The following is a 55,629-nucleotide window of genomic DNA, read 5'->3' as shown; positions in this document are numbered from 1 at the left end:
GTCCGTTCAGGCCAGGGTGCCGGGCCGCCCTCTGCAATGAGCGCAGGCAGCTGCCGATCGTGGCGGCCTCGTTGTGCGCGGGCACCAGCACGCCGATCATCGCAGCGCCTCTTCCCGGGCCAGCGACAGCGGACGGCGCGTCCAGCCTTGCAGTACGAAATCGGCATCGCGGTAGCAGAACGCTTCCTGCAGTCCCCGCCCGAGGTGCTGGTGAACCAGTGCCGTGGCGCTGGCGCGTCCCGGGAAGGCAGGCAGCCAGTGGCAAGCAACAAGCAGCCCCTCATCCTTCAGCGCCGCGTGGATGCCGCTGCGCAGCGCGGGCAGTGCCTCCGGTGCAAGGTAATAGCCCATTTCACCGCAGACGATCAGGTCGAAGCGCCCGGCGGGCCATTGTTGCGGATGGCTGGCGCAGTGCACCTGGACATGCGGCAGGTGGGCCAGGTTGCGGCGCGCCTGGAAGGTGGCACGGGGGCTGATGTCAGTGGCGAGCAGGCGTTCGCAGCGGGGCGCCAGCGCTTCAGTCAGCACCCCGTTGGAGCAGCCCAGCTCCCAGCCGCGGCTGAACCTGGCACGCGGCAGGCTTGCGAGCAGCAACGCGCGTTTGCGTTGTTCGTACCACCGGCTGCGGTAGCCGAAGGGATCTTCAGCGGCATGCAGCTGGTCGAAATAGGGTTGCGCACTCATGCCAGGAATACCTCGTTTTTCCGGGAGAATCGGGCAAGGATGTGGGCTGGCAGGATTGGCTCCGCGCGCAGGCGGGGGACGGTCCCGATCTGGGTGCGGAAGCGGGCGATGGCCCGTGCCTTGCGATCAACGGCGTTGGAGATGTCCAGCACTTTCGGCGCCTCCCACGCCATGTGTGCGTGCGCAGGCTCCAGCCAATGCCAGCCCCACACGGGGTATTCCAGGCGCGCGCAGCCTGCCGCGTGAGCCGCACGACACGCGGCCCGGCCTGCGGCCTCGTGATCGGGGTGGCCATCGAACCGCCATGGCGCAAGCACCAGGTCGCCGTCGCGCAGAGTGCGCTGCAACCAGCCTTCCAGTTCCAGTTCGTGTGCGCTCACCGCGCCATCGTCGATGCCGAGATGGCAGATCGCCTCGGCGCCGATCGCCAGCTCGGCCAGTGCCGCGCGCAGTTCTTCGCGGCGCGCGTTGCGAAGACGTTGGGGCGTCCACCAGCGCTCGTCCGGATAACAAGCCTCGCCATCGGTCACGGCAACGACCTGCACCGCCACACCACGCTCGACGGCACCACACAGCAATCCGCCACACCCGAGGATCTCGTCGTCGGGATGGGGCGCCACCACGACGATCCGGGCGGCCTCTCCGCACAGGTCCGCCAAGCCGATGCTGGGCTGCTTCCACAGCCAGTCGCACTGCTGCCATGCGTGCTCGTTCGACCCGGTGCCGTGGATGGTGGCTACAGGCTCCACGGTCCCTCCTGCAGTGCCCGTTGTGCGCCCAGCCAGGCCCAGTCCTTGTCTGCATGGCTCTGCCGCAGAAAGACGGTCAGATCCGCCCATCGCTGCGCGTGCGTGGCCTCCATGCACATGGGGGCCGGCCCCAAGGCACGGCCTGCAAGGTCAAGCACCTCGCTGGCGGCACGTTCCACGACGCTGCGGACACGGACAACGTCCTCGCGGTGTGGCAGATCAGGTGCCTGATCGATCTTCACTGCCAACTCGCGCAGGAGCGCCGCCGCCGGCGCCAATGCCAGGTCCACCTTGCCCAGCAGCCGCGCACGCAGGCCCTCGGCGCAGGCCGCTTGCATGCGTTCGGCCAATGCGGTGGCAGCGCCGAACCAGACGGCCGCGATGCCTGCACCGCCATGCCAGAAGCCGGGCCGCTGCAGGTAGGCATCGCGCTTCCCCACCGCCTCGGCCAGCGCAGCGTTGAAACGAACGGTGGTGGAGCGGATTCCGGCCATGCCTACTGCTGGCCACGGATCGGCGTCCAGCGACTGCCAATCCGCAGCGGCAACGCTGTACAGCTGCACTGCATCGGGCAAGCGAACCGTCACCAGGGCGGCATCGACGAACATGCTGCCCGAACACCATGGCTTGTCGCCATGCAGGCGGTTGAACGCATCGGCGCGCACGGTGCAGGCAGGGCCCTCGGCCGCCCACACCGCCCATAGCGTGCCGTCGGCCGGTGCCGGTGCACCCAGGTCGTGCAGGATGGCGGCGGCATCGTAGTGGGCTTCGAGAACCTTCGCCAGGCACAGGTCCTCAGCGCCCAGCCGGGCCAGCGCGCGCCATCGCTGCAACGTGTTGCCGGCGCCAGGCTGTGGCAGCGCAGGCTGCAGCAACAGCGCGTGGCGGGCCCGGTCGGCGAGTGCGGGGGTGCAAACGGTTGCGGGGATGGAAACGGTATCAAGCATGTCGGGCCGAACGGAGGGGGCCCGCAGAACGTAGAGCGGAGGCGGTCACGTTGCTGTCTTCGGTGCGTGGCGAGCGCATGAAACCGCTGCCCCTCCTCCGCCGCCTGTCATGATGCTTCCCGCTCTGCTGGCGGGTCACAGCCCCCGCGCCTTCGCCTGATCGGCCTGCGCCGCCCGCGTCAGGGTGCGACCCCGGCGTGCGCCGCATCCGGCCGGCGGCGGTAATGCAACGCGAACAGGTACAACCCCGTGAACAACTGCAGGAACAACGGCGGCAGAGGCGAATAGGTGAGCCAGGCCGGCGGCTCGCCCTGCCCCAGCCAGCGCGCCGCGAAGTTGGCGATCACTGTCAGCGTGAAAACGATCGAGGTCCAGCGGTGCACCGGACGCGCCCAGCTGCCAGCCCTCACTGCGGCTTCCTCGCGGCAGTCTTCGCAGGGCGCTCGATCATCTTCCAGCCATTGCCGGACGGATCACGGAAGCCGGCATCCACCGCACCGTAGCGCTCCACCGGCTCCTGGGTGAATTCCACGCCACGGGCCAGCAGTTGTTCGTAGCTGGCGCGGCAATCATCCACCGCCAGCACCAGCGGTGGCATCGCGCCCTTGGCCACCATCTGCTGCAGGGTCAGCGCAGTGGCCGCGTCGTGCACCGGCGGTCCCGGCTTGAACAGCCCGAGCTGGAAGCTCTCTTCGCCGCCCGAATGCACCGTAAGCCAGCGATAGTCGCCGTTGCCCACGTCGGTGTGCACCTTGAAGCCGAGCGCGTTGACGTAGAAATCGAGCGCTGCGTCCTGGTCGTGCACATACAGGCCGACCACATTCACCATGCCAGTCATAGGATCCTCCCTCAGGTGGGATCTACGCTAACAAGGCCGGTGCGGCGGCGCTTCTCCAAAACTGCGATCTTCAGGTCCGGGCGCCGTGCGGCACGCGCATGGCACTCCGGAACCGGCCCCTGCGCCGGGGCATCGGTCCGCTCGCGGTCGCGGACGGCGCCGGGGCTGTCGCCGGTGATATCGCGGAAGATCCGGCCGAAGGTGCCCAGGCTGGTCCAGCCGGTCTGCAGTGCGATCTCGGTGATCGGCAGGTCGGTATCGCGCAGCAGAGCGACCGCGCGCTCGATGCGGCGGCTGAGCAGATAGCGGTGCGGCGGCACCCCGAAGGCGTCCTTGAAGGAGCGCGCGAAATGGGCCGCGGAAACCGCACTGATCCCGGCCAGCCGCGCCACCGGCCAGTCTTCATGGCTGGCCCGGTCCATGTGGTCCTTGGCTCGTAGCAGGCGGCGCAGCAGTTCGGGGCTCTGGGACATGCGCCCAGCGTAGCGCAGAAGGCGACGGTGCTTTCGATGGATCGCGGGCAGTGGGATACTGCGCCTGCCGTAGCCGGCCTGAAGCCGCTCCTGGCCCCCAATTTCAAGGATGACCCCGATGCGCAGGATGCACTTCGTCGGCACGCTGTTGAGCGTGGCCTGTCTTTCCGTTTCGCCCGCCTGGGCTGCGGAAGATCCCGATTCATTGGCCCTGTGCGAGCAGGTAGCGCCGCTGATGGACGCCGACGACTTCAAGGCGCTGGATGCCATGGCCGAGCGCTTCCGCAAGGGCCAGCGCAACGCCAGCGGCTATTCCAACCTCAGCCGTTTCTACATCTGCATGTCACGGCGCATCGGCACCGCGCATCAGGACGTGCAGCAGTGGAATGACTGGACCGCGTGGGCCGCACGCTGGATCCGGCAGTCGCCGCGTTCTCCGTCGGCCCACCTGGTCGCCGCGCGCGTGCCGCTCAACCTGGCCTGGAGCTTCCGTGGCGATGGTTATGCGAACGAGGTGACGGCGCAGGACTGGCAGCAGTTCAACGAGTACAACGCGGTGTCAGCAGCCTATATGCAGGAGCACAAGGCGATCGCCAAGCGCGACCCCTACTGGTATGAAATGTCGCTCCTGATCGCCTTGCGGCAAGGCGTGGACGAAGCAGCGTTCATGGCGTTGGTCGACGAAGGCAGCAAGCTCTTTCCCGACTATGACCCGCTGTATCTGATCGCGATGCAGCGCTTCACCCCGCACTGGCAGGGCGATACCCAGCAGATGGAAGCCTTCGCCCGGCATGCCATCGCACGAACATCCACGCGCCGCCGCGCCAGCCTGTATGCACGCCTGTACGCATCGGTCAGCGAAGGCGTGTCGGGACAGCAGCTGTTCCAGAACTCGGCAGTCGACTGGCCGCTGATGCGGCAGGGCTGGGAGGACATCCTGGCGGGGTATCCCACTGCATGGAACCTGGACGCGGCCGCCCGCCATGCCTGCCTCAGCAGCGACATGCCCGCCACGAAAGCGTGGCAGCGCCGGTTGCTGGCCGGACAGGGCATCGGTGAACCCTACCTGGGCATGGTCGTCGATTCGGCCGAGCGCCAGTGCCCGCCGGAGGGTACCTTCGCTCGCTGATCGTGCCCGGCCCCACGCGGCAGCCCCGCACGCGCGTCAGCGCGCCAAGGCCCGCGCGGTCTGCTCCTGTACGGCCCGCTCCTGTTGCTGCGCATCCTGCTGCGTGGCGTCGGTCCGCCCGGGTGCGTCCTGCAGCTTGCGTACCTGGTCCTCGACCGGGATGGCCACCGCCTGCGCGGTATCGGTGCGGGCGATCTGACGATCCGCGGCGTGCGGCTGGCCCTGCACTGCGAATGCATAGCGGCCATCGTCGCTGAGTACGGCCTCGTCGATCCGCTGCATGCCCTTGCCCTTGGCCGCGACCAGCAGCGCCATGCCCAGCCGTTCACTCATCGCATCAGGCTGACGCCCCATCGCCTGGTCGAGGCTGCTCACCGCCCCTTGGCTCTGCAGCCACAGGCGATGGTCCGGGCTTGCGCTGTGGCGTGGGTCCTGCCGGGGTAGCAACGGTGACGGCGGCGCCAGTGACTGCAGGTGCTCGCCCTGCACCGCCGCGTCGATCTTCTGCAGATCCTTGCCGCCCGCCGCGGCAATGTGGAACATGCGCTCGGCCATGCCGTACGTGGATTGCCCCTGGTTGCGTGCCAGCCCCAGGGCAAAGGCATCCACATCCTGCTGCGGCCTGCCGCTGCCTTCCTCGGCAAGCACCTGCCACGATGGCCCCAGCGTCGGGTTGTCCTTCACCATCGACTGGGTGCGCTCCATCAGCGTGCGCATCTGCGCCTCGCTGAAGCTCAGGGTGTTCAGTTCGCCGGCCTTCATCGGCCCGCGATCGCCGGCGGGGTCGCCGGACAGCGCCGCGTTGACCATCCCGGCAATCTGCTCGCCCTGCGCATGCCCGCGCAGGTCGAAGGTGAATTCGTAGCGGCGCTGCGCCGTGTCCTCCTGGCCATCGGCGCCGTAAGCGATGACGCGGGTTGCCGGCAGGTTGCCGCTGTACTGCACGTTGCGCAGTTCGGTGCGGCTGCCGTCTTCGCGGCTGACCTGCACCACGTCACCGCTGTTGCGTGCACCGGCCAGGTCGACACCAAACGTGTCGCCGAAGCCGACCTTCAGCCGCGTCTGCGAACTCATGCCCAGCCGCTCGACCGTGGCCAGATCCTGCACGCCCGCGGTCTGGCTGTTCAGCGTGCCGTTGTCGATGAACTGTTCATAGGCCTGGCGGCCTTCCGGTTGATTGATGTCGAAGGTCGCAGTGCGGACGGCCGAATGGCCGAGCGCGTCCTGGCGACCGGCGATCGCGCTGAGCCTGCCTGCATTGAATCCCATGCCATTGAAGGCTTCGACCGCCTCGTTCGGCCCGGTGGTGACGCGCACCCGGCCATCATCCAGGCGATCCACGCGGTAGCTGGCACCGCTCGCCTCGGTCGTCTGGGTTTGCATGGCGATGTTGCGAAAACTGCCTTCCAGTGCAGTGCCGGTGAACTGCTGGCCATCCAGGGTGACGCTGCCACCGTTGGGAATGGTCTGCGGATCGAAAGGATTGATGCGGGTGGGATCGACGTCCACCGCGTCGCTGGGCAGGCTGACCCTGTAGCGGCCGCGTACGCCGGTGCTGCTGGTGTCCTGGAAGCCGGCACCTTTCACGCTTGCACCGACCACCGACTCCATCGTCAGCAGGTAGTCCCTGCCACCGTCGGCTGTCGGGCTGCCGGCCATGTTCAACGACGTGCCTTGGAACTGCGATGCAAGACTGGACGCTGCGCGCTTCTGCTCGGCGCCCACCTTCAACGCCCCATCGCCCTCGTTCAACGTGACCGAGTAACCGCCGGCGGCAGCGCGGACCTCGCTGTTGGCCGAGGTGTAGGTCGGATCGAACGACGCCGTGGCGGCATCGCGCGGCGCATCCGGGGTTGCGCCTTCCTTGCTGGTCTGGGCATTCATGCCGTGACCTCCTTGAACAGAGACACGCTGATTATAGGGCGCAGCGTGTGCGGCACGTTCACATCGCGCCGCAGCGGCATCCACGATAGTGATGGTCATCTCATTCCACGCCGAGGGTCCATGCCCCGCTCCCTCGCCCCGCCGCAGCAATGGTTCCGTCACGGCCGCACGCTGCTGGCCGTGCTGCTGGGTCTGTATCTGCTGTACCTGCTCGCGGGCAATGTCTTTCTCAATACGCCGCTGTTCGATCAGGTCACCAATCGCAAGCCGCACAAGTTCGTGATGACCACCGGGCCCGCGATCACGCTGTTGCCGGGACATGTCATCGCCTGGAACGTGCAGATGCGCGGCCACGTCAATCATACGGTGTATGTGCTGCGCGCAGACCGGGCCAGTGCCCGCCTGGCATTGTTGCCCCTGTTCCAGCGTGAAGTGCGCGTGCCGTCGCTGCACGCGACCGGTGTGGCTGCGGAGATCGCGCGGGTGGATCAGGCCATTCCCTCACCACCGCGCGGTGACCGCGGCTGGACGTTGCGATTCGATGCGATTCACAGCGACAGCATCCGCAGCGTCCGCACGGGCAAGCTGTTGATCGTCGGCCAGGGCAGCGGCACCGTCGGCTTCGTCAAGCAGCTGCGCGGCGGGCCATCGGAGCTGCTGGACTCGGAGGTGGCTTTCGCGGATGCCGATGTGAGCATTGATGGCACCCAGCTGCTCGGCGACATGCAGTTGAAGTCGCAGTTCTCCTATCCACGGCACTACCGTGACCAGGCGCCGGGCCTGAAAAAGCTGGGCCTGCTGCATGCAGTGCTGGAGGTACAGGCGCGCAGCCAGGGGTTGCGCCTGGATACGGACACGCAACGACCCGCCGTTGCCAGCGCCGCCGTACCGGGGCAGCTGCAGGCCTCGCTTACCCTTGACCAGGGCGCGCTGCAGCCGGGCAGCCATGCCGTCTGGCGGGTTCCGTTGCAGGTAGGGGCCGGCGCACCGGACCGTGGAACGCTGGCGATACAGCTGGATGCTGCTCGCGATATCCGTCTGCAGGCGCGATTGCCGCAGCGCGATGGCACCGGTGCTGCACTGGACGCGGATCTGATCATTGCCGGGCGACACATTCCATTTGACGATCCCAGCGAGGTGCTGGGGCGCACCTCCGGCACGGTCAAGGGCGAATGGACCTTCACCTCGCTCAACTGGATTCCCGCACTGTTCGTGCAGAAGCCTTGGTTCCAGCTGCAGGGCGGCGGCGTGCTGCGCGCGGACCTGCGCCTGCAGAACGGCGAGCTGGCCGCCGGCAGCAGCGTCGATATTCCGGCGGCACGGGCGGTGGCAGAGGTGGCCGGCGTGCACCTGCAGGGAACGGCCAGCGCCCATGGACAACTGCGGGCCGGAACGCCGACGCGCGCCGTACTGGCAGTGAAGCTTCCTACGTTCAGCGCCCATGCCGGCGGCGCCAAAGGTGCCACGTTGTTCGATGGTCGCGATCTGGCGCTGACACTCACCGGTGACGGTCGTCTGCGCGAACTGCGCAAGGGGGTGCGCGCGCAGCTGCGTTTCGACGACGCAACCATTCCAGACCTCACCGCCTACAACCGCTACCTGGGCAACGGCCAGGTCCGGCTGCAGGGGGGCGCTGGCCAGGTGGGCGGCGACGTTGAACTTGATACCCAGGGCCGGGTCGGCAACGGCAGCGTGCGCCTGCGCAGTCAACGCGCACGGCTGCAGGTGGCCGGGCTCGACCTGCAGGGCGATGCGCGCGTGGATGGCAGGCTGCGGCGCGGCGACTTCAGCCAGCGCCGGTTCGATCTGGGCGGAAGTGTGATCGAGCTGCGCAATGTGCAGGTGGGTGACCAGCAGCGACCACAACCGTGGTGGGGCCGGGTCACCATCGCCCGCGGCGACATCGATGCGCAGTCACCCTTCCAGGTGGACGCACGTGCGGACCTCGCCATGCGCGACGCCAGACCACTGCTGGCGCTGTTTGCCGAGCGCAGCGATTATCCGCGCTGGGCGTTGTCCCTGCTCGATTCCGGCCAGGTGGATGCGCACACCCGACTGCGCTGGCGGGCCGGGCACTTGGTGCTGGATGGACTGCAGGCGGAAAACGAGCGGCTTTCACTGCGTGCGCGGCTGGATCTGCTGGAGCAGCGCAAGCGTGGCGACCTCTACCTGCGCTGGGGCCTGCTGGGCGCCGGCATCGAGCTGGATGGCCAGCGCCGGCAATGGCATCTGGCCGGCGCGCGCGAGTGGTTCGAGGGTCGGCCTGCGTTGTTGCCAGCCCCTGCACAGTCCAGCGCCGGTGGCACGGCCGACTGAACGGGCGCCTGCATCCAGTCAAGACGCATCTGCGTACAACGCGCTGTCACAACCGGTGGCAGTGCTGAAGGAGATACACCATGAATGTCCGCAGGCAGGCAGTTGGCCTTATCGGCTGGTTCTTCATCACTTTCCTCGCCGCTGCGCTGGGCGCCCGCGCCTCGATCTCGGCAGCCGACTTCTACGCAGGCCTCACCTTGCCTGCATGGGCACCGCCTGCCAGCGTGTTTGGCCCGGTGTGGACGGTGCTGTACGCGCTGATGGCATTGGCCGCGTGGCTGGTCTGGCGCCAGGGCGGATGGCGTGTGGCCAAGACTGCGCTGGTGCTCTACCTGCTGCAGCTGGCGCTCAATGTGCTGTGGAGCTGGCTGTTCTTCGGCTGGAAACAGGGGGCGCTGGCGTTTGCTGACATTCTGCTGTTGCTGGTGCTGATCGTGGCCACGGTGGTCGCCTTCCATCGCGTGCGCCCGGCAGCGGCGTGGCTGCTGCTGCCTTACCTGGCATGGGTGGCCTTCGCCAGCGCGCTCAACTACGCGGTGTGGCAGGCCAACCCGACCGTGCTCTAGCCGGACACGGCTTACAGAGCGTGTGGCGCCTGCCGCCACTGACGCAGCGCGCTGCCCCTGAAGGCCTGCTCACCGCAGCCGGTAGGACAGCGCAATACGCGTGCGGCAGAGGTGCTGACCAGTCCGTCGCCCTCCTGCGCCTTGAACACCAGCTCGCAGGACAGGCAGCGCGCCACCAGCGAATAGAGATGGACGATGCGGCCACTGCCGGGATCCTGCAGTGCATCGACATTCAGCAGGTCGAAACGACCGTTGTCAGGTGCGGGGCGCGCCGGGCGAAGCGGAGAGGACGATGGCTGCAGGTTCACGTCGATGCATCACAGAATGAGGAACCTCGACTGTAGTTGCCTCGATGTGCAGCAGATGTGCACCACGCGGTTCAATCTGCGGACGCCGCACCCAGCCGATTGATCTGCGCGCATTCCAGCACCTGCGGTGGGTCAGGCATCGTCGCCAGCACGATCATCGCGCGGCCGATGGCCTCGTTGCTGGTCACCAGTGAAGGCATGATGCGACCGGCGGCGGCCATGAGGGGACCACCGAAGCGGTACAGCGGCTTCAGCGCCGCATGGCGGGTGCCGGTTCCCTCCACGGGGCGCACCCCGGCAGGACGCAGCATGACGGTACGCACAGCGAGCTGCGCCAGCGCGGCCTCGGTCTCACCCTTGATGCGCAGCGGCATGATCCGGCTGTGTGGATTGGCGTGGGCACCGGAGACATACAGGAACCGGCCGTCTGGATTCGCCTCGGCCCATGCCGCAGCTACAGCCAGGGTGGCATCGAGCGTGACCTTCCGATACTCATCCTCGGCGGTGCCGACCGGCGGCGCGCCGGCGCAGTAGAAACAGGCATCGAATCCGGCCAGCTGCGGGCTCACGTTGCGGGCCTGCTGGAAATCCGCCAGCACGATCTGCTCGATGCGCGCGTCAAGCCCGGCCTTGCTGCGGACCAGAGCTGCGGTCCGCACCACCGGTGCCGAAGCAAGGCAGGCACGGGCAACGCCCTGCCCGACCAGTCCGGTCGCACCGGTCAGCAGAATCCGCAGCGGACGTGTCTGGTGCATGCGTTGACCTTGAAGAAGTCTAGAGTTTCACGAAGCGCTGGATCTTCCGTGCCAGCCAACCACTGAACACCAGCGGCGCGTCCAGCGCGGACACGCAGATGCACGGTACGCCAGGCGCCGTTACCGGCTGGTGCTCGACGTCCTCGTCCAGATCGGCAATATCGCCAGGTGCGAACAGGCCCAGTGCATCATTGTAGGAGCCTCGCAGGATCTGGGTCAGTTCGCTGCGGCCATGGCTGTGCATCGGCAGGCATTTGCCCGGCGCGATCTTCAGCATGATCAGCGATGGCATCTGCTCGGCGCGGATGCAATGCACGCCGGGGGCCATCCAGCGCCAGTGCAGCCGACCCAGCGAATCGCCAAAGTAGGGATGCAGCGACCTAGGCAGATGGTCCGGGTCGGCCTCGGGCCGTTCCGGCGGCATCGACCGCAGCGGGCTCGGCACCGTGCCGGCCTGGTTCACATCGAGCTGCGCAAGCATTGCCTCGCGCAGCCCCGCTCGCCGCGCCTCAGCCGCCGACGGCTGGGTCTGCTCCAGCAGTGCGGCGCCGATGGCCTCGGCTTCGCGCAGGCGCTGGCGGCAGTGCGGGCACTGTTCCAGATGGGTGCCGGCGACGATGCTCAGGGGCGTCGGCAGGGCGCCGGCGGCGTAGCTCATCAGCGTCGACTCATGCAGATGGTGGTGCGGATTCATGGTGCACCCCCGACCTTCGACTGCAACTGCAGGAACGCTCGTCGCAGGTGCGATTTGACCGTACCCAACGGCATGCCCAGCGCCTGCGCGATCTCGCTGTGGCTCTTGGCCTCGAAGTAGGACATCCGTACCAGGCGCGCCTGCGTGGCCGGCAGCTCGTTGATACGTTGGCGCAGGCGGGCATGGTCGGCAAACTGCTCGGCGCTGCTGCGCTCGCTGATGTCACCGGCAGCAGCGTCCTCAACCGCTTCCTGCACCTGCATCCAGCTGCGCTCACGGCGCACCCGATCGATGTGCAGGTTGCGGCCGATGCGATACAGCCAAGTGCTCAGCGCGCCCTGCGCAGGATCGAATTCGGCCGCGCGCAGCCACAGGCGCAGCAGGCATTCCTGGGCCAGTTCTTCGGCCACCGCTGCAGGTGCGCCAAGGCCGCGCAGATAGATGCACAGGCGCGGCATGAAGTGGTCGTAGATGCGCAGGAAGCAGTCACGGTCGCGCAGCCGGGCGACACCGTCCATCTCGCCGTTCCAGTTCGTCGGCTCGTTGCTGGGCTGCTGTGAACTGGACACGATCCGCGCGGTGTCGAAGGAAAGAGAGGGGCTGGCGGGTGGACGGTACATCGGCGGGGGCAGCCGTTGAGTGAAGAGGAGTCCTTGTCTCTACGCACAGCAGCGCCGGTTGGATGCACCCGGGATGGGCGCCAGCGTGCATCCAGTCGGTGCCGGCGCCCGTACAGGCGGGCAAGTCTCCCATGGATCGCCCCGATGCGTGCTGCCTGGTTGTTGATGGTCGCCCCCTGCGCCGTCGGTGCGGCGCCGCTGTTGCGTTCGGAGGGCGTTGCCACCCTGCCCAACGGAACCACTGCCTACCGCGAAGTGCATTGGCAGCGCGGGACCGGCGATGGCAGCGAGCGCTGGGTGGAGTACCTCTGCCCTGCGGGGCAACCGTTCGCCCGCAAACAGATGCCCGCCGCCGCGCGGCTGCAGGCGCGGGGCTATGTACTGCAGGACGCACGCAGCGGCCAGGCGGCCCGCGTGGTGGTCGGCCGCGACGGGGTCCAGGTCGACTGGAAGGAAGACAGGTCTGCGCCTTCACGAACGAAGCAGCTGCCTCTACCAGCGGACGCCGTGATCGACGTCGGTTTCGATGCCGCCGTGCGGGGACACTGGCAGACGCTGCTGGATGGAAGGCCGGTCAGCCTGCCTTTCCTGGTGCCCGGCCGGCAGCGCTTCTACCCCGTGCAGGTGCAGTACCAGGGCGCCGTGCGCTGGCAGGGGCGTGCCGCCCACGCCGTGGATGTCCGTCTTGACACATGGTTCGGCGCGGTGGCCCCGCGTCTGTCGCTGGTCTACGCCGATGCCGATCGCCGTCTGCTGGAATTCCGTGGCACCAGCAACCTGCGCGATGCGCGTGGCAACTACCCGCAGGTGACCGTGCGCTTTGCCACCGCCGCCACCGAGCAGCCGGAGCAACGCTGGCGCGATGACCTGCAGCAACCGCTGGTATCGAGCTGCGTTGTTACGGCCAAGTGAAAACGCAGTCGAGTGCAATCGTCTGCATCCAACCGGCACCACAACACGTAGAGGTAGGCAATCGACTTCCTCGGGCTCCCGTCCATGGCATCCGCAGCGCCTCCACTCCGCAGACGTTCGCGCCTGTTGCGCACCTTGAAGCGCTGGTTCGATACCGATGCCGGAAGCGAAGCGGCGGCGGACGGCGGTCAGGGTGACCGCATCGACTGGCTGCGCGCCCTGCCCTTCGCGCTGTTGCACGTGGCCTGCCTCGGGGTGATCTGGGTAGGCGTGTCCTGGACGGCGGTTGCGGTCGCAGTGTTCCTGTACGCGATCAGGATGTTCGCCATCACCGCGTTCTATCACCGTTACTTCTCGCACCGCACCTTCGAGGCATCGCGCACCGTGCAGTTCGTGTTCGCCGTCATCGGTGCCGCCAGCGTGCAGCGTGGCCCGCTCTGGTGGGCAGCACACCACCGCCATCACCACCGCCACGCCGATCAACCGCAGGACCCGCATTCCCCTCGCCAGGGCGGATTCTGGCGCAGCCACATGGGATGGTTCCTCACCCGCGGCGCCTTTGCCACCGATCTGCAGCGTATTCCCGATCTGGCCAAATACCCCGAGCTGCGCTGGCTGGACCGGTTCGACACCGTGGTGCCCGTGTTGCTGGCCGCTGCGCTGTACGGCCTCGGTGCGGTACTCGAGCGCGTGGCCCCGGCGTTGCACACCAGCGGCCCGCAGCTGCTGGTGTGGGGCTTCTTCATCTCCACCGTCGTGCTGTTCCATGCCACGGTCACCATCAATTCGCTGGCTCACCGCTTCGGCCGGCGCCGCTTCGAGACCCGCGATGACAGCCGCAACAACCTGTGGCTGGCCCTGCTGACCTTCGGTGAGGGCTGGCACAACAACCATCACTTCTTCCCCGGCACCGCGCGCCAGGGCTTCCGCTGGTGGGAGATCGACATCAGCTGGTATGGCCTGCGGATGATGGCTGCGCTGGGCCTGGTGAAGGGCCTCAAGCCGATCCCGGCCTGGGTGCTCGCCAAGGCGAGGCACTGACATGCGCATCGCGATCATCGGGTCCGGCATCGCCGGTCTGGCCAGCGCGTGGTGGCTGGACGGCGAGCATGACGTCACCCTGTTCGAGGCCAACGACTACCTGGGCGGCCACACCCACACCCACGACGTGACGGTGGACGGACGCAGGATGGCGGTCGACACCGGGTTCATCGTCTTCAATCCGCACCACTACCCGCTGTTGTCGGCCCTGTTCGATGAACTTGGGGTGGCCTCGCAGCCCACCACGATGAGCTTCTCGATGCACAGCGAGCGCAGCGGCGTGGAATACAACGCCACCTCGCTGGATGGCCTGTTCTGCCAGCGAAGAAACCTGGTGTCCCCGCGCTTCTGGGGCATGCTGGCCGACCTGCGGCGCTTCTATCGTGACGCCCCCCTGCTGCTCGGCGAGGAGCAGGGACCTACGCTGGGCCAGTACCTGCACAGCCAGCGCTATGGCGAGGCGTTCGTGCAGGAACATCTGCTGCCGATGGCCTCGGCGCTGTGGTCATCACCGACCGCGCAGGTGCTGGACTTTCCGGCGCGCTATCTGGTGCAGTTCATGGCCAACCACCAGATGCTGCAGATGACCGGGCGCGCGTCCTGGCGCGTGGTCAAGGGCGGCTCGGCCCGCTATGTGGATGCGCTGCGTGCGCGCTGGCGGGTACACGAGCGGCTGGAATGCCCCGTGCACGCAGTCGAGCGCATGCCCTGGGGCGCGCGTGTGCACACGGCGAACGGCATTGAAGGCTTCGATGAGGTGATCCTGGCCTGTCACAGCGACCAGGCCCTGGCCCTGCTGCCAGACGCGGATCCGGTTGAGCAGGCGGTGCTGGGTGCGATCCGCTACCAGCCCAACGAGGCCGTGCTGCACACCGATGCCTCGCTGCTGCCTGCCAACCGCAAGGCCTGGGCGGCCTGGAATGCGCATGTGCCGCACGATCCTTCCGCGCCCTGCACGGTCAGCTACTGCATGAACCTGCTGCAGGGCCTGCCCGGCGACACTCCGTTGGTGGTGACCCTAAACCGCAGCGAGGCCATCGATCCGGCCAAGGTGCTGCGCCGCCTGAAGTACGCACATCCGATACATGACCATGTTGCGGTACAGGCACAACAGCGCTGGGGCGAGGTGCAGGGACATCGGCACACCTGGTTTGCCGGTGCCTACTGGGGCTGGGGATTCCATGAGGACGGCATCCGCAGTGCCCGCCGCGTAGTCGACGCGCTGCAGGCGCGCTCGTTCCACAACGGCATCGCGCAGCAGATGGAGGTGCCTGCGTGAGCGCCAGCGCCATCTACTTCGGCCACGTCGAGCATCGTCGCTACCACCCGCATGCGCACGCGTTCCGCTACCCGATCGCGCAGCTGCTGCTGGACCTGGACGAGCTGGACCAGGTATTTGCCGGGCGCTGGCTGTGGTCGGTCGGTCGCCGCAACCTGGCAGAGTTCCGCCGCAGCGACTACTTCGGCGATCCTTCACTCTGCCTGGCCAACGCCGTGCGCGATCATGCGGCCACGGTGCTCGGGCGGCGCCCCGATGGTCCGGTACGCCTGCTGACCCACCTGCGGTTCGGCGGCCACGTGTTCAATCCGGTCAGCTTCTACTACTGCTACCACGCAGACGGCGAAACCCTGGACTGCATCGTCGCCGAGATCACCAACACCCCCTGGAAGGAGCGGCACGCCTACGTGCTGCCGGTCGAAACCGCGGTGCGGCAGGGTCGCGCCCTGCGCTGGCAGTTCGACAAGGCCTTCCACGTTTCCCCCTTCATGCCTATGGATTGCGCCTATGACTGGCGCTTTACCGCGCCCGCTGATGACCTGCGCGTGCACATGCAGGTCTGGCGCGACGGCCAACGCCAGTTCGATGCCACCCAGAGCATGCAGCGGCGGCCCATTGATGGCCGCGGACTTGCCCGGGTGCTGGCCGGCTACCCCTTGATGAGCGCGCAGGTGGTCGCCGCCATCCATTGGCAGGCACTGCGCCTCTGGCTCAAGCGCAACCCTGTGCACGACCATCCTTCCCTAGCCGAGAAACCGCGATGAACGAAATGACCCCCTCGGCCACCCTGCCCCAGCCAGGCACCCTGGACGCGTTCCTGCGCCGGCGCCTGCTGGCCCAGCTTGCGCCGCTGCACAACGGTCGCCTGTGCGTGCGCGATGCGTTTGGCGAGGTGCAGCTGGGCAACGCAGGCAGCGACCTGCACGTTACCGTGACCATCGACGACCCGGCGTTCTACCGCAAGGTAGCCGCGAACGGCAGCGTTGGCGCCGGCGAGAGCTATATCAACGGTGATTGGCGCTGCGATGATCTGGTGGCGCTGGTCCAGCTGTTGGTGCGCAACCGCGACCTGCTTGATGGCATGGAACGCGGGCCGGCGCGCATCGGCGGCTGGCTGCTGCGCGGCTGGAACCGGCTGCGGCGCAACAGCCGCGAAGGCAGCCGTCGCAACATCGCAGCCCATTACGACCTGGGCAATGATTTCTTCGCCCTGTTCCTGTCGCCGGACCTGATGTACTCCTCGGCGCTGTTCACCGATGCCGGCGACTCGCTGGAGCGTGCGTCGCGACGCAAGCTGGACCGCATCTGCCAGCAGCTGCGACTGCAGCCGGGCGATCGCGTGGTCGAGATCGGCACCGGCTGGGGTGGCTTTGCCGTGCATGCCGCGCAGCACTACGGCTGCCATGTCACCACCACCACCATCTCCGCGGAACAGCACGCATTGGCCGCACAGCGCGTGCGCGAGGCCGGCCTGCAGGATCGTGTGACGTTGCTGATGCAGGACTACCGCGATCTGCAGGGACAGTTCGACAAGCTGGTCTCCATCGAGATGATCGAGGCCATCGGCGCCGAGTATCTGGATACCTACATGGCCACCCTGCAGCGGCTGTTGAAGCCCGATGGGGTGGCCCTGCTGCAGGCCATCACCATCGAAGACCAGCGCTATGAACAGGCGCGGCGCAGCGTGGACTACATCAAGCGCTTCGTGTTTCCGGGCAGCTTCATCCCGTCGATCAATGCCATCCTGGCTGCCAAGACGCGGGCCAGTGACCTGCAGTTGATCGCCCAGCAGGACTTCGGCCACTCCTATGCACTGACCCTGCGCGCTTGGCGACAGCGCTTCCTGGCGCAGTTGCCGGCGGTACGCGCGCAGGGCTTCGATGAGCGCTTCTGCAGGCTGTGGGAGTTCTACCTGGCCTACTGCGAAGGTGGCTTCCTGGAGCGCTCCATCGGCGTGTCGCATCTACTGCTGGCACGGCCTGGCTACCGCCCCGAAGCCGATGCCCACGGCGAACGGATCGGCTGACATGCGCCGCACCTGGGCCAACGTGATCGGCAACCAGATCGTGTGGCTGTGCGCCGTTGCCGGCGCCGGCCGTGGCTGGCAATGGCCGGCCGTGCTGTCAGCCAGCGTGTATGTCGGCAGCCAGTTGCTCACCTCACCGCAGCCCCGCCTGGATGTTCGCCTGCTGCTGCTGGCGCTGGCCTGCGCCTGGCTGGTGGATGGCAGCGCTGCCGCCAGCGGTAGCGTGCACTACGCCGCGGCGCCGCTGGGATGGGTGCCGCCGCCGTGGATCTTCGCGCTGTGGGCGGCCTTTGCGATGACGCTGACCGCATCGATGGCCTTCCTGCAGCGGCACTGGCTGCTGCCGGTGGCCCTCGGCCTGCTGGCGCCGCTGGCGTATCTATCTGCGGCGCGCGGATTCCAGGCGGTGCACTTCACCACCCCGGCCTGGCAGGGCGTCGCAACACTGGCGCTGGGCTGGTGCATCGCGCTGTCGCTGCTGTGTGCGGTGGCCCGCCGCGGAACGCCCGGCAACCACGACACCCCATTGATTGGAGCAACCTGATGAGCAGCGTGTGGTGGGTACTGCTGTATGCCGTGTTGATCATGGCCTGCGGCTGGGCGTGGCAACGCAGGCATCGCAACATCGGCATCGTCGATGTGCTGTGGGCAAAGGGTGTGGCGGCCGGCGCGCTGCTGCTGGCATGGCTGGGTGATGGCGCGCTGCAGCCACGCATCTCGCTGGCGGCGCTGGGTGGCCTGTGGGGAGGTCGACTTGCCCTGCACCTGTGGCGCCGTGTGCGCAGCGAAGCAGAGGACGGTCGCTACCGCTATCTGCGTGAGCACTGGCACGGCCACCAGGGAAAGATCTTCGGCTTCTTCATGGCGCAGGCTGCGCTGGTGGTGCTGTTTGCCCTGCCGTTCTTTGCCGTGGCCAACAACCCGCGCAGCGACATGCCTGGCTGGATCGCAGCGGCCGTCGTTGTGTGGTTGCTCAGCGTGGGTGGCGAAGCGCTCGCCGACCGCCAGCTGGCCCGCTTCCGTGCCGACCCGGGCAACAAGGGCCGTACCTGCCGCGAAGGGCTGTGGCGCTATACACGCCATCCCAACTACTTCTTCGAGTGGCTGCACTGGTTCACCTATGTGCTGCTGGCGGCAGGATCGCCCCTGTGGTGGCTGGCCTGGTCCGGGCCGGTGCTGATGTATGTATTCCTGCGCTACCTCAGTGGCGTTCCCTTCACCGAAAAACAGGCGCTGCGCAGTCGCGGTGATGACTACCGTGACTACCAGCGCAGCACCTCGATGTTCTTCCCGTGGTTTCCGCGCAGCCCCAAGGAGTGATTCCGATGAACAGCACCCCGTCCCTTGCTCCGGTTGCCGATACCGAGGGCGGACTCACCGGCTGGGCCGAGCGTGGCTGGCTGCCTGATGCAGCCCTGCGCGCGGGCATCCGTCGCCTGTGCGCACAACGCCTGGCCGAAGAGTCGGCCGGCAGCATGGAGGAGCAGTCGCAGCGCTTCAGCCGCCGCATTGCCGAACTGACCAGCAGCCCGCTGGCCCTGCATGTGGATGCGGCCAACCGCCAGCACTATGAGGTTCCCGCCGCCTTCTTCCAGGGCTGCCTGGGGCATCGCCTGAAGTACAGCAGCTGCTATTACCGCACCGGCAGCGAGACGCTGGACCAGGCCGAGGATGCGATGCTGGAGCTGTACGGACAGCGCGCCGGGCTGGCCGACGGCCAGCACATCCTGGAGCTGGGCTGTGGCTGGGGCTCGCTGACGCTGTGGATGGCCGAGCGCTACCCGAACGCGCGCATCACCGCCGTGTCCAACTCGCACAGCCAGCGCAGCCATATCCTGGCGCAGTGCGAGGCGCGCGGGTTCGGCAACGTCGAGGTGCTGACCCGCGACGTCAACCAGCTGGAGCTGCCTGCAGCGGCATTCGACCGCTGCGTGTCGGTCGAGATGTTCGAGCATGTGCGCAATTACGACCGTCTGCTGGGTCGCATCGCCCGCTGGTTGAAGCCGGACGGCGCGCTGTTCGTGCACATCTTCGCCCATCGCACGCTGATGTATCCGTTCGAAACCGAGGGCGACGACAACTGGATGGGCCGGCACTTCTTCACCGGCGGTCTGATGCCGGCCGCGGACACGCTGCTGCACTTCCAGCGCGAGCTGGTGCTGGACCAGCGCTGGCTGCTGGACGGCACCCACTACCAGCGCACCGCCAACCATTGGCTGGCCAACCAGGATGCCGCCCGCGAGCAGCTGCTGCCGATCCTGGCGCAGACCTATGGCGACGAAGCCGCCGCACGCATCTGGTGGCAGCGCTGGCGCATGTTCTGGATGGCCTGCGCCGAGCTGTTCGGCTACGACGACGGCCAGCAATGGCTGGTCGCCCACTACCTGTTCCGTCCTCGCTGAAGGAGACTGCCACCATGCGCATCGCCCCACTGTTCACGCTGCTGGCCGTTGCCCTGTTCGGTGCAGGCTGCAGCAGCCACGACACCCGCCCCATCCCGCTGCCGTCGAAGGTCGACGTACCCCGTTTCATGGGCGACTGGTATGTCATCGCCCATATTCCGTCGCGGCCCGAGCGCGAGGCCTTCGATGCGGTGGAAAGCTATGCGCTGCGGGCCGATGGCCGCGTCCAGACCACTTTCACCTACCGCAAGGGCAGCTTCCAGTCACCGCAGAAGTCGATGCACCCGATAGGCCGCGTCGAGAAGCACGGCAATGGCGCGGTCTGGGGCATGCAGTTCATCTGGCCCATCCAGGCCGAGTACCTCATTGCCTGGCTGGACGAGGGCTACACCCAGACCATCGTGGCTCGCAGCAAGCGCGACTATGTGTGGTACATGGCGCGTACGCCGCAGGTAAGCGAAGCGGAGTATCAGCAGGCGGTCGACCGAATCAAGGCGATGGGGTATGACACCGCAAAGCTGCGCCGGGTGCCGCAATCGGTGCGGTGAGACGCCTGCAAGAGCTACGGGTTGCGGCTGGGGCTTCAGGCGCGCCAGGGCCCACGACGAGATGAATGGGGGCTCGGTATGCCGCTAGCCGGGCGTAGCCTGCCTCCTCTATAGTCAGCCGAGCACGACAGGCGTGGTGCCTGTCCGGCAACTACAGGGAGTGGGTCATGGGTCTGGTACAAGCGGTGAAGGGTGCAGTCGGCGGCGTGCTGGCGGACCAATGGAAAGACTTCTACACCGTGCCGACCGGCCTGCCGTCCACGGCAGCCCTGTTCGCAGCGGTGCCCCAAGGCACCAATGCCGGGCGCGGCTCGAACACCAGTGGCTCCTCCAACATCATCAGCAACGGCTCGAAGATCGTCGTTCCGGAAGGCTACGGCCTGCTGCTGTTCCAGGATGGTGCGATCACCGCCTTCGTCGCCGAGCCGGGTGGCTACGAATGGCGCTCGGATGACCTGAACTCGCAGTCGATCTTCGCCGGCGACGGCCTGGTCAGCACCTTCATCAAGCAGAGCTGGGAGCGCTTCAAGTTCGGCGGCCAGCCGGGCTCGCAGCAGGCCGCCTTCTTCGTTTCGCTGAAGGAACTGCCGGACAACCGCTTCGGCACGCAGTCGGAAATCTACTGGGATGACGGCTTCCTCAACACCCAGGTCGGCGCGGTCACCCGTGGCTCGTACACGCTGAAGATCGTCGACCCCATCCTGTTCGTGAAGAATTTCGTTCCGGCCAGCTACCTGCAGCCGGGCCAGGTGTTCGACTTCACCGACCTGGACAACGCCGCTGCCAGCCAGCTGTTCAATGAAGTGGTGGGCTCGCTGGCGCCGGCATTCAGCCTGTACACCAACGATCCGGGCAAGGGCAACCGCATCACCAAGCTGCAGCAGGATTCGCTGGGCTTTGCGCAGAGCCTGTCGGCCGCCGTCGAACAGGGCTACCAGTGGAAGTCCGACCGTGGCCTGGCCATCGTCAAGACCGCCATCGTCTCGATCGAGTACGACGCCAACACCCGTGAGCTGCTGAAGACCGTGCAGCGCGCCGATGCCCTGTCCGGCTCGCGCGGCAATTCCAACCTGCAGGCCAGCGTTGCCCAGGGCATCCAGTCCGCAGGTGAGAACGGCGGAGCCGCCGGGCTTGTCGGCGTGGGCATGGCATCGGGCATGTTCGGCGCGGGCAACCTGCAGCAGCCGGCGACCCCCGCCGCGCCGGCTGCCGACGACCCGGTGGCCAAGCTGAAGAAGGCCAAGGAAATGCTGGATCTGGGCCTGATCACCCAGACCGACTACGACGCGCTGAAGGCCAAGGCGCTGGGACTGTAAGCAGACGCAGGACGCGCAACCACCATGTCCGATCCCAGAAACACGCCTCCGCCGCTGCCCCGATCCGCTTCAGCACCGCCGCCGCTGCCGGCGGCGGTGCTGGATGGGCCGGGATCGCCGCAGGACGTCCCTCCCCTGCCCGGCAGCTTCCCGCTCGATACCTCGACACTTCCCGAGGCCATCCGCAATGAAGTCGAGGCGCCCGACCCGGTCGCCATCGACACCTCGGCAGCCGAACTGAAAGACGGCCTCAACCGTTGCCCGAAGTGTGGCGCCACCGACATCCGGCCCAAGCTGGGCACCGACATCCTGGTCTGCCTGTACTGCCGTCACGAATGGCATGGCGCACGGGTGGAAGAAGAATTCGGGCTGGGCGAAGCCATCGACCAGCTGCGTGGCACCGTCATTGCATCGGGCGCACGCGATATCGATGCCGACACCTCGGCACTGATGACCTTCAAATGCACCGGTTGCGGCGCCGAAGTCACGGTCAACACCGAAAGCACGATGACAGCGCGTTGCCACTGGTGCCGCCACGTGTTCGGCGTCAACGAACAGATCGCCAATGGCGCGGTGCCTGACGCCGTGCTGCCGTTCCACATCAAGAAGGAGGATGCGGTCGCGCGCATCCGCCAGTTCGTCGACAAGCGCCGGATGTTCGCACTCAAGGCGTTCAAGGAACAGTTCACCCCGGAAAACGTGGTGGGTGTGTACCTGCCCTACATGATCGTCGACGGCAATGTCAGCGCAGCGGTGGCCGGCAAGGGCGAGATCAAGACGCGCGAATACACCCGTGGCAGCGAGAAGAACAAGCAGACCTACTACGACGCGGATGTCTACCAGGTGGAACGCCAGGTCGACTTCACCGTGGACGACCTGCCGTTGGAATCCTCGGCCGAGCGCGGCAACCTGGACACGCGTGCCAACACCAACAACATCATCAACACGATTCTGCCCTTCGACACCAAGAACGCGGTGAAGTGGAACGCCTCCTATCTGGCCGGCTTCACTTCGGAAAAGCGCAACCTGGATGTCGAAAAGCTGCGGCCGCGGCTGGAAGACCAGCTGCTGTCGATCGCCCGCGCGCAGGTGGAAGGCACGGTGCGCCGTTACGACCGTGGCGTGCGCTGGGAGCAGGAGCAGCTGGAGGTGCACGGCACCCGCTGGGTGGCCATGTACCTGCCGGTGTGGCTTTATTCGTACCACCAGCCCGGCAAGAACGGCGGCATGCTGCACTACATCGCGGTGAACGGCCGGACCGGTGAAACCATGGGCAGCGTGCCGGTGCAGCAGTGGAAGATGCTGCTGGCGGCGCTGACCGCCGGCACGATCATCGAAGCCCTCGCAATTGCCTTCCTGGTGGCCAGCACATGAGTGATGACAGTGGTCTTTGGTTGTTGGCGGCAGGCCCGGCCGGCGCAACTGCGCTGTACTGGGCGCTGTACCGGTTCTACCGCAACACCGACAAATCGCATTCGTTCGAACACGAAACCGAGATCGATGCCAAGCCGGTGACCGGCTCGGATCGTCGGGTGGATTCGATCTCGGGCACGCAGGAAAAGCGGATCCGCGGCGACAACGTGTATGAGTATCGAAAGCGGGTGGCGCGGGTGAACAGCGGAGACGATTGAACGCTCCGCCAGCGCTTCGGGGGCTGGGACCATCCCAGCCTTCGAAGCAGACCGGAACGTCAGGTAGCCGTACGTTCCGATACCCCTCGATTCAGTCCGGCGCCACCTCTCCGTTGATCTGCTCCATCACTGAGCGCTTGTCGCCACTTGCAGGCATCGGCCGCACCAGATTGCGCAGCAGCCGCAGGTCCTGCTGCCGGCCAAGCGCGTCGCTGAGCCGATGCAGCGCCTTGTAGCGATGCCCCGAGGCGTGCAGCGACTCGTAGTGCCGCACGTGCAGCTGGAGGTCGCAGGCGATATCCAGTTGCATGCGCAGCCTGCGCACGCGTCGTCGCCAGCGGTGGACCGCCGCGGCACCGCCGTCGCGTTTCGCCCGTGCGGCAGCCTTGTCCACGCGGCGCCAGCTACGCTCAAGATTCTGGCGCAGCGGCCCACGCCGCAGCTGATGCCAGGGCTGCACTGCCACCTGCTGTTGCACCGCTGCCAGGACACGCAGGCGACGTGCAAACCCCGGGTCACGCTGCAGGGTCGCCTGCAGCAGCCGCTCACGACGCAGGACGAGCATCCGGATGACGCCGTTCCATCGCGGATCGGTAACCCGCTCCTGCAGTTGTCGCGCGACTTCGACCACCACATGCGCATCACGAAGGCGGGACAGGCCATCACCCAGGCGCTTCAATCTCAGGTCGGCAGCCTCGACGTCCAGCGCTGCGTGATCCAGCAGCGCCAACAGGGACCGCAATCTGCGGATGGCCTTGCGCGCGGAATGGATGGCCGGGTGCGGGTCGGATGCCGACGACAGCGCCGCAGCGATCGCGGCACACTCATGCAGCGCTCTCTGGCGAAGGGCCTCGCCGGCTTCTGCTGCGGACATCGATGTTCCCTGCCGGGATGGGAGCCGCAGTGTAGCCTGCTCCCCGTCGGGAGCCGGCACCACGCAGCCGTGACGCCGCGCTGCCTAGACTTGCGCCCTTCGCCCGTGCTGATCCAGCCACGCTGGCGCACAGCACCCATCCTACCGTTCGAGATCAACGTGACGTCCCTGCCATCATTTGCCACCCGCGACAGCCGGGCCACAGACAGCGTCAACATGGCACTGGCCGCTGGGGCCATCGTCGGCACCTGGTTCTGGAATGTCCAGACCGACCAGCTCACGGTCGATGAAGCCCTGGCCCGCGCCTTCGGCCTGGACCCGGCAATGGCGCAGCGGAAACTGCACCTGCAGGACGTACTTGGCGCAGTGCATCCAGATGACCTGCCCGCGCTGTCGGCGGCGATTGAACAGACCGTGCAGACGGGCGGGCGCTTTGCCCACCAGTACCGCGCGCGCAGCACCGACGGCAGTTACCACTGGCTGGAAAGCATCGGCAGGGTCGATCTGGATGCCCAGGGCCGTGCGCTGGGTTTCCCGGGCGTGCTGATCGACATCGATGAGCGCCTGCGCGTCGAGGCCGAGCGCGACCAGGCGCAGGCGCTGCTGCGCTCGTTCGTGGAGGCGGCGCCGGGCGTGATGTACGCCAAGGACCGGCAAGGTCGGCTGCTGATCGGCAACCACGGCACCACCGAGCTGATCGGCCTGCCGCCTGAGGAGTACATCGGGCGCACCGACGCCGAACTGTTGGGCGACCCCGCCCAGGCGGCGTCGGTGATGGCGACCGACGAGCGCATCATGTCCAGCGGCATCAGCGAGCAGCTGGAGGAGGAAGTGAGCTTCCCTGATGGCCGCCGGGCCTGGTGGCTGTCGACCAAGTCGCCGCTGCGCGACGCCGATGGCACCGTGATCGGCCTGGTCGGTACGTCACTGGACATCACCGACCGCAAGGCCGCCGAAGCCGAGCGTCGTGATATCGAAGAACGCTACCGGCTGGCCGCGCAGGCCACCAACGATGCCATCTGGGATTGGCGCATCGCCGATGGCCAGGTGATCTGGAACGAAGCGCTGGCCAGCCTGTTCGGCCACACGGAGAAGAACACGACCGCACAATGGTGGCTGCAGCACATCCACCCCGATGACCGCGCGCGCATCGATCACGGCATCCACGCCGTGATCGACGGGAACGGCAGCGGCTGGACGGACGAGTACCGTTTCCAGCGAGCGGATGGCAGTTATGCGTCGGTGCTGGATCGCGGAACGGTCCTGCGCGACGCCGATGGCACCCCGCTGCGGATGATCGGGGCCATGCTGGATCTCTCCGGACGGAAGGCCGCTGAAGCTGCGCTGGCCGACAGCGAAGAGCGCCTGCGGCTGGCCACCGAAGCAGGCGAGCAAGGGTTCTGGGACGTGGACATGGTGCAGGACGTGCTGATCTGGCCGGCGCGCACCAAGGCGATGTTCGGCATCTCCTCCGGTGCGTCGGTGACCATGGACGACTTCCGTGCCGGACTGCATCCAGACGACCGCCCGGCAACCCTGGCCGCGTTCGCCGCCGCCTGCGATCCCGAGCGGCGCGAGACCTATGACGTGGAGTACCGCACCGTCGGCAAGGAGGATGGCATCGTCCGCTGGGTCGCCGCCAAGGGCCGCGGCATCTTCGAATTCGGCAGGTGCGTGCGCGTTCTGGGCGTGGCGGTCGACATCACCGCACGAAAGGCGGCCGATGCGCGGCTGCAGGAGCTGAACGGGCAGCTGGAGGCACGTGTGCGGACCGAAGTCGCCGAGCGCCTGCGGGTGGAAGAGGCGCTTCGCCAAAGCCGAAAGATGGAGGCCGTCGGCCAGCTGACCGGTGGTATCGCCCATGACTTCAACAACATGCTGGCGACGGTGATCGGGCCGCTCGACCTGCTGGCGCTGCGTCTCGGCGACAGTGACGCGCGCGCCAGCCGCTACATTGAAATGGCCCTTGATGGTGCGCAGCGCGCCGCCCAGCTGACCCAGCGCCTGCTCGCATTCTCGCGCCAGCAACCGCTGCAGCCGGTGGCGATGGATGCCAGCCGCCTGGTAGCCGGAATGACCGACCTGCTGGTGCATTCCCTTGGCAGCAGCATCATCCTTGAAACCGCACACGGCCCGGACCTGTGGTGGACCCATGCCGACGCCAACCAGCTCGAGAACGTGGTCCTGAACCTGGCGGTCAACGCGCGCGACGCGATGCCCTCAGGCGGCCGGCTGAAGATCGAGACCCGCAACCAGCGCGTCGACCTCGACACCGCATCGGCGCATGCGGGCGTGCCTGCAGGCGACTATGTCGTGATCGCGGTGACCGATGATGGCAACGGGATGACGCCGGAGGTGATGGCACGCGCGTTCGATCCGTTCTTCACCACCAAGCAGGTCGGCCAGGGCACCGGGCTCGGGCTGTCGCAGGTTTATGGCTTCGTCCAGCAATCAGCCGGGCATGTGAAACTCGATTCCGCACCCGGCAAAGGGACGCGGGTACAGGTCTACCTTCCGCGGCTGCTGACCGACATCGGCATCCAGGCTGCCGCATCGGATGACGATGCACCGGCCCTGCACGTTGGGCGCGAGCACATTCTTGTTGTGGACGATGATGCGGCAGTCCGCGCGTTCTCGGTCGATGCCCTCACTGAACTCGGCTACCGGGTACTGGCCGCAGACGGCGCCGGCAGCGCCTTGGCGCTGCTGCAGGCCCATCCAGAGGTCGCGCTGTTGTTTACCGACGTGGTGATGCCCGAGGTCAATGGGCGGCAGCTGGCCGAGCAGGCACGCGCGCGCCATCCAGACTTGAAGGTGCTGTTCGCCACCGGCAACAGCCGCAACGCATTGGTCGACAACAACGTGCTGGATGCGCAGGTTCACTTGATCGGCAAACCGTTCACCATCGGCGAACTCGCTTCGCGGGTAAGGACCGCGCTGGCCGCCGATGGATGAAGGCCGGCACCCGGGCGGCGCCGCAGCCAGCAGTGGATGAATGCGCGGCCTGGTGTGTTTCACCATGTGCCTACCGCGGCACCGCCATGCTGTCCCGGCATTGAAACCGCCAGCCAGCCTGCCGCAGCCAGCGAGGAGCCACGATGAGCCCACCGTCACACCTTCCCCTGTCGCGCCGGGAGCTGTTGAAGTTGAGCGCGGGATCGGCCACAACCATGGCCCTGCCTGCGGTGGTCGCTGCGGCGGAGCCGGACCGCACTGGTGCGCGGGCACCCGAGCTGATGCAGGTGGACTTCGAGGTCAATGGAACCGCGCGATCGCTGCGGCTGGATACCCGCGTCACCCTGCTCGATGCGCTGCGTGAGCACCTGCACCTGACCGGCAGCAAGAAGGGATGCGACCACGGCCAGTGCGGTGCCTGCACCGTGCTGGTGGACGGCCGGCGGATCAATGCCTGCCTGACCCTGGCGGTGATGCACCAGGGCGCGAAGATCACCACCATCGAAGGTCTCGGTACGCCAGACCGGCTGCACGCGATGCAGGCGGCCTTCGTCAAGCATGACGGATTCCAGTGCGGCTATTGCACCCCGGGCCAGATCTGTTCGGCCGTTGCCGTGCTGCAGGAAATCAAGGCAGGTATACCGAGCCACGTCAGCGCCGGGCTGGATGCGCCCAGCGCCTTCACCGCCGAAGAACTGCGCGAGCGCATGAGCGGCAACATCTGCCGGTGTGGCGCCTATTCCAACATCATCGAGGCCATCAAGGACGTTGGGGAGGCCAGCGCATGAGAGCTTTCAGCTACGAGCGCGCCCGGTCTCCCGCCGAGGCGGCAGCGGCAGCGGCGCGTACCCAGGGCGCACGGTTCATTGCCGGCGGCACCAACCTGCTGGACCTGATGAAACTGGAGATCGAGACGCCCGCCCACCTGATCGATGTCAATGGGCTGGAACTGGACAGCATCGAGCCAACCAGCGAAGGAGGCCTGCGTGTCGGCGCGCTGGTATGCAATACCGATCTGGCGGCCGACCGGCGCATCCGGCGTGACTATGCGGTGCTGACCCGCGCGCTGGTTTCCGGCGCATCGGGTCAACTGCGCAACAAGGCCACCACCGCCGGCAACCTGCTGCAACGCACCCGCTGCCCTTATTTTTACGACACCGCACAGCCCTGCAACAAGCGGCTGCCCGGCAGTGGCTGCGGCGCGCGCGAAGGATTCAGCCGGCAACTGGCAGTGATCGGCGCCAGCGAGCACTGCATCGCTACCCATCCCAGCGACATGGCGGTGGCAATGATGGCGCTGGATGCATCGGTGGAGACCGTCCGCGCCGACGGATCGCGCCGGAACATCGCGCTGGACGCCCTGTATCGCGCTCCCGGACGCACGCCGCATATCGACACCGTGCTGGACAAGGGCGAGCTGATCTCCGCTGTGATCCTGCCGCCGCCACCGGGCGGCGTCCATGTGTACCGGAAGGTCCGCGATCGCGCGTCATATGCGTTCGCCCTGGTGTCGGTGGCGGCGATCCTGCGGCCCGATGGCAGCGGCCGGATTGCCCTCGGCGGTGTCGCCCACAAGCCGTGGCGCAGCGATGCGGCCGATGCGGCCTTGCCGAAGGGCGCCGGCGCCGTGATGTCGGTGCTGCTGCAGGGCGCTGCGCCAACCGCACAGAACGCCTTCAAACTGGTGCTGGCCGAACGCACGTTGGCTTCCATCCTGCAGGACATGAGGGCCGAGGCATGAAGTTCGACACTCCCGCAGGCCGCAATCCCATCGATGCGCAGACCGTCGTCGGCAAGCCGCACGATCGCATCGACGGCCCGTTGAAGGTCACCGGCAAGGCCACCTACGCACACGAATGGCATGACGCCACTCCGTCCGCACCCGCCTATGGCGTGGTGGTCGGCGCGGGGATTGCCACCGGCACCGTGACCCGCATGGAGCTGGAGGCCGCGCGACGCTCGCCCGGCGTTGTGGCCATCGTGACCGCCGATACCGCTGGGCCGCTGCATCCGGTCAAGCGCAACGCCGCGCCGCTGCTGGGTGGTCCCAAGGTCCACCACTATCACCAGGCACTGGCGGTGGTGGTGGCTGAAACGTTCGAACAGGCCCGCGCCGCGGCCGGACAGATCCGCATCCGCTATGCCCCGCAGCGCGGCCACTTCGATCTGGCGGAGGCAAAGCAGGCGGGCGCTTCCCTGCAGACGCCGGAGCCCGATGCGCGCGTCGGCGATTTCGAGAAGGCCTTCAGCCAGGCGGCGGTTACGCTTGACGCGACCTACCACACCCCGGACCAGTCGCACGCAATGATGGAGCCGCACGCGACGATGGCCGCCTGGGAAGGCGACCAGCTGACGGTGTGGACCTCCAACCAGATGATCGACTGGGGCCGCACCGATCTGGCCCGTACGCTGGGCATCGCCAAGGACAAGGTGCGCCTGGTATCGCCCTACATCGGCGGCGGCTTTGGCGGAAAGCTGTTCCTGCGCTCCGATGCGTTGTTGGCCGCGCTCGCCGCACGCGCTGCCAAGCGGCCGGTGAAAGTGGCCCTGCAGCGGCCGCTGATCGCCAACAACACCACGCACCGCCCGGCCACGCTGCAGCGCATCCGGCTGGGCGCAACGCCTGAGGGAAGCCTGACCGCCATCGGTCACGAATCATGGTCGGGCAACCTGCCAGGAGGCTCGCCGGAGGAAGCGGTGCAGCAGACCCGCCTGCTGTATGCGGGACCCAACCGCTTGGCGGCACTGCGCTTGGCCACCTTGGACCTGCCCGAAGGCAATGCCATGCGCGCGCCAGGCGAAACGCCGGGACTGATGGCGCTGGAAATCGCCATGGACGAAATGGCCATCAAGCTCGGCCTGGATCCGATCGAATTCCGTATCCGCAACGACACCCAGGTCGACCCGTCCAACCCCGAGCGCCCCTTTTCGCAGCGGCAGCTGGTGCAGTGCCTGCGCACGGGCGCTGAACGGTTCGGCTGGCAGCGGCGCAGCGCCACCCCGGGCGCCGTGCGCGATGGCCGCTGGCTGGTCGGCATGGGCGTGGCGGCGGGCTTCCGCAACAACCTGGTGATGAAATCCGGCGCACGCGTCCGCCTCGCCACTGATGGACAGGTCACCGTGGAAACCGACATGACCGACATCGGCACCGGCAGCTACACCATCATCGGCCAGACGGCGGCGGAAATGCTCGGCGTTCCGTTGCAGCAGGTCACGGTCAAGCTGGGCGATTCCCGTTATCCCGTGGCTGCCGGTTCCGGTGGCCAGTGGGGCGCCAACAGCGCCACCGCAGGCGTCTACGCCGCATGCATGGCGCTGCGCACGAAGATCGCCCAGGCGCTGGGAATGGACCCGGCGGCCGCGCAGTTCGAAGCCGGCAAGGTGACCGCAGGGGGCCGCAGCCGCGCCCTTGCCGATGCCGCTCAGGCCGGCGAGCTGGTGGCCGAAGACAGCATCGAGTTCGACACGCTGCAGGAGAAGTACCAGCAGTCCACCTTCGCCGCGCATTTCGTCGAGGTGGGCGTGGATGTGGCCTCGGGGGAAAGCCGGATCCGCCGCATGCTGGCGGTGTGCGCGGCCGGCCGCATCCTCAACCCGAAGACCGCGCGCAGCCAGGTGATCGGCGCGATGACGATGGGCATCGGCGCAGCGCTGTCGGAGGAACTGGTGGTGGATCGGCGGCTGGGGTTCTTCGTCAATCACGACCTGGCCGGCTATGAAGTACCCGTACATGCCGACGTGCCGCACCAGGAGGTGGTCTTCCTCGATGAAAGCGATGCGGTGTCATCGCCGATGAAAGCCAAGGGCGTTGGCGAGCTGGGCCTGTGCGGCGTAAGCGCGGCAGTGGCCAACGCGGTATACAACGCGACCGGAATCCGCGTGCGCGAATATCCACTGACCTTGGACAAGCTGCTCGCCGGCCTGCCGGACATCGCATGAATAATGCGCTCCACCCTGCCCCGTTGGATCTGGACGGTGGCAACCCGCGCCCGGTGCTGCTGGCCGCCGCCGACGCGGCGCGCGCCGGTCGTCCGGCTGCGTTGGCCGTGGTGCTGCAGACGGAAGGGTCCAGCTACAGCCGCGCGGGCACCTGTGCGCTGTTCGAACCGGGTCGACAGGTGGGCTGGCTGAGTGGCGGCTGCCTGGAACCGGAGCTTGCGCGACAGGCTGCCAACGCGGTGGATGCCGGGCGCATCGCATGGATGGAGATCGACAGCCGCGACGACGCTGCCCTGTTCTCCGGCAATGCAACCGGGTGCCGGGGCCGGCAGTGGCTGGCACTGCTTCCGTTGCCGCAGCTCGGCGGCATCGAACTGCTTCTCGATGCGTGGCTGCAAGGACCGCACACGCTGTATCTGGCACTGCAAGCCGACGGGCGGCTCGACGCCCACTGCGGCGCCTTTACCTTCAGCCGCACGGTGCCCGCCGCCGCGCTGCAGTCGTCGGACGGCAGTCACCGCTGGCGGCTGCAGTGGCACCGGTCGCCTGTCGCGCACATGCACGGTGCAGGTCCGGAAGCGGCGCTTCTGCTGCTTCTGCTGGACCGGCTGGGCTGGTGCGCGCATGTCGAAGAACCGCGGCCCCGCTGGCGCGAGCACCTGTCCCTTGCCGGTGGCTCGTATTCTTCTTCCGCTGCCGCCGACGTGGCCGATGCCGCACTCGTGATGCATCACAATTTCGAGCTCGACCGAGACGCGCTCCAGCGGCTCGCAGACTCGCGCGTACCCTTCATCGGCCTGTTGGGGCCACGCCGTCGCAAGGACGATCTTTTCAGCGTGCTGGATACCCGCACGCGCCTAGCCCTGGAACCGCGCCTGCGCTCGCCGATCGGCCTGCCACTGGGCGGACGTGGTCCCGAAGCGATCGCCTTGAGCGTCGCCGCGCAGCTGCAGGCATGGCGGCACGGAACGCCCCTGGCCGCGCCATGACCGGACATGCAGTAGTGGTGCTCGCAGCCGGGCGCAGCCAGCGCCTGGGGCAGCCCAAGCAGCTGCTGCGCGTGGGCGGAGAGACGCTGTTGCGACGCAGCGTGCGGCTGGCAGTGGAAACATCGCCGGACACGCTGGTCGTGGTGCTGCCCCAGCACCCACGCTTCGAAGAAGAACTCCACAGCCTGCCGGCACAGTGGCTTCGCAATCCCAACCCTGAGCTTGGCATCGGCGGCAGCCTGTCGCTGGCCGCTACGCACGTGTACAGCGCCGCGAGGGTGCTGGTGATGATCTGCGATCAACCGATGCTGCGCGTGGACCACCTGCGCGTGCTCCTGGGTGCAGCAGCCGCTGCACCGTCCGGCTGCGCCGCCACGGTACTGGGCGACACCATCGGCGTGCCGGCGGTGGTGCCGGGGGCCTGGTTTGGCGGAACAGGACTGGAAGCGGCAGGCGGGGGATTTGGCCGGCGGCTGCGGCAGACAGAAGGCATTGCGCGGTGCTCCGGCGCCGGGCTGGAATGCGATATCGATACGCCCGAGGACCTGCGCCGCGCGCGCGAGCTCGGCTGGCTTGATCCTGCGTCTGCATGAGTGCTGCCGCGGCACCTGACCTTGCCTGACCGCGCCGCACGGCAGCCTGGCATACACGCTGCGCGGACGCTCCGCCACGCAGGATGGAGCGCCCGCCACCAGCCAGCCCTCCCGCACATGGCCGCACCCTCAGGCTCCCGCCTTGTCATCTACGCTGCGCTGGCGGGCAATCTCGCCATCGCCATTGCCAAGTTCATCGCCGCCGGCCTGTCGGGCAGTTCGGCGATGCTCAGCGAGGGCGTGCACTCGCTGGTCGATACCCTCAACGAAGTGTTGCTGCTGTACGGCCTGCGCCGCGCCGAGAAGGCCCCCGACACCCTGCACCCGTTCGGCTACGGCCGCGAGTTGTACTTCTGGAGCTTCATCGTCGCCCTGCTGGTATTCGCCGCCGGCGCCGGCGTCTCGGCCTACGAGGGCATCCAGCACATCCGCCAGCCGGAGCCAGCCAGCAATCACGCGATCAGCTACAGCGTGCTGGGCATCTCCATCCTGTTCGAAGGTGCCTCATGGTGGGTGGCGCTGCGAGAGTTCCGCCGCAGCAAGGGCTCACTGGGATACTTCGAGGCGTTCCGTCGCAGCAAGGATCCGTCCACGTTCACCGTGCTGCTGGAAGACAGTGCCGCCCTGCTCGGCCTCGGGTTCGCGCTGGTCGGGCTGCTGGCCGCGCAACTGCTGGAGATGCCGGTGCTGGATGGCGTGGCCTCGCTGTGCATTGCCGGTGTGCTGGCGCTGACCGCATTCCTGCTCGCGCGCGAGACCAAGGGCCTGCTTATCGGTGAGCCGGCCCACCCGGCGGTGGCGCAACGGATCATGGCCGTGGCCGTGACCGACCCCGACCTGCGCCGCGCCAACGGTGTGACCAACCTGCAGATGGGCCCGAAGCAGGTGGTGGCAATGCTCAGTGCAGAGTTCGAGGATGATCGCACCACGCCGCAGATCGAGGCCTGCATCACCCGGATCGAGTCTGCGGTGAAACAGGAGTTCCCGGAACTGGTGGCCTTGTTCATCAAACCGCAGACACCGGAAGTGTTTGCCGCGCGCCGGGCCGCGCTCGATCGCCCGGGCACGACGGACTGACGCCGCGCTGGCGACAGCTTCACCGCCGACAGGCCATGATTCCAGCATGCCGAAGCAGAGCGGTCCAGACGCCATGTTCACCGCGCAGCCCGTTGACGGGACGCGACTACCCCGTGCCTTCTATCAGCGACCTTCAACGGTGGTCGCCCCCGAGCTGCTGAACAAGCTGCTGGTGCGCAACGATGGCCGCATGGCACGCATTGTCGAGGTCGAGGCGTACGCGGGCAGCGATGATCCGGCGGCGCATTCCTGGCGCGGCATGACCGCGCGCAACGCCAGCATGTTCGGCGAAGCAGGTCATCTCTATGTCTACTTCACCTATGGCATGCACTGGGGCAGCAATGTCGTCTGCGGCGACGTCGGTGAGGGCGTTGCGGTTCTGCTGCGTGCCGCCGCACCGGTTGCCGGGCAGGAACTGATGTACCCGCTGCGCCCTGCCGCCCGTCGCGACCACGACCTGGCCAGCGGCCCCGGCAAGCTGTCGCAGGCGTTTGGCCTGGACCGGCGCTTCGACGGCGCCGACCTGGTGACCGCCAGCCACGGCATCACGATAGTGGACGACGGCATGCCGCCGCCGCACGATCCGGTGGTGGGGCCGCGCATCGGCATCACCCGTGCCGTGGATTTTCCCTGGCGCTGGCATGTGCGCGATCATCGTCACGTTTCGGTACGCGCGCCCCGCGCGGCAACGCGAAGGAAACCTGCATGAAGCCCAGCACTGAAAGCGCATTGACACCAGCATCACTGTTTCACGCAACGGCATAACGTGCCGCGCCCTAGCGTGACCGCTGTGACCTGCCCTTCCCTGCCGGAGACGCAGTGCCTGCCATGGATGAAGCTTCCAGACTTCTCGAGATCGATCGCCTGGGTGTTCTCGATACGCCGCCAGAGCCCGTGTTCGATGCCATCGTTGCCGCCGCCCTCGCTGCCACAGGCATGCCCATCGGGCTGATTTCCATCGTTGCCGCGCAACGGCAATGGTTCAAGTCCAGCATCGGGCTGGGCGACATTACCGAAACGCCCCGCTCCATCTCTTTCTGTTCGCATGCCATCGAGCAGGACGAGCTGCTGGAGATTCCAGACGCGCGGCAGGACCCGAGGTTCGCCGGCAGTCCGCTGGTCACCGCAGGGCACCGGGTACGCCACTATGCCGGCATCGCACTGACGACCGCCCATGGCGCGCGCATCGGCACACTGTGCCTGCTCGACACGTTGCCCGGCGTGCTGTCGCCGTCGCAACGGGAATTGATGGTCCATCTTGGCCGGGTCACCACGCAGGTGCTGGAGCAACGCAGCGCACTGCTGCGACAGGTCGACCAGGCGCAGGCACTGCATCGCGATCTGAAGCGCAGCGAGGACTTCCTGCAGCGCACCAACACCGCCGCCAAGGTTGGCGGCTGGGAACTTGACCTGGGCACCGATGAGGTGCGCTGGACGCGCGAGACCAAGCAGATCCACGGCGTGCGCTCCAGCTACCAGCCCACCCTCGAATCGGCCCTGTCGTTCTACCGTCAGGACAGCCGCAGCATCATCCAGACTGCCGTGCAGCGTTGCGTGGAGGATGGCACGCCCTGGGAGGTGCAGCTGCCGATGCGCACGGCCGACGGACGCAGCATCTGGACCCGCGTGGTGGGCAACCGGCAGCAGGTGGAGGGCCATCCACGGCTGGTGGGCGCGATCCAGGACGTCACCGAAGAACGCGCGGCGTTGGACGCCCTCGAGGCGAGTGAGGTGCGCTATCGCCGGCTGTTCCACTACAGCCTCGGGCTGATCTGCACGCACACACTGGATGGCACGCTGACTTCGGTGAACCCGGCGGCGCTGCAGTCACTGGGCTACGAGGAACGTCATATCATCGGCCGCAGCCTGTGCGACTACATGCCCCCCGAGCGCCGCGACGTGTTCAATGCCTACCTGAAACGCATCGAAGCCAACCACACCGATGCCGGCGTCATCGAGCTCATCGCCGCCGATGGCACGCTGCGCTACTGGGCCTACAACAACGTGCTCGACAGCGAAGGACAGCCGCCCTTCGTGCTGGGCCACGCCCAGGATGTCACCGCGCTGCGCCTGCAGGAGCAGCGCCTGCGCGAGCTGTCACTGAAGGATCCACTCACCCAGTGCCACAACCGCCGCTACCTGCACCGGCTCGATGAGATGACCGCCGGAACATGGGCATGCCTGGTATTCGACCTGGACGATTTCAAACGGATCAATGATGCGCAGGGCCACCGCCGCGGTGACGCGATCCTGGTCGACTTTGCCGCGTTCCTCAGGACGCCGCTGGGTGCGGGAGAGACCGTGATCCGCCTGGGCGGAGACGAGTTCCTGGTGGTGCTGACCGCATCGGCGTCCGCGCGCCTTCCCCTGCTTGAGGGATGGTATGCCGCCAACGCAGCGCAGTCGCCGACGGCGTTCTCCATGGGCGCGGCGCTCAGTGCGCCGGGTGAATCGGTAGCCGACACCATCCATCATGCCGACAGCCAGCTCTATGACGCGCGTGCACGGGTACGCACGGAGCGACGCGACGAATAGCGATAGCGGCAGCGCCCGCTGTCATCCCAAGGCAACGCCTCAGCCGGCGAGAAAGCGCGTCATCCGCTCCAGCTCGTCATCCAGCGCATTGCGGAACAGAACGTCCTTCATGGGCGAGGCGCTGGCGAAACCGATATCCGGCTGCAGGGCGCCGTCCTTGGCGGTGACATTGGCCCAGCCGACCACCTGGTCGCGCCACAACAGCGGCAGCGCGTAGTAGCCGAAGCGACGCTTGGCCGCCGGTGTGTAGGCCTCGAACCTGTAGACCCAGCCCCAGAGCAGCTCGAACCGGCGCCGATCCCAGGCTACCGGATCGAAGGGTGCCAGCAGCCGCACCTGCTCATCGGCCTGATAGCGCCGCGAACGGGGATTCTCCTCGGCCGGCCAGTACCAAGTGGTTCCGTCGATGATGCAGCCGGCCAGGCGCTCGCGTGCCAGCCGCAGTGCCTGCTGGATCTCGGCGGCCAGATGTGGAGCGCCATAGCCCAGCAGCCGCGCCAGATAGGTGAGGCTGGCCGAAGGCAACGGCGCGTACTTGCGCACCACCAGATCGATCAGTGCGGTGGCGCGCTGCAGGCGTGCGGCCTTGCCGCCCTCGGCGAGTGCATGTTCTGCAACGGCATAGATGCGGGTGCCACTGTCACGCCGCGCGATGCGCAGCAGGCCACGATAGTGCATGCCATCCAGCAGATGGGTACTGGCATTGCTGGTGCCGCCCCAGTAGTTGGTCACCCGGCCATGTGCGAACGCCTGGTCGACCTCGCGCGGATGTACTGCACCGCGCTCCTGAACGAACGCCAGCACCTCGGCCGCCTTGCGCCGCGTGCTGGCGTCCCACGGCCTGCGGGACACCCGCGGGTGCATCAACGACAGGTGTTCGCGCGGCAGGAAGCCGTAGTTGACCAGGAAATCTTCCTCGATCGGCAACCGGCTGTAGCGGCGCTCCAGATCTCCAGCCTGATAGCCCTTCACCCGGTGCCGCAGGGTCAGGTCCTGGGCACGCGCAGGCGCACGGATGGGATCGGCCTGCACGAAACCCAGGCGACGTATCGCGGTCAGCAGCGTGGTGGGCGTGAACAGCGTGCGGGCTACGGCGTAGCGACGCAGATCGTCGAGGGTGGGCGCGGTCGGCATGGGTCGATTGTAGAGGCGGGCGCACCCGGTGTGCGTTGCGGCCTGGACAGACACCAGCGACGTGATCCGGGCGACGCTCCGCGACGATGAATGCCGTTGCTCAGCGCAGCCACTGCGCGTAAGCGGCCAGGACCGCCAGGTGCCCCACGTAGTACACATAGAACGCCCAGCGCGAGCGCGGAACTCTCCAGGAAACCCTGGCCAACGCCAGTACCAGCGGGATGGCCAGCAGCGCCCATCCATTGCCATTGACCCAGCACAGCCCGCCGAATCCGAACGCCAGCAGCCAGTAGGCCCGGTGGCGGAATGCGATCCAGCCCAGCATCACGAATGCCACCCCCGCCCATTGGTAGTCCATGAAGAACGGCAGCAGGCCTGCCGCCACCAGCAGCAACAGTTGCCGGTTGTTGGCAAGCGCATACACCGCCACGGCGGCTAGGCAAAACGTCAACAGGATGTTGAGGGGCAGCCAGCTGCTGAAGGCCAGCGCATGCAGCGGCTGCGCGAGCAGGCCCCATGCGGCCAAGCGCCGGATCGACTTGCCCAGATCGGCACCCGGTTGCGCCAGGTTGCAGGCCATCACCAGCGCAAACAACGGGAAGGCGATGCGCCCCAGCTCGCTGACCACCGGCACATAGCCACCGAACACCACTTTGGCGACGTGATCGCCGGTCATCGACAGCAGCGCGATCCACTTCAGCAGCTCGCGGGCGCCGCTGCCGAGGGTGCCGTGCGCCGGCGGGGCGTGTACGGCGACGTCCTGCGCGCTCATGTCCTTCATCCTCTGCGTCCTGCCGGGTCCATCTCGTCAGGAATCGACGGTGTTACCCCTTGAACGCAAAGAGTACTTGAACCTGAGGCGGATGACGCTGGCCGCTGCACCCCGCTATCCTTGCAGTCCCCGCTTGTGAGCCATCACCATGCGCACGCTGTACCCGCCGATCACCCCGTACCGCGAGCACACGCTGCCCGTCGATACGCTGCACACCCTGCATATCGAAGAATGCGGCACGCCTGAGGGCATTCCGGTGGTGTACCTGCATGGCGGCCCCGGCGCCGGCATCTCGCCCACCCATCGCCGCTTCTTCGACCCGAAGCGCTACCGTATCGTGCTGATCGATCAGCGCGGCAGCGGCCGCTCCACGCCGTTCGGCGAGCTGCGTGACAACACCACGCAGGATCTGGTGGCCGACATCGAGAAGGTGCGCCAACACCTGGGCATCGAACGCTGGCTGGTCTACGGCGGCTCCTGGGGTTCGACGCTGTCATTGGCCTATGCACAGGCGCATCCCGACCGCGCCACCGGCCTGATCGTACGCGGCGTTTTCCTGGGTCGCGAGGAAGAGAACCGCTGGTTCGCCGAGCTCAACGGCGGTGCCCGCTGGATCTTCCCGGAGCGTTGGGATCGCTACGAGGCGCATATCCCGGAGGACGAGCGCGGCAACATGCTCGAAGCGTACTGGAGGCGCCTGGACCATGCCGACGAAGCCATCCGCATCGCCGCGGCACAGGCCTGGCTGGGCTGGGAAGACAATGCCGCCACGCTGCTGCATGACGTCGATGCGGCGTCCGCTACCGATCCGCTCGATACGCTGGCCAAGGCGCGCATCGAGGCGCATTACTTCCGCCACAACACCTTCCTGGAACACGGCCAGCTGCTGCGCGATATCGATCGCATCCGCCATCTGCCGGGCGTCATCGTGCAGGGGCGCTACGACATCATCTGCCCACCACGCAGTGCCTGGGATCTGGCCAAGGCCTGGCCGGAAGCCACCTTGCAGATGGTCATCGCCGGCCACAGTGCCAACGAAGCGGCCACTACCGATGCGCTGGTGCGGGCTACCGACGCTTTCGCGGACCGCAGCTGAACAGAAGGGGCCAACGGCCCCTTTTTCTATACCAAGGTATAGCCGGGCTAACCCACGGGCCTCTAGGCCTGCTGAATACGAGCGCGGACAATAGCGCCACTGGCCAGCCACTGGCCGCCCCACGCGGAGACGCAGATGGATCCCGACCCTGCCGGGCGCGACGCGCGCCCTTGCCTGCCCCCTTGTTCACTGCTGGCGACTGACGGCCGGTTCCTGTCCGTGTAAGCGATGGGAGCCCCGGGCAGCGCCTGCCCGGAGGAATCCCATGTCCTACAAGATTCTCTACATCACCGTCCGCCGCCTGATCGGTGAGCGCGATGTTTCCGCCCTGCGCAGCCTGCTGCTGCAGCACGGCCCTGTCCTCTTCGCCCGTTCGCTGGCCCTCGGCTCGCCTCGGGTGGTGGCCGACGCCCTGTCGCTGCTGCCGATCAGCGAGCGCATCAACGTGCTGCGCCACCTGCCCTACCCGCTTCGCGATGCGATGAAGCCGCTGTGCATCGGCGGCAGCCAGCGGCTGCGCATGCAGCCCTGGTCGCCCGCGGTGCTGGCCATGCGCCACGCCTGACGACCCGCCCCTTCCGCTCCACGTGCCGGCTACGCCCGGTGCCGTTCCAAGAGGATCTTCCCATGAGCCTGCTCAACGCCTGGTTCAACGCCTTCCTGCGCAGCCGCCGCGCGGGCAACCTGTTCGGTCGTCGTGCGATGCCCGAAGCCGGTTACGGCCGTGGCAGCACGCAGGCCGCACCGGCCACGCTCACTGCCGGACTGCTCGCACTGGCACAGGGCAGCGACGCCGATGCGCTGGCCACGCTGCAGTCGCATGTCGACGGTCTCAGCCCGCATGAAGCCGAAGAGCGCCTGCAGCGCTTCGGCCCGAACGAGGTCGACCACGAGAAGCCGCTGCCGTGGTGGCGTCATCTGTGGCAGTGCTATCGCAACCCGTTCAACCTGCTGCTGACGGTGCTGGCGGCCGTGTCCTGGCTGACCGAAGACGCCAAGGCGACGGTGGTGATCGGTGCGATGGTGGTGCTGTCCACCTTGATCCGCTTCGTGCAGGAGGGTCGCTCCAACCGCGCGGCCGAACGGCTGAAGGCCCTGGTGGGCAACACCGCGCGCGTGCTGCGCCGCGCTGCAGGCACCGAAGCGGCCGAGGTGGCCGATCAGTACTTCGGTGCACAGCTGCACAGCCGGCGGCCGGCACGGCTGCTGGATCTGCCGATCCGCGATCTGGTGCCGGGCGACCATATCGTGCTGTCGGCAGGCGATATGATTCCGGCCGATTGCCGCGTACTTGCGGCCAAGGACCTGTTCGTCGCGCAGGCCGCGATGACCGGCGAATCGTTGCCGGTCGAGAAGTTCGTGCAGCCGGGCAACGCCGAGGCTGGCCTGATGGAACAGGCCAACCTGTTGTTCATGGGTACCAATGTAGTGTCCGGCACGGCAACAGCACTGGTGCTGGCCACCGGCAACACCAGCTACTTCGGCACCCTCGCCCAGCGCAGCAGTGCCAGCGATCGCGCGCCTACGGCATTCCAGGCCGGGGTCAACAGTGTCAGCTGGCTGCTGATCCGCTTTGCCCTGGTGATGGTGCCGTTCGTCCTGCTGGTCAATGGCTGGACCAAGGGCGACTGGACCGAAGCGTTCCTGTTCGCGCTGTCGGTAGCGGTCGGCCTGACCCCGGAAATGCTGCCGATGATCGTCACCTCCACCCTGGCCAAGGGCGCGGTGCTGCTGTCACGGCGCAAGGTGATCGTCAAGCGCCTGGACGCGATCCAGAACTTCGGCGCGATGGAAGTGCTGTGCACCGACAAGACCGGCACCCTCACCCAGGACAAGATCGCACTGGAGCGGCACACCGATGTGTTCGGCCAGGATTCGGAGGATGTGCTGACCTTCGCCTATCTCAACAGCCACTTCCAGACCGGCCTGATCAACCTGCTCGATCGTGCGGTGCTGGAGCATGTGGAGCTGCAGAGCTCGCTGCGCCTGTCGCAGGACTACCGCAAGGTCGATGAGATCCCGTTCGACTTCGAGCGCCGCCGCATGTCGGTGGTGGTATCCGAGCGCGAGGATCATCACGAATTGATCTGCAAGGGTGCGGTGGAGGAAATGCTGGCGGTGTGCAGCACCGTGCGCGAAAACGGCCAGGACATGCCGCTGGATGAGCAGCGCCTGGCCCGCGTGCGGCAGACCACCGAGGAACTGAACGAACAGGGCCTGCGTGTAGTGGCCGTGGCGATGAAGGAGACCGCGGCGAGCCAGAGCGTGTACACGCAGGCTGACGAGTGCGAGCTGACCCTGGTGGGCTACGTGGCCTTCCTCGATCCGCCGAAGGAGTCGGCCGCGCACGCGCTGCAGGCGCTGGCCGCGCACGGTGTGGAAGTAAAGGTATTCACCGGCGACAACGAGCTGGTGACCGCGCGGGTCTGTGCCCAGGTCGGCCTGGACGCCGACACGATCGTGACCGGTCCGCAGATCGAGCGCATGGACGACGCTGCCGTGGCACGTGCACTGCAGGAACACCGCGTGTTCGCCCGCCTCACGCCGCTGCACAAGGAACGGCTGGTGCGCGAGCTGCGTGCACAGGGCAAGGTGGTCGGCTTCCTCGGTGATGGCATCAACGATGCTCCCGCACTGCGGGCAGCCGATATCGGCATCAGCGTGGACAGCGCGGTGGACATCGCCAAGGAGGCGGCCGACATCATCCTGCTGGAAAAGAACCTGATGGTGCTGGAGGAAGGCGTCATCCAGGGGCGGCGCACCTTCAGCAACATGCTCAAGTACATCCGCATGACCGCCAGCTCCAATTTCGGCAACGTGTTCTCAGTGCTGGTGGCCTCGGCGTTCCTGCCCTTCCTGCCGATGCTGCCGTTGCAGCTGCTGGTGCAGAACCTGCTGTATGACATCTCGCAGATCGCCATTCCCTTCGACAATGTCGATGAGGAACTGGTACGCAGGCCGCTGAAGTGGAACCCGGCGGACATCGGCCGCTTCATGGTGTTCTTCGGGCCGATCAGCTCGATCTTCGACATCAGCTGCTTCGCCTTGATGTGGTACGTGTTCGACGCACGCACGCCGGCCGACCAGGGCTTGTTCCAGTCCGGCTGGTTCGTGGTCGGTCTGCTGACCCAGACCCTGATCGTGCACATGATCCGCACCCCCAAGGTGCCGTTCCTGCAGAGCATCGCCGCGCCGCCGCTGCTGCTGATGACCGGGGCGATCATGGCCATCGGCGTGATCCTGCCGATGAGCCCGCTGGCAGGCTACTTCAAGCTGCAGGCGCTGCCGGCCGGCTACTGGCCGTTCCTGGTGGCGATCCTGTTCGGCTATGCGGTGCTGACCACTGCGCTGAAGAAGCTCTACATCCGCCGTTACGGCTGGCAGTAAGCGCATCGGCGCAGGGAGACCCCTCATGGACTTCAACCCCCACCTGCCCGCGTTCAACGCGGGCGCCACCCTCAGCTCGCTGATCAGTCTGTCGGTCGCCTTCATGCTGGGCGCGCTGATCGGCCTGGAGCGGCAGTTCCGCCAGCGCACCGCCGGCCTGCGCACCAATACGCTGGTGGCGGTGGGCGCCGCCGTGTTCGTCGACCTTGCCGTGCGCTTCCACGATCTGTACGGCGGGCCGCCGTCACCGCTGCACGTGGTGGCCTATGTGATCTCCGGTGTCGGCTTCCTCGGTGCCGGCGCGATCATGAAGGATGGCGCACAGGTATCGGGCCTGAACACCGCCGCCACCTTGTGGGGCTCGGCCGCGGTCGGCGCCTGTGCCGGCATCAAGCTGCTGCCCGAGGCGGTGCTGGCTGCGGTGTTCGTGCTGGCCGCCAACACCCTGCTGCGGCCGGTGGTGAACCGCATCCAGCGGCAACCGCTGCCGGAAGCGTTCAGCGAGGCAACCTACGCGATCAACGTGGTCTGCCAGCGCGAGCAGCAGGCCGAGGTGCTGGACCGGCTTCTGCTGTTGCTGGAGCAGGCGCAGTACCCGGTGCGTGCGGTCGACCAGCGCCCGTTCGGCGAGCGCGATGTCGAGATCGAAGCGGTGCTGTACGCCACCACGGTCGATGGCGGCGAACTGGATGCCGTGCTGGCGACCTTGGCGGCCACGCCGGGTGTGCTGCAGGGGTTCTGGAACGCCAGCCTGGAGGAGTAGTGCCGGCCGCTGGCCGGCAACCAGCAAGAGCGTGCACACCACGCTTCGGTAGGTGCCGACCGTTGGTCGGCACGGATCTTCAGATACCCCGGCTTCCTGCTGCTGTGCCGACCAACGGTCGGCACCCACCGCGGCACCAGCGGCCGTTCGAGGGCATGGGCTCACCTTTGCTATCCTTTCCACCCACGCCAGGGAGCCATCCCGATGCCATCGCTGTCGCCCCGCCGCCCCCTGGTCGTGCTGGCCCTGATCATCGTGATGGCGGCCATCTTCCTGGTCGATACGGTTACCGACTACGCCGTTGCCGCCGCCTGCTTCTACGCTGCCGTCATCCTGGCGGCGTCACGGCGCCTGCCCGCACGCGGCCTCATCCTGCTTGCCGCGGTCTGCATCGCGTTGACCGGCCTCAGCTTCTTCCTGACCCGCTTCGGCACCTACCGCATCGGCCTGGTCAATTCAGCGATCGGCATGCTGGTGATCGGCATCACCACCTATCTGGCACTGAAGATGGAAGCGGCGAAGGCCGCGGTGCAGGATGCACAGGCCCGCCTGCTGCGGGTTGCCCGCGCCTCCACCGTCGGCGAGCTGACCACCTCCATCGCGCATGAAGTGAATCAGCCGCTGGCGGCCATCGCCAGCAGCGCCGAGGCAAGCCAGCGCTGGTTGGCCCAGGATCCGCCGAACCTGGACAAGGCACGTCAGACCATCGCCCGCATCGTCGCCGACGCACATCGCGCCAGTGACGTGATCGCCCGTATCCGCGGCCTGACCCAAGGGGCTGCACCTGAGCGCCAGGCCTTCGACCTCAACCAGGCCGTGGAGGAAATGCTGGCGCTCTCGCACAGCGAACTGGAGCAGCATGGTGTGACCGTCGCGCTGGTACTGGGCAGTGACCTGCCCCCCGCCCATGCCGATCGCGTGCAGGTGCAGCAGGTGATCGGCAACCTCATCCTCAACGCCGTCGACGCGATGGCCGGTACACCCACGGGCGAGCGCAGGCTGTCGCTGCTGACCGCACAGGATCGGCATGGCCACGTCAGCCTGAGCGTGCGCGACCGTGGCATCGGCCTGCCCGTGGAGCAGCCTGACCGGGTGTTCGATGCATTCTGGACCACCAAAGCGAATGGTCTCGGCCTGGGCCTCAGCCTGAGCCGCTCGATGATCGAGGCCAACGGCGGCCATATCCGCGCCGAGCGACCCGCTGGTGGCGGCGCCTGTTTCATCTTCGAGCTGCCCACGCACATGGAAGCTACCCATGCGTAAACCCACGACAATGCCTGTGGAACCGTCACCGATCGTCTACGTGATCGACGACGATGCCTCGGTGCGTGCTGCGCTGGAAGATCTGCTTGCATCGATGGGCCTGCAGGTACGTGCCTTCGCCTCGACCGGCGAATTCCTTGCCCATGCGATGGAGGACGCCCCGGCCTGCCTGGTGCTGGACGTGCGCATGCCTGGCCAGAGTGGCCTGGATTTCCATCGCACCATGGCCAGCCATGGCCTGCACCTGCCGGTGGTGTTCATCACCGGGCACGGCGACATCGCCATGGGCGTCAATGCAATCAAGGAAGGCGCCATCGAGTTCCTGACCAAGCCCTTCCGTGACCAGGAACTGCTGGATGCTATCCACAAGGGCATCGACATCGATCGCCAGCAACGCCGCGAGGGTGAACTGCTGGGCGCATTGCAGCAGCGCTGGGACACCTTGAGCATCGGCGAGCGCGAGGTGGTCGCCGGCGTGGTACGGGGCCGGCTCAACAAGCAGATCGCGGCTGATCTTGGCGTCAGCGAAATCACGGTGAAGGTGCGTCGCGCGCAGGTGATGCGCAAGATGGGCGCGCGCACTCTGGTGGACCTGGTGCGCATGTATGACCGGCTGCAGGGCAGCACGCCATGACCGTATATGTAGCCCTGCTGCGCGCAGTGAATATGGGCGGTACCGGCAAGCTGCCGATGGCCGAACTGGTGGGCATGTGCCAGCGCGCAGGATTCCGCGACGTCCGCACCTATATCGCCAGCGGCAATGCCGTGTTCAGCAGTCCGCTCGACGAGGCGGGTGTGCGCGATAGTTTGGCGCACTGCCTGCATGCCGGCGATGGCACGGCCGGTTCGCGCCTGCGCATCCCCTTCGCCGCACAAGGTACTGGTCGCAACATCAACACCGTGGCCCGACTGGCGGCGATGGCTGCGGAGCTGGACTGAGCCTCCTGTGCAGCCATGCCTCCGCAATCAGCGGGCAACCATCAATCGAAGGCCATGCCAAAGCCAATGCTCAGCAGCGGCTGGTCGCCCCGCGCGGCAGATACCCCGGCGTTGACGTTGTATCGGCCATCGCGGCTCCAGCGTGACAACCCCAGGGCCAATGCGGACTCACCGCGATAGCTGGCCGTACCAAAGTTCAACGTAACCTTGCCCGGCAGGTTGGGCGTGACCTGCACCAGCGCCGCCGAGGCAGCGATGCCGCGATTGATCTGTCGCGACATGTGCGAGGCCTGTGCGCCAATGGCCTGCTCCATCGCGTCAACGCGTTGGTCGGTGTAGCGGTTCACCGAAGCCATCTGCTCCTGCAGCTGGGCCACGTTGACCGCATCGGTATCGGCGCTGCCGGCAGCCACGTGGGCAATCTGGCGCTCGCCTCCGACGTGCCCGACCGACACGCTGTCGGCGCGATCGGCGATGGCATCAGAACCGAGCGCCACGCTGTTGTCTGCACTCGCCTGGGCACCGGAACCGGCTGCCACGGCGCCCTGGCCTGTGGCGTCAGCCGGCGCACCATCGGCCACCAGTGCCTCATTGCCGGTAGCGCCGTAGTACGGCAGATCCGACCCGGCACCACCGCCCGTTTGGCCTTCCAGCGCGCCGACACGATCCTGCAGTCCATCCAGCTGCCGGCCGATGCCTTCGCCGATGGCCGACAACTGACCGCCATTGACCGCCTCGCTGCTGCCCAGCTGCACGCGACCGTCGGCAACGTTGGTCAGCACGGTGCCTGCGGCACCACCGAACACCACCTGGCTGCGATCGCTGCCCGCCACATAGCCAACCGTCTCCTTGACGTCACCATCGTCGCCGACCAGGCCGGCCTGCTTCAGCTGGCGCAGATTGATGGCGTCGGTATCGTCGCTGGCATCGGCCACGTGGGTGATCTGGCGTTCCGCACCATCACGCCCGATCGATACGGCGTTGGCACGGTCGGACACCGAACCTGCGCCCAGTGCAATGGCACCGTCCACAGAAGCCTGCGCCCCCTGTCCCAGTGCGATGGCCGCAATACCGTCGGCCTGCGCCGACGCACCGATGGCCAGCGCCCCCACAGCGCTGATCGAGGCGTCGTCGCTGCCATCAGCACGACCATCAACCTTCAGATAGCGGCTGTCCTCTGGCTGCGCCGCCGACAGGCCGTCCTGCATCTGTGCCAGGGTCACTGCATCGGTTGCGTCATCGGCAGCGGCCAGGCCCTTCAGCTGGCGCGCACCCGTTGCCCCCGTCAGGTCGACCACAGCACCGGCACGACCCGAGGCCACCGAAATGTTGCCGCTGGCGGCATCCTGGCGCACCAGGCCTGCGTCGCCGCCGTTCCACGCATCGATCTGGCGCTGCGTATCCAGCACATCGTCTTCGGTGTGGGTGACGCGCTGGTCGAGCACCTGCAGCTGCCCGTCCACCGCGTGCAGCGCAGAACCGGCATCGCGGAAGCTGCTGCCCTGTACGACATAGGTCGGGCCTGTCACGGAACCTGTGGCCGCCTCGACCTGCGCGCCACCACCGAGCGCGGCAACCGTGGACTGCAACTGCTGCAGGTTGACCACATCGGTCGCTTCGGTACCGTTGGCCACGTTGATCAACTGACGCGTACCGATAGCGCCGCCACCCAAGGACAGCACCTGGTCGCGATCAGCGACCGAGCCTGCGCCCAGTGCGACCGCGTTCTCGCCGTTGGCGTGCGCGCCGGCACCGATGGCGACACTACCCTGCCCGGCCGCACGCGCGTCGGCGCCCATGGCCAGTGAATGCGGGCCGCTCGCTGCCGCTCCACTGCCCAGCGCGAGACTGCCGGTTCCGCCCGTGGTAGCCGGCGCATCGACATCACCGGCTGCGGCCTGGAAGTAGCGCTGGGCAACCACCAGGTCGCTGCCCAGATCGACCAGCTCGGCACGCTGCGCGCGGTCTTCCGCATCCAGTGCATGCAGCGCATCACCGGCGCTATGCACGGTGGTGCCCACCACATTGAAATCCGGTGCCTGCAACGTGCCATCGGCGCCCACGCCCGCGCCCGCACCAAGCGCTGCCGCCACGCTGGCCACGGCGGCGTCGGCCTGCGCCTTGTTGATGGCTTCGTCGCCAGCGGCCGCATCGGCCACACCGCCCAGACGGCGGGCGCCTGCAGTTCCAGCCATACCAATGGCGGCGCCATCACGATCCACACCGACCGTCAGGTCGCTGCCCGGCGCGGCCTGCTGGACCATGCCGATGGTGCCCTGGCTGATCCGTGTATGCAGATCATTCACCGATACGTCAACGCTGGAGAGGCCGCCGTCCAGCGCGTTGAGCGCGCTGCCGATGCTGGTGTGGGTGCCTCCGTGAGCAAGATCGAAAGCCGGCGGGATGACAGTGCCATCGGTCGCCAGCGCACCGCCGGTCGCCTGCAGAAGTCCCTGCAGCTGCTGCACGCTGGCCACGTCATTGTCCTGCGTGCCATCGGCCATGTTCTCGATGCCACGGCGTGCGGTGGTTGAACCCAGCGCAACCGTGGCGTTGCCGCGGCTGACCGAACCGGCGCCGATGGCAACACTGTTGGCGTGGGTGGCGCGGGCGCCTGCGCCGATCGCGGAGGAGTACTGCCCGGTGGCGGTAGCAGCGCGCCCCAGGGCAATGCCTCGCTCGCCAGTGGCTACTGCCGCCGACCCCAATGCGGTCACCACCGTACCGGCACCGTTGGCCTGGAAGCCAACCGCGGTCGCGTTCCAGGTGGTTCGCGTGCTGGCGCCCAGCGAGGTCGCGCCACTGGCGCCCGAGCCGTTCTGGCTGTCTGCGGCGGCACCGAAGCCGATCGACACAGCGTTGCTGCCGGCGGCCACCGAGTTGCTGCCCAGTGCGATGGCACCGTTGTTGGCACCATTGCTGGCCGGTCGCGCGACGGCATTGCTGCCGATGGCGATCATGTTGATGCCGTTGACGCTGGCGGCAGTGGCATTGCTGCCGATGTTCACCACCAGCAGGCTGTCATCGGTTGCAGCCAACGGCAGGGCGCCACGCAACGCGGCGGGGTCCTGGCAGGCGCCTTCCTGCGGTTCGTGCGGTGCGCTGCACAGTACCTGCTGGATGTCGCTGGCAAGCACGTTTGGCGCGACAATCGCGAGGAGCACTGCGGCGATGCCCGCACCCGCGCGGCGGCGACGGCCCTGGGCCAGTTCCGAGGCGACGACCCACTTGCCGGTGGCCGCGTTCCAGACGATGCGATAGATGCAGTTCATGGTCGTTCTCCGAGGGCGCAAGCGCCCATTGGGGGTGGCAGCCGGCCGTTCCAGCCATGGCCAGATACTAGGCAAGCGCCCCCCGATGGCGTATCGGACGCGGCCTAAAGCGCGCCCGGATACACCCGTGGGATGGTTTGTGATTCAGCAGGTTGCAACTGGGCGCGGCGTCGTGCGCCGCGCCCAGCGCTGGGCTCAGTCGCCCAGTACCACGCCGACGCCCATGCGGAAGATCGGCTTGTCGCCGCGCGCCATCGACGCGCCGCCGTTGACATTGACGCGCCCGTTGTCGCTCCAGCGCGACACGCCCACACCCATCGCCGTTTCGCTGCGGTAATTGGCCAGGTTGGCGTTGATGGTGGTCCTGCCCGGCAGGTACGGGGTCATCGGCGCCAGTGCAGCTGCGGCGGCGATGCCTCGGTTGGCTTGGCGGTTGACCTGGTCCAAGCGCTGTTCCAGGCCGCTCCAGGCATCCTGTACTCGCTCGTCGGCATACGCCTTGGCATCATCCACACCCTGTTGCAGCTGGCCTACGTTCACTGCATCGGTGGCCTGCACACCGGCTGCCACGTTGGTGATCTGACGCTCGCCACCTTCGCGGCCGACCGACACGCTGTTCTCGCGGTCGGCGACCGAGCCGGCACCCAGCGCAACGCTGTTGTCGGCCTGGGCTTCTGCGCCGGCACCGGCCGCCACGCTGCCCTGGCCGATGGCCTGGGCCGGGTTGTCACCCGCCTGATCGCCCGGCTGCGGATTGGCGCCGTAGTACGGCGGATTGCCGCCACCACCGGCATCGCCTGCTTCCAATGCGCCGACGCGGCCATCCAGATCGCCGATGCGGCCCTGCAGCTGGTCGCGCAGTGCGGCCAGCTGGCCACCGTTCACGGCCTCGCGGCTGCCTGCACCCACACGACCATCGGCCACGTTGGACAGCACGGTGCCATTGGCACCACCGAAAGTGACCTGTGCACGCTGGCTGCCTGCATCATAGGTCACCGCATCCAGCATCTGCCCGCCATCGCCCACCAGACCTGCCGCCTTCAGCTGGCGCAGGTTCACCGCATCGGTATCCTCGCTGCCATCGGCCACATGGGTGATCTGGCGCTCGCTGCCGGCCGCACCCACCGACACGCTGTTGGCGCGATCGGCCACGGCGCCAGCGCCCAACGCCACACTGTTGTCAGCCAGCGCCACCGCCCCCTGGCCCAGCGCTACGCTACCCGCGCCATTGGCCTGGGCCGATGCACCTACCGCCATCGCGCCCTGCCCGTTGGCCTGCGCATCATCACTGCCATCGCCTGCACCATCGACCCGCACATAGCGGTTGCCGGTGGCGCGAAGGTCATCGACGGCCGAGTTCAGCTGGCCCAGGTTCACCGCATCACTGGCGTCGATGCCGGCAGCCACGCCCTTGAGCTGGCGTTCGCCGTCGGTACCGCGCAGGTCCACCACGGTGCCTCCGGTACCTGCACCGATCGTCACTGCAGCGTCCGCAGCGGACTGCTGCACCAGGCCGGCTTCGCCATTGCCCAGTTCCACCAGCTGCTGACGCAGCTGGGTGATATCGCCTTCGTTGCGGGTCACACGGCCGTCGATCACGGTCAGGCCACCGTCAACCGAAGACAATGCATCGCCCACGTTGTCGAAGGTCTGACCCTGCACGCTGTACTGCGGGCCGGTCACGGTGCCGGTCAGCGCATTGTGCGTCGCGCCGCCGCCCAGGCCCTCGATGACAGGAAGCAGCTGCTGCACGTTCACCGCATCTGCGGCTTCGGTACCGTTGGCCACGTTGATGATCTGGCGAGTGCCGTTACCGCCCATGCCCCAGCCCACCGAGACCACGTTGTCGCGGTCTGCTACCGCCTCAGCGCCCAGCGCGACTGAATTCTCACCACTGGCGCGTGCATTGGCACCCAGCGCGATCGCGCCGTCACCGCTGCTCGCACGCGCGCCCCAACCGACGGCCACACCCTGTGCAGCGCTCGCGGCGGCGCTGGCCCCGGCGGCGATGCTGCCCGAGCCCGTTGCAGCGGCTTCGTCGGCCACACCCGAGCCGTCCGCCTTGAAATAGCGGCTGCCTTCATCCAGCGCGTCGCGCAGATCAGCAAGGTCCTGGCCGGTGCTGCCAACACGGCCATCCAGTGCGGTCAATGCATCGCCTACGTTGCCGTAGTTGTTGCCATCCACGGCGTAGCTCGGCGCACTGATGCGCCCCTGCGCATCGGCAACGCTGCCACCGCCGAGCGCATCGGCCACCGAGGCCGAGGATGCCTGCAGCTGGCCCAGCGTCACGGCTTCGTCGGCCGCCGTCGCATCGGCCACGCCACGGAGGCGACGGGCCCCGTCAGTACCCGTGAAGTCCACCGCAGCACCATTGGTGCTGGCGCCCACGGTCAGGTCGGCACCCGGCGCCGCCTGCTGCACCAGGCCCACGGTGCCGTTCTGCAGCGAAGTGCTCAGCTGGTTCAGGGTGGTCGTAGTGGTGGTCAGGCCGTCGTCCAGCGCCTCAAGCGCGCTGCCGACGGTGGTGTGGGTGCCGCCATGGCCCAGCACGTAGCTGGGCGCGGTGATGCTGCCGTCGGCAGCAACATCGGCGCCGCCACCCAGCGCCTGCACACCAGCACGCAGCTGTTGCACGATGGCCGCGTCGTTGGCCTGCGTACCCGCTGCAACATTGACGACCTGGCGGCGCAACGTGGTGCTGCCGACCGACACCGTGTCTTCGCGGTTGGCGACCGATGCACGGCCGATCGCCACCGCACCGGCAGCCGTAACCTGCGACGAACCGCCGAGGGCAACGCCGCCGGAACCGCTGACCGAGGCGTTGTCACCCATCGCCACAGCTTCGGTGGCGCTGCCGCGCGCGCCGCGCCCCACAGCCACTGCTGCCGAGCCGCCAGCATTGGTGTTGTAGCCCACGGCCACGCTGTTCCAGCCGCCGGCGCTGGCATTGGCACCCACGGCCAGCGAACCTGCCGCGCCCTGCGCGTTCTGGCTGTTGGCACTTGCACCCATACCGATGGCGACTGCGTTGTTGCCCTGGGTGCTGGCGTTGGCGCCCATCGCAATGGCGTTGTCCGCGTTGCCGTCCGCATCGGCCAAGGCGCGTGCGTTGTTGCCGATGGCGATCGCGCCCACTCCTGCGGCCGTGGCAGCCGTACCCGAGCCATTGACCTTCACATACAGGTCATCCACCGCGGCCTGTACACCAATGGTGCGGGCCTGCGCTGCCGCATCTGCGTTCGCATCGGCATCAGTGGCCACACAGCGGCCCTCAACATCGATCACACCCCCTTGGCCCTGCGCCAAGGCACACGCAGTGCTGTTGTCTTCGGCCGCCCACGACGGCAGGGCCAGCATCAGCAGGCTGGCCGCAGCCAGCCCGCGTGCGGCAATCTTGCCACCCTTCTTCCTGCGGCCGGTGGCCAGCTCTGAAGCAACCACCCACTTTCCGATGGCCGCGTTCCACACAATCCGGTAGATGCTGTTCATGATGTTCTCCGTAGGCAATGCGCCTGCTTGGTCGGGCGGTTGAATGGCGGCCGATGCCGCGTCTACGGGGAAATGCTAGAAAGCAGCGGCCTCGTCTCGAATCGGACGGGGCCTAAATGGCGCCTGCGGCGCTGGCTGAACGACCTGCCGTTCAGTCCGCCGGGCAATCAGTTGTAGGTCATCGTGACCGTGATCGGGCGGCTCACCGCGCCTGCAGAAACCGTCGCCGCGCTCTGCACGAAGCGCGCGCGGAAGGCGTGGGTGCCGGCGGCCGTCGCCATCTGGGTCCACCCGCCGGGCCGCAGGCGTGCCCCACTGCTGGTACGTTGCAGCTCGATGCCGATGCCGGCAACGCCCTGGAACAGCGTTGCGTCATTGCTGTCGGCCACGCCATTGAAGTGCAGGCCCACCCGCGCGACCAGAGGATCGCACTGGCTGACCACCACGTTGACGGCCTGGAACGGCGTGCTGAACGCACCGCTGAACTGGGTGGCCTGATAGGTTCCCAGGTCGACATCGGCCACGGCAATGCGGCATACGCCCGGCAGGATGGTGCCGGTGACGTTGAAATTGGTGGTGGTGGCGGTCTGCGCCGATGCTGCACCGGACAGCGTCAGCACGGCGGCGAGCAGCAGGCCTGGAATCGGAAGATGCATGGAAGCTCTCAGTTGTAGGTCAGGGAAACGGTGATGGGCCGCTGGATGCGTCCAACGGAGACCGGCATCGCCGATTGCAGCAGACGCGCACGGAACGGGTAGACGCCGTCCGCCGTCACGTATTGGGTGCTCCCACCCGGCGGAAGGGGCACGTTCAACGACGACACCACGCGTACCAATTGCACACCCACGCCGGGCACTCCCTCGAACAACGCGCTGTTGTGACTGTCGGCGGTGCCATCGAAGGTCATGGCCACGCGCAGGATCAAGGGATCGCAGTCACTGACGGTGCCGCTGAAATCAACGTAGGCGGTGCCATGGCTGCCAGTGAAGACGTTGGCCTGGTGCGAGCCCAGGTCCACGTCCGGGAAGGAGATCCGGCATGCGCCGGGCAGGATCTCGCCGGACACGGTGAATGGCTGGGTGTCCTGCGCCCGCACGTTGGCCGCCAACATGGCCAGCACCAGGAAAAGAGCTGTGCGATGCATATGCGCCTCAGTTATAGGTGACCTGTACGGTCACGGGGGTGTTGATGGTGCCTGCTGACACCGTGCCGGTGCGGACCAGGCGTGCGTAGAGCAGGTGTCCGGCCGCCGGCGTTCCATTGGTAATCCAATCGAAGCCGGCCTGGTTGGGCGCCAGGGTCTGCTGGGTGGGCGTGTACAACCACACCGCCAGGCCGCGCACACCGCCTGTGGTGGGTATGGCGAAGTAACGTGCGTCGCTGCTGTCGGCGGTACCCGCCATGCGCACGTGCAGCACCCGCAGGTCACTGGCGCAGCTGCTGCGGTTGAGCGTGAAGCTGACCATGGGAGACTGCGTATTCGCCGTGAAGTACGTCGCGTCGAAGGTACCCACGTCGACATCGGCGACGCTGAACTGGCAGGTTCCCGGCTGGAAACGGCCACTGAAACGCAGGGTCAGGTCGGCCGCATGCGATGGCACTGGCAGCAGCGCAGCAAGCGTGGTCAGCAACAGCACGGCGCGCATGTCAGTTGTACTCCAGCGTGATGGTGGCCGCGCCATTGGCCTGCCCCGAGGATGCGGCAGCTGCAAGCCGGTAGTAGCGTGCGCGCAGCATGATCGTGTACTGCGCGTTGTTGACCTCGGTCAGGGCCACGCCGGAATCGCGCATGGTGTTGAAGCCGACCGAGTCCTGCGCCTGTGTTCCAATCTGGATGCCGATGCCGGTGGCGGTCATGTTGACGCCGTCATCCTGCAGCGCCATGACCGATCGCGTGCGGTCGGCAACCGCGGTGACCGGATCGACACGATAGCGGATGCGGTTGTCCACTCGCCCGTTGGCGGTCTGCACCGTGCCGGTGGTCAAGTGGCCGCGGTAGCGTCCGAAGAATGCAGGGCAGTCCCGCAGCACCACCGGCACGTTCACCCAGCCCGTGGTGGAGCCAACCACAGGGATCTCGCTCATCTGATGCACGCCCAGGTCCACGGGCACATCGCTGGTGCTGCACGTACGCGAGACGATGTTCAGGCTGCCCTGCACGCGCCCGCTCCACAACAGAACGTTCCGGTTGACGCCACTCATCCGGTACTCGAACTGCGGGAGGCTGGCGCCAGTCACGGTCCCTGCGTTGATCGGCCCGATCTTGATCAGGCTCACGTCATAGGACTGAACAGGCCAGAGCAGCAGGATCGGCTCGATGACTTCGTCTTCAGTCAGGATTGGAAACCCTCTTCCGCTGAACCAAACCGCCACACCCACGCCCGGCACGTTGGTCTCATAGACAGTGCCATAGGTGGGATGGACAAAGTCTGAGGCGCGATGCGGCAGCGAGGTGTACTGCCGGATGCGATCCATTCGCCCCGGCGAGCACGTGATCTGGTTCGCAGGACCGGCATAGTAGGTCGCACGGAAGATCTCGGTACCCACCGGCACGTCCGGCCCGACAGTGATCGAGCCATTGAGGTTGGCGATGTTGACCAACGGCCTGTCACCATCGACAAGCCGGCAGTTCTGCGCCCAGACAGGCGCACTGGCCAACAGCATCATGGCCAGCACAACGCGGGCCGCCAACAGGATCGGGTTCATGGCGCTTTCTCCAGAGTAGCCAGGTGAGGTCGAGCGCCGGGCTCGGACTGCTGTGCAGCTGCCGCGGTCTGGCAGCGTGCTTCCACTACGGTGTAACCGTCGCTGGAACGCGACATCGGCACCTGCACCTGCATCACGCACTGCTCGTCGCTGCCGGGACCCCACTGCACCTGCACCGGGCCGGATGCCTGCAGGCCGGTGAGCAGCAGGCGGCTGCCCTGCCCCACCACACCAACATTGGTGCCCTGGCCGTCAGTTGCCTCGGCGCCGAACGGCAATGGCCGGCCGTCATCGGTACGTGCGTCCACCATCAGGCCGTGGCTTGCGCGCGTGCTGAAAGCCAGCCGCACCAGGGATCCAGCACGCGGCGCGACGCTGCGTGCGGTCTCCTGCAGCTCCACGTCAAAGCCGGTGCCCTTCGGATCAATCGAGATGGTGTTCAACTGGTAAGGCGTCAGGAACGGGACCACGGCATAGCCGCGCTTGTCCAGGCGTGCACCGCCCCCGTTCTCGATGCGCGCGCCAGCCGCGCCAGCGGCATGCACCAGTGCTGCCGTTTCGCCCAGCGGCGGGGACAAGGTCAGCCCGTCGCCATGCAGCACCATGCCACCTGCGGCGCCCATGCCCAGCTGGGTGTAATCGCTGCCATTGCTGATGCTGGCCGTCCACTGGCCGCGCGCACCGCGGTAGCCGGTGTTGATATCGGCGCTGTTGCTGCCCGCGAT

Annotated in this window: 53 protein-coding genes (2 of these 53 running past the window's edge); 31 read left to right on the top strand and 22 right to left on the bottom strand. The window is 67.1% G+C overall.

What is annotated here, in order from left to right:
- The 7 genes from MRBLST15_RS02365 to MRBLST15_RS02335 all read right to left on the bottom strand — a co-directional run.
- Nucleotides 1-100 carry the beginning of a glycosyltransferase gene (locus MRBLST15_RS02365; RefSeq protein ID WP_367785047.1) on the bottom strand. The gene continues 596 nt to the left of window position 1, outside the view, so 100 of the gene's 696 nt are visible here — the first part of the coding sequence; it begins with the start codon at nt 98-100; the stop codon falls past the left edge of the window.
- Nucleotides 97-684, bottom strand: a complete 588-nt coding sequence (locus MRBLST15_RS02360; RefSeq protein ID WP_312704066.1) for a class I SAM-dependent DNA methyltransferase — start codon at nt 682-684, stop codon at nt 97-99. Before MRBLST15_RS02360 ends, MRBLST15_RS02365 begins: the two co-directional genes overlap by 4 nt.
- Nucleotides 681-1,433, bottom strand: coding sequence for a PIG-L deacetylase family protein (locus tag MRBLST15_RS02355; protein ID WP_265952468.1), 753 nt, complete (start codon nt 1,431-1,433; stop codon nt 681-683). Before MRBLST15_RS02355 ends, MRBLST15_RS02360 begins: the two co-directional genes overlap by 4 nt.
- Nucleotides 1,421-2,380 carry an acyl-CoA dehydrogenase gene (locus MRBLST15_RS02350; RefSeq protein WP_265952467.1) on the bottom strand — a complete coding sequence of 320 codons (960 nt, stop codon included), beginning with the start codon at nt 2,378-2,380 and terminating at the stop codon, nt 1,421-1,423. The genes MRBLST15_RS02355 and MRBLST15_RS02350 overlap by 13 nt, the downstream gene beginning before the upstream one ends.
- 179 nt (nt 2,381-2,559) lie before the next feature.
- Nucleotides 2,560-2,790, bottom strand: a complete 231-nt coding sequence (locus MRBLST15_RS02345) for a hypothetical protein (protein ID WP_265952466.1) — start codon at nt 2,788-2,790, stop codon at nt 2,560-2,562.
- A complete protein-coding gene (locus MRBLST15_RS02340; protein WP_265952465.1) occupies nt 2,787-3,218 on the bottom strand; it encodes a VOC family protein in 432 nt (143 codons plus the stop codon). The genes MRBLST15_RS02345 and MRBLST15_RS02340 overlap by 4 nt, the downstream gene beginning before the upstream one ends.
- 11 nt (nt 3,219-3,229) lie before the next feature.
- Nucleotides 3,230-3,691 (bottom strand): helix-turn-helix domain-containing protein, encoded by a 462-nt coding sequence (locus tag MRBLST15_RS02335; protein ID WP_265952470.1) that lies wholly within the window; start codon nt 3,689-3,691, stop codon nt 3,230-3,232.
- Nucleotides 3,692-3,809: 118 nt separating this feature from the next.
- On the opposite strand from MRBLST15_RS02335, the gene MRBLST15_RS02330 reads away from it, so the two are divergent.
- Nucleotides 3,810-4,820: a DUF4034 domain-containing protein gene (locus MRBLST15_RS02330; protein ID WP_265952464.1), complete on the top strand. Its 1,011-nt coding sequence runs from the start codon at nt 3,810-3,812 to the stop codon at nt 4,818-4,820.
- A 36-nt stretch (nt 4,821-4,856) separates the two neighbouring features.
- On the opposite strand, the gene MRBLST15_RS02325 is transcribed toward MRBLST15_RS02330, so the two are convergent.
- On the bottom strand, nt 4,857-6,704 hold the full coding sequence (locus MRBLST15_RS02325; protein ID WP_367785043.1) for an XVIPCD domain-containing protein: 1,848 nt from the start codon (nt 6,702-6,704) through the stop codon (nt 4,857-4,859).
- A 120-nt stretch (nt 6,705-6,824) separates the two neighbouring features.
- Between MRBLST15_RS02325 and MRBLST15_RS02320 the strand changes: the two genes are divergently transcribed.
- Both MRBLST15_RS02320 and MRBLST15_RS02315 read left to right on the top strand, forming a co-directional pair.
- On the top strand, nt 6,825-9,020 hold the full coding sequence (locus tag MRBLST15_RS02320) for a hypothetical protein (protein WP_367785041.1): 2,196 nt from the start codon (nt 6,825-6,827) through the stop codon (nt 9,018-9,020).
- Nucleotides 9,021-9,100: 80 nt separating this feature from the next.
- Nucleotides 9,101-9,586, top strand: a complete 486-nt coding sequence (locus MRBLST15_RS02315) for a TspO/MBR family protein (RefSeq protein ID WP_312704060.1) — start codon at nt 9,101-9,103, stop codon at nt 9,584-9,586.
- 11 nt (nt 9,587-9,597) lie between these two features.
- Here MRBLST15_RS02315 and MRBLST15_RS02310 read toward each other — a convergent pair whose 3' ends face one another.
- The 4 genes from MRBLST15_RS02310 to MRBLST15_RS02295 all read right to left on the bottom strand — a co-directional run bounded on the left by MRBLST15_RS02310 (nt 9,598) and on the right by MRBLST15_RS02295 (nt 11,963).
- Nucleotides 9,598-9,894: a hypothetical protein gene (locus MRBLST15_RS02310; protein ID WP_265952460.1), complete on the bottom strand. Its 297-nt coding sequence runs from the start codon at nt 9,892-9,894 to the stop codon at nt 9,598-9,600.
- Between the two features lie 71 nt (nt 9,895-9,965).
- Entirely contained in the window at nt 9,966-10,649 is a 684-nt protein-coding gene (locus MRBLST15_RS02305) for an NAD(P)H-binding protein (RefSeq protein WP_367785039.1), read from the bottom strand.
- A gap of 19 nt (nt 10,650-10,668) precedes the next feature.
- Nucleotides 10,669-11,343, bottom strand: coding sequence for a ChrR family anti-sigma-E factor (locus tag MRBLST15_RS02300; protein WP_265952458.1), 675 nt, complete (start codon nt 11,341-11,343; stop codon nt 10,669-10,671).
- Entirely contained in the window at nt 11,340-11,963 is a 624-nt protein-coding gene (locus tag MRBLST15_RS02295) for a sigma-70 family RNA polymerase sigma factor (protein WP_312704057.1), read from the bottom strand. The genes MRBLST15_RS02300 and MRBLST15_RS02295 overlap by 4 nt, the downstream gene beginning before the upstream one ends.
- Before the next feature lie 144 nt (nt 11,964-12,107).
- Between MRBLST15_RS02295 and MRBLST15_RS02290 the strand changes: the two genes are divergently transcribed.
- From MRBLST15_RS02290 to MRBLST15_RS02235, 12 genes are all read left to right on the top strand, one after another.
- Complete coding sequence (locus MRBLST15_RS02290; protein WP_265952456.1) at nt 12,108-12,875, top strand: hypothetical protein; 768 nt, start codon at nt 12,108-12,110, stop codon at nt 12,873-12,875.
- Between the two features lie 84 nt (nt 12,876-12,959).
- Entirely contained in the window at nt 12,960-13,916 is a 957-nt protein-coding gene (locus tag MRBLST15_RS02285) for an acyl-CoA desaturase (RefSeq protein WP_312704056.1), read from the top strand.
- Nucleotide 13,917: 1 nt separating this feature from the next.
- A complete protein-coding gene (locus MRBLST15_RS02280; protein ID WP_367785036.1) occupies nt 13,918-15,195 on the top strand; it encodes an NAD(P)/FAD-dependent oxidoreductase in 1,278 nt (425 codons plus the stop codon).
- Nucleotides 15,192-15,959: a DUF1365 domain-containing protein gene (locus MRBLST15_RS02275; RefSeq protein WP_265952452.1), complete on the top strand. Its 768-nt coding sequence runs from the start codon at nt 15,192-15,194 to the stop codon at nt 15,957-15,959. Before MRBLST15_RS02280 ends, MRBLST15_RS02275 begins: the two co-directional genes overlap by 4 nt.
- The gene (locus MRBLST15_RS02270; RefSeq protein ID WP_312704053.1) at nt 15,956-17,221 is read left to right on the top strand and encodes a cyclopropane-fatty-acyl-phospholipid synthase family protein; all 1,266 of its coding nucleotides are present in this window, start codon (nt 15,956-15,958) and stop codon (nt 17,219-17,221) included. The genes MRBLST15_RS02275 and MRBLST15_RS02270 overlap by 4 nt, the downstream gene beginning before the upstream one ends.
- A gap of 1 nt (nt 17,222) precedes the next feature.
- Nucleotides 17,223-17,765: a DUF2878 domain-containing protein gene (locus MRBLST15_RS02265; RefSeq protein WP_367785034.1), complete on the top strand. Its 543-nt coding sequence runs from the start codon at nt 17,223-17,225 to the stop codon at nt 17,763-17,765.
- Nucleotides 17,765-18,541 carry a DUF1295 domain-containing protein gene (locus tag MRBLST15_RS02260; RefSeq protein WP_367785032.1) on the top strand — a complete coding sequence of 259 codons (777 nt, stop codon included), beginning with the start codon at nt 17,765-17,767 and terminating at the stop codon, nt 18,539-18,541. The genes MRBLST15_RS02265 and MRBLST15_RS02260 overlap by 1 nt, the downstream gene beginning before the upstream one ends.
- A gap of 5 nt (nt 18,542-18,546) precedes the next feature.
- Nucleotides 18,547-19,623, top strand: coding sequence for an SAM-dependent methyltransferase (locus tag MRBLST15_RS02255; RefSeq protein WP_367785030.1), 1,077 nt, complete (start codon nt 18,547-18,549; stop codon nt 19,621-19,623).
- Between the two features lie 14 nt (nt 19,624-19,637).
- Nucleotides 19,638-20,171, top strand: a complete 534-nt coding sequence (locus MRBLST15_RS02250) for a lipocalin family protein (RefSeq protein WP_312704049.1) — start codon at nt 19,638-19,640, stop codon at nt 20,169-20,171.
- Between the two features lie 167 nt (nt 20,172-20,338).
- Nucleotides 20,339-21,487 carry an SPFH domain-containing protein gene (locus MRBLST15_RS02245; RefSeq protein WP_229978891.1) on the top strand — a complete coding sequence of 383 codons (1,149 nt, stop codon included), beginning with the start codon at nt 20,339-20,341 and terminating at the stop codon, nt 21,485-21,487.
- 24 nt (nt 21,488-21,511) lie between these two features.
- Complete coding sequence (locus MRBLST15_RS02240) at nt 21,512-22,861, top strand: TFIIB-type zinc ribbon-containing protein (protein WP_265952445.1); 1,350 nt, start codon at nt 21,512-21,514, stop codon at nt 22,859-22,861.
- Nucleotides 22,858-23,118, top strand: a complete 261-nt coding sequence (locus tag MRBLST15_RS02235; RefSeq protein WP_265952444.1) for a hypothetical protein — start codon at nt 22,858-22,860, stop codon at nt 23,116-23,118. Before MRBLST15_RS02240 ends, MRBLST15_RS02235 begins: the two co-directional genes overlap by 4 nt.
- Nucleotides 23,119-23,209: 91 nt before the next feature.
- On the opposite strand, the gene MRBLST15_RS02230 is transcribed toward MRBLST15_RS02235, so the two are convergent.
- Entirely contained in the window at nt 23,210-23,992 is a 783-nt protein-coding gene (locus MRBLST15_RS02230; protein ID WP_367785027.1) for a CHAD domain-containing protein, read from the bottom strand.
- A gap of 159 nt (nt 23,993-24,151) precedes the next feature.
- On the opposite strand from MRBLST15_RS02230, the gene MRBLST15_RS02225 reads away from it, so the two are divergent.
- From MRBLST15_RS02225 to MRBLST15_RS02185, 9 genes are all read left to right on the top strand, one after another.
- Nucleotides 24,152-26,947: a PAS domain-containing hybrid sensor histidine kinase/response regulator gene (locus MRBLST15_RS02225; RefSeq protein ID WP_367785025.1), complete on the top strand. Its 2,796-nt coding sequence runs from the start codon at nt 24,152-24,154 to the stop codon at nt 26,945-26,947.
- A gap of 143 nt (nt 26,948-27,090) precedes the next feature.
- Nucleotides 27,091-27,735: an aldehyde dehydrogenase iron-sulfur subunit PaoA gene (gene paoA, locus MRBLST15_RS02220; protein ID WP_367785023.1), complete on the top strand. Its 645-nt coding sequence runs from the start codon at nt 27,091-27,093 to the stop codon at nt 27,733-27,735.
- A complete protein-coding gene (locus MRBLST15_RS02215) occupies nt 27,732-28,688 on the top strand; it encodes an FAD binding domain-containing protein (protein WP_367785021.1) in 957 nt (318 codons plus the stop codon). Before paoA ends, MRBLST15_RS02215 begins: the two co-directional genes overlap by 4 nt.
- On the top strand, nt 28,685-30,886 hold the full coding sequence (gene paoC / locus MRBLST15_RS02210) for an aldehyde oxidoreductase molybdenum-binding subunit PaoC (RefSeq protein ID WP_265952437.1): 2,202 nt from the start codon (nt 28,685-28,687) through the stop codon (nt 30,884-30,886). Before MRBLST15_RS02215 ends, paoC begins: the two co-directional genes overlap by 4 nt.
- Nucleotides 30,883-31,875 (top strand): XdhC family protein, encoded by a 993-nt coding sequence (locus MRBLST15_RS02205; RefSeq protein ID WP_367785019.1) that lies wholly within the window; start codon nt 30,883-30,885, stop codon nt 31,873-31,875. The genes paoC and MRBLST15_RS02205 overlap by 4 nt, the downstream gene beginning before the upstream one ends.
- Nucleotides 31,872-32,468 (top strand): nucleotidyltransferase family protein, encoded by a 597-nt coding sequence (locus MRBLST15_RS02200; protein ID WP_367785017.1) that lies wholly within the window; start codon nt 31,872-31,874, stop codon nt 32,466-32,468. The genes MRBLST15_RS02205 and MRBLST15_RS02200 overlap by 4 nt, the downstream gene beginning before the upstream one ends.
- Before the next feature lie 117 nt (nt 32,469-32,585).
- Nucleotides 32,586-33,545, top strand: a complete 960-nt coding sequence (locus MRBLST15_RS02195; RefSeq protein WP_367785015.1) for a cation diffusion facilitator family transporter — start codon at nt 32,586-32,588, stop codon at nt 33,543-33,545.
- A gap of 46 nt (nt 33,546-33,591) precedes the next feature.
- Nucleotides 33,592-34,254 carry a DNA-3-methyladenine glycosylase gene (locus tag MRBLST15_RS02190; RefSeq protein WP_367785013.1) on the top strand — a complete coding sequence of 221 codons (663 nt, stop codon included), beginning with the start codon at nt 33,592-33,594 and terminating at the stop codon, nt 34,252-34,254.
- Between the two features lie 119 nt (nt 34,255-34,373).
- Nucleotides 34,374-36,080 (top strand): sensor domain-containing diguanylate cyclase, encoded by a 1,707-nt coding sequence (locus MRBLST15_RS02185; RefSeq protein WP_312704040.1) that lies wholly within the window; start codon nt 34,374-34,376, stop codon nt 36,078-36,080.
- Between the two features lie 39 nt (nt 36,081-36,119).
- Here MRBLST15_RS02185 and MRBLST15_RS02180 read toward each other — a convergent pair whose 3' ends face one another.
- Together MRBLST15_RS02180 and MRBLST15_RS02175 are read right to left on the bottom strand one after the other, a co-directional pair.
- Entirely contained in the window at nt 36,120-37,214 is a 1,095-nt protein-coding gene (locus MRBLST15_RS02180) for a DNA glycosylase AlkZ-like family protein (RefSeq protein ID WP_265952746.1), read from the bottom strand.
- Nucleotides 37,215-37,314: 100 nt separating this feature from the next.
- Nucleotides 37,315-37,986, bottom strand: a complete 672-nt coding sequence (locus MRBLST15_RS02175) for a TraX family protein (protein ID WP_367785010.1) — start codon at nt 37,984-37,986, stop codon at nt 37,315-37,317.
- A gap of 148 nt (nt 37,987-38,134) precedes the next feature.
- On the opposite strand from MRBLST15_RS02175, the gene pip reads away from it, so the two are divergent.
- The 7 genes from pip (at nt 38,135) to MRBLST15_RS02140 (ending at nt 45,434) form a co-directional block, all read left to right on the top strand.
- Complete coding sequence (pip, locus tag MRBLST15_RS02170; protein WP_367785008.1) at nt 38,135-39,082, top strand: prolyl aminopeptidase; 948 nt, start codon at nt 38,135-38,137, stop codon at nt 39,080-39,082.
- A gap of 265 nt (nt 39,083-39,347) precedes the next feature.
- The gene (locus MRBLST15_RS02165) at nt 39,348-39,647 is read left to right on the top strand and encodes a hypothetical protein (protein WP_100552609.1); all 300 of its coding nucleotides are present in this window, start codon (nt 39,348-39,350) and stop codon (nt 39,645-39,647) included.
- Between the two features lie 62 nt (nt 39,648-39,709).
- Entirely contained in the window at nt 39,710-42,469 is a 2,760-nt protein-coding gene (gene mgtA, locus MRBLST15_RS02160) for a magnesium-translocating P-type ATPase (protein WP_367785006.1), read from the top strand.
- Nucleotides 42,470-42,494: 25 nt separating this feature from the next.
- The gene (locus tag MRBLST15_RS02155; protein ID WP_367785004.1) at nt 42,495-43,232 is read left to right on the top strand and encodes an MgtC/SapB family protein; all 738 of its coding nucleotides are present in this window, start codon (nt 42,495-42,497) and stop codon (nt 43,230-43,232) included.
- Between the two features lie 204 nt (nt 43,233-43,436).
- Nucleotides 43,437-44,495: a sensor histidine kinase gene (locus MRBLST15_RS02150; RefSeq protein WP_367785002.1), complete on the top strand. Its 1,059-nt coding sequence runs from the start codon at nt 43,437-43,439 to the stop codon at nt 44,493-44,495.
- Complete coding sequence (locus tag MRBLST15_RS02145) at nt 44,488-45,129, top strand: response regulator transcription factor (RefSeq protein ID WP_367785000.1); 642 nt, start codon at nt 44,488-44,490, stop codon at nt 45,127-45,129. The genes MRBLST15_RS02150 and MRBLST15_RS02145 overlap by 8 nt, the downstream gene beginning before the upstream one ends.
- Nucleotides 45,126-45,434 (top strand): DUF1697 domain-containing protein, encoded by a 309-nt coding sequence (locus MRBLST15_RS02140; protein WP_367784998.1) that lies wholly within the window; start codon nt 45,126-45,128, stop codon nt 45,432-45,434. The genes MRBLST15_RS02145 and MRBLST15_RS02140 overlap by 4 nt, the downstream gene beginning before the upstream one ends.
- A 41-nt stretch (nt 45,435-45,475) precedes the next feature.
- On the opposite strand, the gene MRBLST15_RS02135 is transcribed toward MRBLST15_RS02140, so the two are convergent.
- From MRBLST15_RS02135 to MRBLST15_RS02105, 7 genes are all read right to left on the bottom strand, one after another.
- On the bottom strand, nt 45,476-48,706 hold the full coding sequence (locus MRBLST15_RS02135; RefSeq protein WP_367784996.1) for a YadA-like family protein: 3,231 nt from the start codon (nt 48,704-48,706) through the stop codon (nt 45,476-45,478).
- A 195-nt stretch (nt 48,707-48,901) separates the two neighbouring features.
- On the bottom strand, nt 48,902-52,198 hold the full coding sequence (locus MRBLST15_RS02130; RefSeq protein ID WP_367784994.1) for an ESPR-type extended signal peptide-containing protein: 3,297 nt from the start codon (nt 52,196-52,198) through the stop codon (nt 48,902-48,904).
- A 167-nt stretch (nt 52,199-52,365) separates the two neighbouring features.
- Nucleotides 52,366-52,854 (bottom strand): fimbrial protein, encoded by a 489-nt coding sequence (locus MRBLST15_RS02125; RefSeq protein WP_230109326.1) that lies wholly within the window; start codon nt 52,852-52,854, stop codon nt 52,366-52,368.
- Nucleotides 52,855-52,862: 8 nt separating this feature from the next.
- Nucleotides 52,863-53,342, bottom strand: a complete 480-nt coding sequence (locus MRBLST15_RS02120) for a fimbrial protein (RefSeq protein WP_363733413.1) — start codon at nt 53,340-53,342, stop codon at nt 52,863-52,865.
- Nucleotides 53,343-53,349: 7 nt separating this feature from the next.
- A complete protein-coding gene (locus tag MRBLST15_RS02115) occupies nt 53,350-53,844 on the bottom strand; it encodes a fimbrial protein (protein WP_363733414.1) in 495 nt (164 codons plus the stop codon).
- 1 nt (nt 53,845) lies between these two features.
- Entirely contained in the window at nt 53,846-54,904 is a 1,059-nt protein-coding gene (locus MRBLST15_RS02110) for a fimbrial protein (protein WP_367784990.1), read from the bottom strand.
- Nucleotides 54,901-55,629, bottom strand: partial view of a fimbria/pilus outer membrane usher protein gene (locus tag MRBLST15_RS02105; RefSeq protein ID WP_367784988.1) — the 3' portion only. 1,950 nt of this gene lie beyond the right edge of the window; the window shows 729 of its 2,679 coding nt (coding positions 1,951-2,679); its start codon lies off the right edge, out of view; the stop codon is at nt 54,901-54,903. Before MRBLST15_RS02105 ends, MRBLST15_RS02110 begins: the two co-directional genes overlap by 4 nt.

The organism is Stenotrophomonas sp. LST15-1-1.1, from assembly GCF_040815575.1.
GTDB lineage: Bacteria > Pseudomonadota > Gammaproteobacteria > Xanthomonadales > Xanthomonadaceae > Stenotrophomonas > Stenotrophomonas lactitubi_B.
Note: the sequence above shows the minus strand (reverse complement) of the source record. Positions and strands in the feature narration are given on the sequence as shown.

What these genes read in the sequence shown, in the direction of transcription:
- paoC (WP_265952437.1), top strand. Translation starts at nt 28,685, where the DNA reads ATGAAGTTCGACACTCCCGCAGGCCGCAATCCCATCGATGCGCAGACC.
- MRBLST15_RS02240 (WP_265952445.1), top strand. Translation starts at nt 21,512, where the DNA reads ATGTCCGATCCCAGAAACACGCCTCCGCCGCTGCCCCGATCCGCTTCA.
- MRBLST15_RS02195 (WP_367785015.1), top strand. Translation starts at nt 32,586, where the DNA reads ATGGCCGCACCCTCAGGCTCCCGCCTTGTCATCTACGCTGCGCTGGCG.
- MRBLST15_RS02315 (WP_312704060.1), top strand. Translation starts at nt 9,101, where the DNA reads ATGAATGTCCGCAGGCAGGCAGTTGGCCTTATCGGCTGGTTCTTCATC.
- MRBLST15_RS02125 (WP_230109326.1), bottom strand. Translation starts at nt 52,854, where the DNA reads ATGCATCTTCCGATTCCAGGCCTGCTGCTCGCCGCCGTGCTGACGCTG.
- MRBLST15_RS02110 (WP_367784990.1), bottom strand. Translation starts at nt 54,904, where the DNA reads ATGAACCCGATCCTGTTGGCGGCCCGCGTTGTGCTGGCCATGATGCTG.
- MRBLST15_RS02340 (WP_265952465.1), bottom strand. Translation starts at nt 3,218, where the DNA reads ATGACTGGCATGGTGAATGTGGTCGGCCTGTATGTGCACGACCAGGAC.
- mgtA (WP_367785006.1), top strand. Translation starts at nt 39,710, where the DNA reads ATGAGCCTGCTCAACGCCTGGTTCAACGCCTTCCTGCGCAGCCGCCGC.
- MRBLST15_RS02200 (WP_367785017.1), top strand. Translation starts at nt 31,872, where the DNA reads ATGACCGGACATGCAGTAGTGGTGCTCGCAGCCGGGCGCAGCCAGCGC.
- MRBLST15_RS02260 (WP_367785032.1), top strand. Translation starts at nt 17,765, where the DNA reads ATGAGCAGCGTGTGGTGGGTACTGCTGTATGCCGTGTTGATCATGGCC.
- MRBLST15_RS02325 (WP_367785043.1), bottom strand. Translation starts at nt 6,704, where the DNA reads ATGAATGCCCAGACCAGCAAGGAAGGCGCAACCCCGGATGCGCCGCGC.
- MRBLST15_RS02360 (WP_312704066.1), bottom strand. Translation starts at nt 684, where the DNA reads ATGAGTGCGCAACCCTATTTCGACCAGCTGCATGCCGCTGAAGATCCC.
- MRBLST15_RS02180 (WP_265952746.1), bottom strand. Translation starts at nt 37,214, where the DNA reads ATGCCGACCGCGCCCACCCTCGACGATCTGCGTCGCTACGCCGTAGCC.
- MRBLST15_RS02145 (WP_367785000.1), top strand. Translation starts at nt 44,488, where the DNA reads ATGCGTAAACCCACGACAATGCCTGTGGAACCGTCACCGATCGTCTAC.
- MRBLST15_RS02245 (WP_229978891.1), top strand. Translation starts at nt 20,339, where the DNA reads ATGGGTCTGGTACAAGCGGTGAAGGGTGCAGTCGGCGGCGTGCTGGCG.
- paoA (WP_367785023.1), top strand. Translation starts at nt 27,091, where the DNA reads ATGAGCCCACCGTCACACCTTCCCCTGTCGCGCCGGGAGCTGTTGAAG.
- MRBLST15_RS02115 (WP_363733414.1), bottom strand. Translation starts at nt 53,844, where the DNA reads ATGCGCGCCGTGCTGTTGCTGACCACGCTTGCTGCGCTGCTGCCAGTG.
- MRBLST15_RS02155 (WP_367785004.1), top strand. Translation starts at nt 42,495, where the DNA reads ATGGACTTCAACCCCCACCTGCCCGCGTTCAACGCGGGCGCCACCCTC.
- MRBLST15_RS02285 (WP_312704056.1), top strand. Translation starts at nt 12,960, where the DNA reads ATGGCATCCGCAGCGCCTCCACTCCGCAGACGTTCGCGCCTGTTGCGC.
- MRBLST15_RS02135 (WP_367784996.1), bottom strand. Translation starts at nt 48,706, where the DNA reads ATGAACTGCATCTATCGCATCGTCTGGAACGCGGCCACCGGCAAGTGG.
- MRBLST15_RS02215 (WP_367785021.1), top strand. Translation starts at nt 27,732, where the DNA reads ATGAGAGCTTTCAGCTACGAGCGCGCCCGGTCTCCCGCCGAGGCGGCA.
- MRBLST15_RS02120 (WP_363733413.1), bottom strand. Translation starts at nt 53,342, where the DNA reads ATGCATCGCACAGCTCTTTTCCTGGTGCTGGCCATGTTGGCGGCCAAC.
- MRBLST15_RS02175 (WP_367785010.1), bottom strand. Translation starts at nt 37,986, where the DNA reads ATGAGCGCGCAGGACGTCGCCGTACACGCCCCGCCGGCGCACGGCACC.
- MRBLST15_RS02280 (WP_367785036.1), top strand. Translation starts at nt 13,918, where the DNA reads ATGCGCATCGCGATCATCGGGTCCGGCATCGCCGGTCTGGCCAGCGCG.
- MRBLST15_RS02235 (WP_265952444.1), top strand. Translation starts at nt 22,858, where the DNA reads ATGAGTGATGACAGTGGTCTTTGGTTGTTGGCGGCAGGCCCGGCCGGC.
- MRBLST15_RS02250 (WP_312704049.1), top strand. Translation starts at nt 19,638, where the DNA reads ATGCGCATCGCCCCACTGTTCACGCTGCTGGCCGTTGCCCTGTTCGGT.
- MRBLST15_RS02330 (WP_265952464.1), top strand. Translation starts at nt 3,810, where the DNA reads ATGCGCAGGATGCACTTCGTCGGCACGCTGTTGAGCGTGGCCTGTCTT.
- MRBLST15_RS02140 (WP_367784998.1), top strand. Translation starts at nt 45,126, where the DNA reads ATGACCGTATATGTAGCCCTGCTGCGCGCAGTGAATATGGGCGGTACC.
- MRBLST15_RS02300 (WP_265952458.1), bottom strand. Translation starts at nt 11,343, where the DNA reads ATGAATCCGCACCACCATCTGCATGAGTCGACGCTGATGAGCTACGCC.
- MRBLST15_RS02230 (WP_367785027.1), bottom strand. Translation starts at nt 23,992, where the DNA reads ATGTCCGCAGCAGAAGCCGGCGAGGCCCTTCGCCAGAGAGCGCTGCAT.
- MRBLST15_RS02185 (WP_312704040.1), top strand. Translation starts at nt 34,374, where the DNA reads ATGGATGAAGCTTCCAGACTTCTCGAGATCGATCGCCTGGGTGTTCTC.
- MRBLST15_RS02305 (WP_367785039.1), bottom strand. Translation starts at nt 10,649, where the DNA reads ATGCACCAGACACGTCCGCTGCGGATTCTGCTGACCGGTGCGACCGGA.
- MRBLST15_RS02320 (WP_367785041.1), top strand. Translation starts at nt 6,825, where the DNA reads ATGCCCCGCTCCCTCGCCCCGCCGCAGCAATGGTTCCGTCACGGCCGC.
- MRBLST15_RS02130 (WP_367784994.1), bottom strand. Translation starts at nt 52,198, where the DNA reads ATGAACAGCATCTACCGGATTGTGTGGAACGCGGCCATCGGAAAGTGG.
- MRBLST15_RS02150 (WP_367785002.1), top strand. Translation starts at nt 43,437, where the DNA reads ATGCCATCGCTGTCGCCCCGCCGCCCCCTGGTCGTGCTGGCCCTGATC.
- MRBLST15_RS02255 (WP_367785030.1), top strand. Translation starts at nt 18,547, where the DNA reads ATGAACAGCACCCCGTCCCTTGCTCCGGTTGCCGATACCGAGGGCGGA.
- MRBLST15_RS02295 (WP_312704057.1), bottom strand. Translation starts at nt 11,963, where the DNA reads ATGTACCGTCCACCCGCCAGCCCCTCTCTTTCCTTCGACACCGCGCGG.
- pip (WP_367785008.1), top strand. Translation starts at nt 38,135, where the DNA reads ATGCGCACGCTGTACCCGCCGATCACCCCGTACCGCGAGCACACGCTG.
- MRBLST15_RS02265 (WP_367785034.1), top strand. Translation starts at nt 17,223, where the DNA reads ATGCGCCGCACCTGGGCCAACGTGATCGGCAACCAGATCGTGTGGCTG.
- MRBLST15_RS02335 (WP_265952470.1), bottom strand. Translation starts at nt 3,691, where the DNA reads ATGTCCCAGAGCCCCGAACTGCTGCGCCGCCTGCTACGAGCCAAGGAC.
- MRBLST15_RS02350 (WP_265952467.1), bottom strand. Translation starts at nt 2,380, where the DNA reads ATGCTTGATACCGTTTCCATCCCCGCAACCGTTTGCACCCCCGCACTC.
- MRBLST15_RS02270 (WP_312704053.1), top strand. Translation starts at nt 15,956, where the DNA reads ATGAACGAAATGACCCCCTCGGCCACCCTGCCCCAGCCAGGCACCCTG.
- MRBLST15_RS02165 (WP_100552609.1), top strand. Translation starts at nt 39,348, where the DNA reads ATGTCCTACAAGATTCTCTACATCACCGTCCGCCGCCTGATCGGTGAG.
- MRBLST15_RS02190 (WP_367785013.1), top strand. Translation starts at nt 33,592, where the DNA reads ATGCCGAAGCAGAGCGGTCCAGACGCCATGTTCACCGCGCAGCCCGTT.
- MRBLST15_RS02205 (WP_367785019.1), top strand. Translation starts at nt 30,883, where the DNA reads ATGAATAATGCGCTCCACCCTGCCCCGTTGGATCTGGACGGTGGCAAC.
- MRBLST15_RS02290 (WP_265952456.1), top strand. Translation starts at nt 12,108, where the DNA reads ATGCGTGCTGCCTGGTTGTTGATGGTCGCCCCCTGCGCCGTCGGTGCG.